61 protein-coding genes and 1 pseudogene are annotated in these 56357 nt (G+C 51.4%); 31 read left to right on the top strand and 31 right to left on the bottom strand.

Annotation, left to right across the window (positions count from 1 at the left end):
- Positions 1-105 precede the first annotated feature (105 nt).
- The gene (locus HZB31_05295) at positions 106-405 is read right to left on the bottom strand and encodes a translation initiation factor (protein ID MBI5847355.1); all 300 of its coding nucleotides are present in this window, start codon (positions 403-405) and stop codon (positions 106-108) included.
- A gap of 202 nt (positions 406-607) precedes the next feature.
- Between HZB31_05295 and HZB31_05290 the strand changes: the two genes are divergently transcribed.
- Positions 608-1951 (top strand): DEAD/DEAH box helicase, encoded by a 1344-nt coding sequence (locus HZB31_05290; GenBank protein MBI5847354.1) that lies wholly within the window; start codon positions 608-610, stop codon positions 1949-1951.
- Between the two features lie 47 nt (positions 1952-1998).
- Here the strand turns inward: HZB31_05290 and HZB31_05285 are convergent, their stop codons facing one another.
- Positions 1999-3624: a peptide chain release factor 3 gene (locus HZB31_05285; protein ID MBI5847353.1), complete on the bottom strand. Its 1626-nt coding sequence runs from the start codon at positions 3622-3624 to the stop codon at positions 1999-2001.
- Between the two features lie 97 nt (positions 3625-3721).
- Here HZB31_05285 and HZB31_05280 point away from each other — a divergent pair, with 97 nt between their 5' ends.
- The 11 genes from HZB31_05280 (at position 3722) to HZB31_05230 (ending at position 10482) form a co-directional block, all read left to right on the top strand.
- Positions 3722-4375: a hypothetical protein gene (locus tag HZB31_05280; GenBank protein ID MBI5847352.1), complete on the top strand. Its 654-nt coding sequence runs from the start codon at positions 3722-3724 to the stop codon at positions 4373-4375.
- Positions 4356-4847 (top strand): transcription elongation factor GreB, encoded by a 492-nt coding sequence (gene greB / locus HZB31_05275; protein MBI5847351.1) that lies wholly within the window; start codon positions 4356-4358, stop codon positions 4845-4847. The genes HZB31_05280 and greB overlap by 20 nt, the downstream gene beginning before the upstream one ends.
- A gap of 290 nt (positions 4848-5137) precedes the next feature.
- Positions 5138-5338, top strand: coding sequence for a hypothetical protein (locus HZB31_05270; protein ID MBI5847350.1), 201 nt, complete (start codon positions 5138-5140; stop codon positions 5336-5338).
- A gap of 83 nt (positions 5339-5421) precedes the next feature.
- On the top strand, positions 5422-5808 hold the full coding sequence (locus HZB31_05265) for a hypothetical protein (protein ID MBI5847349.1): 387 nt from the start codon (positions 5422-5424) through the stop codon (positions 5806-5808).
- 750 nt (positions 5809-6558) lie between these two features.
- Complete coding sequence (locus HZB31_05260; GenBank protein MBI5847348.1) at positions 6559-6852, top strand: type II toxin-antitoxin system RelE/ParE family toxin; 294 nt, start codon at positions 6559-6561, stop codon at positions 6850-6852.
- 19 nt (positions 6853-6871) lie between these two features.
- A complete protein-coding gene (locus HZB31_05255; GenBank protein MBI5847347.1) occupies positions 6872-7189 on the top strand; it encodes a HigA family addiction module antidote protein in 318 nt (105 codons plus the stop codon).
- Between the two features lie 169 nt (positions 7190-7358).
- On the top strand, positions 7359-7700 hold the full coding sequence (locus tag HZB31_05250; protein ID MBI5847346.1) for an alkylphosphonate utilization protein: 342 nt from the start codon (positions 7359-7361) through the stop codon (positions 7698-7700).
- A gap of 54 nt (positions 7701-7754) precedes the next feature.
- Positions 7755-8027 carry a hypothetical protein gene (locus HZB31_05245; protein ID MBI5847345.1) on the top strand — a complete coding sequence of 91 codons (273 nt, stop codon included), beginning with the start codon at positions 7755-7757 and terminating at the stop codon, positions 8025-8027.
- Positions 8028-8517: 490 nt separating this feature from the next.
- Positions 8518-9018 (top strand): N-acetyltransferase, encoded by a 501-nt coding sequence (locus HZB31_05240; GenBank protein MBI5847344.1) that lies wholly within the window; start codon positions 8518-8520, stop codon positions 9016-9018.
- 201 nt (positions 9019-9219) lie between these two features.
- Positions 9220-9459 carry a hypothetical protein gene (locus tag HZB31_05235; protein MBI5847343.1) on the top strand — a complete coding sequence of 80 codons (240 nt, stop codon included), beginning with the start codon at positions 9220-9222 and terminating at the stop codon, positions 9457-9459.
- A gap of 27 nt (positions 9460-9486) precedes the next feature.
- A complete protein-coding gene (locus tag HZB31_05230) occupies positions 9487-10482 on the top strand; it encodes a serine hydrolase (protein ID MBI5847342.1) in 996 nt (331 codons plus the stop codon).
- Between the two features lie 136 nt (positions 10483-10618).
- Here the strand turns inward: HZB31_05230 and HZB31_05225 are convergent, their stop codons facing one another.
- The gene (locus HZB31_05225; protein MBI5847341.1) at positions 10619-11029 is read right to left on the bottom strand and encodes a hypothetical protein; all 411 of its coding nucleotides are present in this window, start codon (positions 11027-11029) and stop codon (positions 10619-10621) included.
- A 243-nt stretch (positions 11030-11272) separates the two neighbouring features.
- Here HZB31_05225 and HZB31_05220 point away from each other — a divergent pair, with 243 nt between their 5' ends.
- From HZB31_05220 to HZB31_05200, 5 genes are all read left to right on the top strand, one after another.
- A complete protein-coding gene (locus tag HZB31_05220; GenBank protein ID MBI5847340.1) occupies positions 11273-13189 on the top strand; it encodes an ATP-binding cassette domain-containing protein in 1917 nt (638 codons plus the stop codon).
- A gap of 17 nt (positions 13190-13206) precedes the next feature.
- A complete protein-coding gene (locus HZB31_05215) occupies positions 13207-13941 on the top strand; it encodes an RNA methyltransferase (GenBank protein ID MBI5847339.1) in 735 nt (244 codons plus the stop codon).
- A gap of 94 nt (positions 13942-14035) precedes the next feature.
- Complete coding sequence (locus tag HZB31_05210) at positions 14036-15340, top strand: phosphoglycerate kinase (GenBank protein ID MBI5847338.1); 1305 nt, start codon at positions 14036-14038, stop codon at positions 15338-15340.
- Entirely contained in the window at positions 15340-15813 is a 474-nt protein-coding gene (locus HZB31_05205; protein MBI5847337.1) for a hypothetical protein, read from the top strand. Before HZB31_05210 ends, HZB31_05205 begins: the two co-directional genes overlap by 1 nt.
- Before the next feature lie 36 nt (positions 15814-15849).
- Complete coding sequence (locus tag HZB31_05200; protein ID MBI5847336.1) at positions 15850-17016, top strand: aminopeptidase P family protein; 1167 nt, start codon at positions 15850-15852, stop codon at positions 17014-17016.
- A gap of 54 nt (positions 17017-17070) precedes the next feature.
- On the opposite strand, the gene HZB31_05195 is transcribed toward HZB31_05200, so the two are convergent.
- From HZB31_05195 to HZB31_05175, 5 genes are all read right to left on the bottom strand, one after another.
- Entirely contained in the window at positions 17071-17979 is a 909-nt protein-coding gene (locus HZB31_05195) for a cation transporter (protein MBI5847335.1), read from the bottom strand.
- 63 nt (positions 17980-18042) lie between these two features.
- Entirely contained in the window at positions 18043-18345 is a 303-nt protein-coding gene (locus HZB31_05190; protein ID MBI5847334.1) for a hypothetical protein, read from the bottom strand.
- A gap of 80 nt (positions 18346-18425) precedes the next feature.
- On the bottom strand, positions 18426-18599 hold the full coding sequence (locus tag HZB31_05185) for a hypothetical protein (GenBank protein MBI5847333.1): 174 nt from the start codon (positions 18597-18599) through the stop codon (positions 18426-18428).
- 194 nt (positions 18600-18793) lie between these two features.
- Positions 18794-19129 (bottom strand): hypothetical protein, encoded by a 336-nt coding sequence (locus HZB31_05180; protein MBI5847332.1) that lies wholly within the window; start codon positions 19127-19129, stop codon positions 18794-18796.
- 41 nt (positions 19130-19170) lie between these two features.
- Positions 19171-19491, bottom strand: coding sequence for a hypothetical protein (locus HZB31_05175; protein MBI5847331.1), 321 nt, complete (start codon positions 19489-19491; stop codon positions 19171-19173).
- Positions 19492-19673: 182 nt separating this feature from the next.
- On the opposite strand from HZB31_05175, the gene HZB31_05170 reads away from it, so the two are divergent.
- The 3 genes from HZB31_05170 (at position 19674) to HZB31_05160 (ending at position 21890) form a co-directional block, all read left to right on the top strand.
- Positions 19674-19892: a hypothetical protein gene (locus HZB31_05170; protein MBI5847330.1), complete on the top strand. Its 219-nt coding sequence runs from the start codon at positions 19674-19676 to the stop codon at positions 19890-19892.
- A gap of 83 nt (positions 19893-19975) precedes the next feature.
- Positions 19976-21160: a PAS domain S-box protein gene (locus HZB31_05165; protein ID MBI5847329.1), complete on the top strand. Its 1185-nt coding sequence runs from the start codon at positions 19976-19978 to the stop codon at positions 21158-21160.
- 88 nt (positions 21161-21248) lie between these two features.
- Positions 21249-21890 (top strand): cysteine hydrolase, encoded by a 642-nt coding sequence (locus HZB31_05160; protein MBI5847328.1) that lies wholly within the window; start codon positions 21249-21251, stop codon positions 21888-21890.
- Between the two features lie 46 nt (positions 21891-21936).
- On the opposite strand, the gene HZB31_05155 is transcribed toward HZB31_05160, so the two are convergent.
- The 5 genes and pseudogenes from HZB31_05155 to HZB31_05135 form a co-directional block, all read right to left on the bottom strand.
- Complete coding sequence (locus HZB31_05155; protein ID MBI5847327.1) at positions 21937-23145, bottom strand: PLP-dependent transferase; 1209 nt, start codon at positions 23143-23145, stop codon at positions 21937-21939.
- A complete protein-coding gene (thrC, locus tag HZB31_05150; GenBank protein ID MBI5847326.1) occupies positions 23138-24484 on the bottom strand; it encodes a threonine synthase in 1347 nt (448 codons plus the stop codon). Before thrC ends, HZB31_05155 begins: the two co-directional genes overlap by 8 nt.
- Before the next feature lie 121 nt (positions 24485-24605).
- A pseudogene (locus tag HZB31_05145) lies at positions 24606-25400 on the bottom strand (zinc-dependent peptidase).
- Between the two features lie 137 nt (positions 25401-25537).
- Positions 25538-25723 carry a hypothetical protein gene (locus HZB31_05140; protein MBI5847325.1) on the bottom strand — a complete coding sequence of 62 codons (186 nt, stop codon included), beginning with the start codon at positions 25721-25723 and terminating at the stop codon, positions 25538-25540.
- Between the two features lie 42 nt (positions 25724-25765).
- Positions 25766-26113 carry an HNH nuclease family protein gene (locus HZB31_05135; protein ID MBI5847324.1) on the bottom strand — a complete coding sequence of 116 codons (348 nt, stop codon included), beginning with the start codon at positions 26111-26113 and terminating at the stop codon, positions 25766-25768.
- A 189-nt stretch (positions 26114-26302) separates the two neighbouring features.
- Here HZB31_05135 and HZB31_05130 point away from each other — a divergent pair, with 189 nt between their 5' ends.
- From HZB31_05130 to HZB31_05110, 5 genes are all read left to right on the top strand, one after another.
- Positions 26303-27142, top strand: coding sequence for a GntR family transcriptional regulator (locus HZB31_05130; GenBank protein MBI5847323.1), 840 nt, complete (start codon positions 26303-26305; stop codon positions 27140-27142).
- A 175-nt stretch (positions 27143-27317) separates the two neighbouring features.
- Positions 27318-27782 (top strand): hypothetical protein, encoded by a 465-nt coding sequence (locus HZB31_05125; GenBank protein ID MBI5847322.1) that lies wholly within the window; start codon positions 27318-27320, stop codon positions 27780-27782.
- A 108-nt stretch (positions 27783-27890) separates the two neighbouring features.
- Positions 27891-28523 (top strand): DUF3786 domain-containing protein, encoded by a 633-nt coding sequence (locus HZB31_05120; protein ID MBI5847321.1) that lies wholly within the window; start codon positions 27891-27893, stop codon positions 28521-28523.
- An 18-nt stretch (positions 28524-28541) separates the two neighbouring features.
- On the top strand, positions 28542-29471 hold the full coding sequence (locus HZB31_05115; protein ID MBI5847320.1) for a hypothetical protein: 930 nt from the start codon (positions 28542-28544) through the stop codon (positions 29469-29471).
- Between the two features lie 120 nt (positions 29472-29591).
- On the top strand, positions 29592-29792 hold the full coding sequence (locus HZB31_05110) for a hypothetical protein (GenBank protein MBI5847319.1): 201 nt from the start codon (positions 29592-29594) through the stop codon (positions 29790-29792).
- Between the two features lie 33 nt (positions 29793-29825).
- On the opposite strand, the gene HZB31_05105 is transcribed toward HZB31_05110, so the two are convergent.
- The 7 genes from HZB31_05105 to HZB31_05075 all read right to left on the bottom strand — a co-directional run bounded on the left by HZB31_05105 (position 29826) and on the right by HZB31_05075 (position 38148).
- Positions 29826-30593, bottom strand: coding sequence for an MBL fold metallo-hydrolase (locus HZB31_05105; GenBank protein ID MBI5847318.1), 768 nt, complete (start codon positions 30591-30593; stop codon positions 29826-29828).
- Between the two features lie 23 nt (positions 30594-30616).
- On the bottom strand, positions 30617-31624 hold the full coding sequence (locus tag HZB31_05100) for a GGDEF domain-containing protein (protein ID MBI5847317.1): 1008 nt from the start codon (positions 31622-31624) through the stop codon (positions 30617-30619).
- Between the two features lie 117 nt (positions 31625-31741).
- On the bottom strand, positions 31742-33070 hold the full coding sequence (locus HZB31_05095; protein ID MBI5847316.1) for a hypothetical protein: 1329 nt from the start codon (positions 33068-33070) through the stop codon (positions 31742-31744).
- 131 nt (positions 33071-33201) lie between these two features.
- A complete protein-coding gene (locus HZB31_05090) occupies positions 33202-34086 on the bottom strand; it encodes an HDOD domain-containing protein (protein MBI5847315.1) in 885 nt (294 codons plus the stop codon).
- 50 nt (positions 34087-34136) lie between these two features.
- Positions 34137-34907, bottom strand: a complete 771-nt coding sequence (locus tag HZB31_05085) for a general secretion pathway protein GspB (GenBank protein ID MBI5847314.1) — start codon at positions 34905-34907, stop codon at positions 34137-34139.
- A gap of 5 nt (positions 34908-34912) precedes the next feature.
- Complete coding sequence (locus HZB31_05080) at positions 34913-36334, bottom strand: AAA family ATPase (GenBank protein MBI5847313.1); 1422 nt, start codon at positions 36332-36334, stop codon at positions 34913-34915.
- Positions 36335-36525: 191 nt separating this feature from the next.
- The gene (locus tag HZB31_05075) at positions 36526-38148 is read right to left on the bottom strand and encodes a methyl-accepting chemotaxis protein (protein MBI5847312.1); all 1623 of its coding nucleotides are present in this window, start codon (positions 38146-38148) and stop codon (positions 36526-36528) included.
- 278 nt (positions 38149-38426) lie between these two features.
- Here HZB31_05075 and HZB31_05070 point away from each other — a divergent pair, with 278 nt between their 5' ends.
- The 3 genes from HZB31_05070 to HZB31_05060 all read left to right on the top strand — a co-directional run bounded on the left by HZB31_05070 (position 38427) and on the right by HZB31_05060 (position 40406).
- The gene (locus HZB31_05070; protein ID MBI5847311.1) at positions 38427-39497 is read left to right on the top strand and encodes a response regulator; all 1071 of its coding nucleotides are present in this window, start codon (positions 38427-38429) and stop codon (positions 39495-39497) included.
- Positions 39498-39605: 108 nt separating this feature from the next.
- Entirely contained in the window at positions 39606-40010 is a 405-nt protein-coding gene (locus HZB31_05065) for a hemerythrin family protein (protein MBI5847310.1), read from the top strand.
- Between the two features lie 15 nt (positions 40011-40025).
- Positions 40026-40406, top strand: coding sequence for a hypothetical protein (locus tag HZB31_05060; GenBank protein ID MBI5847309.1), 381 nt, complete (start codon positions 40026-40028; stop codon positions 40404-40406).
- A 110-nt stretch (positions 40407-40516) separates the two neighbouring features.
- Here the strand turns inward: HZB31_05060 and mfd are convergent, their stop codons facing one another.
- From mfd to HZB31_05030, 6 genes are read right to left on the bottom strand one after another with little or no spacing between them, the layout of a single operon-like run.
- Positions 40517-43687: a transcription-repair coupling factor gene (mfd, locus tag HZB31_05055; GenBank protein MBI5847308.1), complete on the bottom strand. Its 3171-nt coding sequence runs from the start codon at positions 43685-43687 to the stop codon at positions 40517-40519.
- Positions 43688-43692: 5 nt separating this feature from the next.
- Positions 43693-44151 carry a D-glycero-beta-D-manno-heptose 1-phosphate adenylyltransferase gene (gene rfaE2 / locus HZB31_05050; protein ID MBI5847307.1) on the bottom strand — a complete coding sequence of 153 codons (459 nt, stop codon included), beginning with the start codon at positions 44149-44151 and terminating at the stop codon, positions 43693-43695.
- A gap of 1 nt (position 44152) precedes the next feature.
- Entirely contained in the window at positions 44153-44599 is a 447-nt protein-coding gene (locus HZB31_05045; protein MBI5847306.1) for an NUDIX hydrolase, read from the bottom strand.
- On the bottom strand, positions 44596-45003 hold the full coding sequence (locus tag HZB31_05040; protein ID MBI5847305.1) for a YbgC/FadM family acyl-CoA thioesterase: 408 nt from the start codon (positions 45001-45003) through the stop codon (positions 44596-44598). The genes HZB31_05045 and HZB31_05040 overlap by 4 nt, the downstream gene beginning before the upstream one ends.
- 2 nt (positions 45004-45005) lie before the next feature.
- Positions 45006-46085, bottom strand: coding sequence for an RIP metalloprotease RseP (gene rseP / locus HZB31_05035; protein ID MBI5847304.1), 1080 nt, complete (start codon positions 46083-46085; stop codon positions 45006-45008).
- A complete protein-coding gene (locus tag HZB31_05030; protein ID MBI5847303.1) occupies positions 46082-47236 on the bottom strand; it encodes a 1-deoxy-D-xylulose-5-phosphate reductoisomerase in 1155 nt (384 codons plus the stop codon). The genes rseP and HZB31_05030 overlap by 4 nt, the downstream gene beginning before the upstream one ends.
- Positions 47237-47705: 469 nt before the next feature.
- Between HZB31_05030 and HZB31_05025 the strand changes: the two genes are divergently transcribed.
- Together HZB31_05025 and HZB31_05020 are read left to right on the top strand one after the other, a co-directional pair.
- A complete protein-coding gene (locus HZB31_05025) occupies positions 47706-47984 on the top strand; it encodes a type II toxin-antitoxin system RelE/ParE family toxin (GenBank protein MBI5847302.1) in 279 nt (92 codons plus the stop codon).
- Between the two features lie 12 nt (positions 47985-47996).
- A complete protein-coding gene (locus HZB31_05020) occupies positions 47997-48287 on the top strand; it encodes a HigA family addiction module antidote protein (GenBank protein ID MBI5847301.1) in 291 nt (96 codons plus the stop codon).
- An 83-nt stretch (positions 48288-48370) separates the two neighbouring features.
- Here the strand turns inward: HZB31_05020 and HZB31_05015 are convergent, their stop codons facing one another.
- The 5 genes from HZB31_05015 to HZB31_04995 all read right to left on the bottom strand — a co-directional run bounded on the left by HZB31_05015 (position 48371) and on the right by HZB31_04995 (position 55165).
- Complete coding sequence (locus tag HZB31_05015; GenBank protein ID MBI5847300.1) at positions 48371-49162, bottom strand: phosphatidate cytidylyltransferase; 792 nt, start codon at positions 49160-49162, stop codon at positions 48371-48373.
- A complete protein-coding gene (locus HZB31_05010; protein MBI5847299.1) occupies positions 49152-49865 on the bottom strand; it encodes an isoprenyl transferase in 714 nt (237 codons plus the stop codon). The genes HZB31_05015 and HZB31_05010 overlap by 11 nt, the downstream gene beginning before the upstream one ends.
- Before the next feature lie 9 nt (positions 49866-49874).
- The gene (locus tag HZB31_05005) at positions 49875-51539 is read right to left on the bottom strand and encodes a VCBS repeat-containing protein (GenBank protein ID MBI5847298.1); all 1665 of its coding nucleotides are present in this window, start codon (positions 51537-51539) and stop codon (positions 49875-49877) included.
- Positions 51536-53611 carry a DUF1926 domain-containing protein gene (locus tag HZB31_05000; protein ID MBI5847297.1) on the bottom strand — a complete coding sequence of 692 codons (2076 nt, stop codon included), beginning with the start codon at positions 53609-53611 and terminating at the stop codon, positions 51536-51538. Before HZB31_05000 ends, HZB31_05005 begins: the two co-directional genes overlap by 4 nt.
- A gap of 141 nt (positions 53612-53752) precedes the next feature.
- Positions 53753-55165 carry a hypothetical protein gene (locus HZB31_04995; GenBank protein ID MBI5847296.1) on the bottom strand — a complete coding sequence of 471 codons (1413 nt, stop codon included), beginning with the start codon at positions 55163-55165 and terminating at the stop codon, positions 53753-53755.
- A gap of 120 nt (positions 55166-55285) precedes the next feature.
- Here HZB31_04995 and ftsY point away from each other — a divergent pair, with 120 nt between their 5' ends.
- Entirely contained in the window at positions 55286-56191 is a 906-nt protein-coding gene (gene ftsY, locus HZB31_04990; GenBank protein ID MBI5847295.1) for a signal recognition particle-docking protein FtsY, read from the top strand.
- Positions 56192-56357 lie beyond the last annotated feature (166 nt).

Here is a 56357-nt window from a genome sequence, read left to right as displayed (position 1 = left end):
AAGTCTTTGTGATCTTTGTAAACGCAAAAACTTCTAAAATTCTGCTGAACAATAACATGTCCTGATAAGTTCGTCAAGGAAGAAAAGCCAAAACAGAAAAATATTTTAGCCGCCTGAACGTTTCGGCCGGTATCCCAACTTCCCGAGGGCTGCCATTACCGTTCCGCAATGGTCACCCTGGATCTCAAGATTCTGGTCCTTTACCGTACCGCCCGTGCCGATTGCAGTCTTCAGCTGTTTTAGCAAAGCCTCCTTTTCCTGCTGCGGCATTTTGATCCCCTCGATGACCGTAACCGATTTACCGCCCCTGCCCTTGCGGTCAAGCCGGACAAGCACCTTTTGCTGACTGTTTCGCAGGTCAGCAGACTGACCTTTTGCCGCAGGCGCTTCCTTCCTCGGAATCATTTTTTCTGTCGAATATACCAATCTCGTATTTCCCGATGACATGATGTTCATTGTAACATGACAGACGCTTTTCCTTGACAGGCGCTGTCTTGAGCTGTTAACCTTATGCATTACACTACTGCAGTAACCGGTTGAAAACTACGTCATTGTAAACCCTCATACACCTGGCCTTTTCCCCCGAAACGCAGAAAAAAGGAGTCTTATGAAATTTCAAGCATTCAATCTTCACACACAGGTTGCGGCCGGTATCACCGCTGCAGGCTATGTGACGCCTACGCCTATCCAGGTGCAGGCCATTCCCCCGGTCCTTGAAGGACACGACGTCATGGGCCTTGCCCAGACCGGCACCGGCAAAACCGCGGCCTTTGTCCTGCCTATCCTCCACCGTTTAATGCAGGGAGAACGCAGGCATATCAGAGCGCTCATCGTAGCGCCGACACGCGAACTGGCAGAACAGATCCACGAGACCATCAATAACCTCGGGCTCCAGACCCGACTCAGGAGCGTAACCATATACGGCGGTGTGGGCTTCAATCCCCAGGTCGAGAAATTGAGACGCGGAGCAGAGATCATTGTTGCCTGCCCGGGCCGCCTGCTCGACCATCTCGAACAGCGCACGATCAACCTTTCCCAGGTGGAAGTGCTTGTTCTTGATGAGGCAGACCGCATGTTTGATATGGGTTTTCTGCCTGACATCAGAAAGATCATTAAACATATACCGGCAAAACGTCAGACGCTGCTCTTCTCTGCAACGATGCCTGACGATATCAGACGGCTGGCGCACGACATCCTCCATGCACCGGTCACCGTGCAGGTCGATCACACTGCACCCGCAAATACGGTAAGTCATGCACTCTACCCGGTTGACCAGCATCTCAAGACAGCCCTGCTCCTTGAACTGCTGAAGCATACCGATACGGAGTCAGTCCTTATCTTCACGCGCACAAAACACCGCGCAAAACGCGTTGGGCAGCAGCTCGAAAGGGCAGGCTATCGTGCAACATCACTGCAGGGCAACCTTTCCCAGAACAGGCGGCAGGAAGCGCTGGACGGATTCCGAAACGGTAAATTTCAGATCCTCGTTGCGACCGATATCGCAGCACGCGGGATAGACGTTTCATCCATCTCCCATGTCATCAACTACGATATGCCGGATACGGCAGATGCCTATACACACAGAATCGGCAGGACAGGCCGTGCGGCAAAGACCGGTGATTCTTTCACCTTTGTCACCCGCGAAGATGAAGAGACGGTCCGCAGTATCGAACGCGTCCTCGGGAAAAAAGTAAAGCGCTGCATTCAGGAAGGGTTTGATTACAAAGCACCTGCGCCTGCGCGTGATGCAGAATTTGCCCGGCCGCCTCGTGAGCCGCAGCGCAGATGGAAAACCAATAGCTCAGACACGAAAAAGCCGGCCAGGAATTATGCGTCGAAAGAGGGAAGAACAGACGGCCCGAAAACAGCGCACAGGGGCGCAGAGGCCCGTCAGACACCAGCTTCCACCACAAACAGATACCGTCCTCAGAGGCCTTCAACGAACCGCTGAGACGTTCATAGAGGCAATAGGTCTGACCGCGCCTAAATTGGTGGCGGTCAGCCCCTGCCCTCTTTTAGGCCCGGGATGCCGGTATTGATCTCGGAACTGAAATGGAATTCGATATCAGGGTAATCAGTCCGTATCCGCTGCAGTTCCCAATCTGATTCCGAGAAAAAGACCGGATTACCGTATTTATCTTCACCGAGCTTGGAGGAACGGTATTCGCAGAATTTTTCGAGCTTCTTCGGGTCATGAGAGGTTATCCAGCAGGCCTTGCTGAAGTTAAGAGGGCTGAAACGGCAGGATGCGCCGTATTCATGCAGCAGCCGATATTGGATAACATCGAACTGCAGTTCCCCGACCGTGCCGACTATCCTTCTTTTCCCCTGCTGCTGGATAAAAAGCTGCGCAACGCCTTCATCCGTAAGCTGGAGCAGGCCCTTTTCAAGTTGCTTGGACCTCATGGGGTCCGTATTAATGACCTCTTTGAATACTTCCGGCGAAAAGCTCGGGATCCCCTGGAACATGATCTTTTCGCCCTCAGTAAGCGTATCGCCGATCTTGAAGTTGCCGGTGTCATAAAGACCGATCACATCGCCGGGATACGCCTCTTCGATGATGCTCTTTTCCTGCGCTAAAAAACTTGCAGGGCTCCTGAACTTCAAGTCCTTTCCCAGCCTGACATGATGAAAGAACTTATTTCTTTCGAATTTTCCGGAGCATATTCGCAAAAAGGCGATCCTGTCCCTATGCTTGGGGTCGAGGTTCGCATGTATTTTAAATACGAAGCCGCTGAAGCTCTTTTCATCAGGATGGATTATGCGGGTGTCGGCAATCCTGCTCCGGGGCGGTGGAGCGATATCGGTAAACGTGGTAAGCAGTTCCTTTACGCCAAAATTATTGACCGCACTCCCGAAAAAAACCGGCGCAAGATCGGCATCAAGGTACCGCTGCCGCTCAAAAGGCTCATAGACCCCTTCGATAAGCGCGATATCTTCCCGAAGCTGAAATGCAAATTCGCCCAGCCGCTCGTCAAGCAGCCGCTCGTCAAGCAGCCGGTCGGAAATCGTATCAACAGCCAAAACATCTTCCGCAATGGATGCGCCTCCGGGACGAAAGAGATTGAGGCTTTTATTGTATATATTATAGACCCCTTTGAAGGAAGAGCCCATGCTGATCGGCCAGCTCAGAGGCCGGACCTTGATACAGAGTTTGTCCTCGATCTCATCCAAAAGCTCAAAGGGCCGCTTGCCCTCACGGTCGAGTTTATTGATAAAGACGATTACCGGCGTTTTTCTCATCCTGCAGACTTCCATCAATTTTTCGGTCTGCTCTTCCACGCCTTTTACGCAATCCACCACAATGATGACACTGTCAACCGCAGTAAGCGTGCGATACACATCCTCTGCAAAATCCTTGTGGCCAGGCGTATCGAGAAGATTGATCTTCTTACCGTTATACTCGAAGTTCATTACCGAGGTGGCCACCGAGATGCCCCTCTGCTTTTCGATCTCCATGAAGTCAGAGGCAGTGCTTTTTTTGATCTTGTTCGACTTTACCGCACCTGCCGTCTGAATAGCGCCTCCAAAAAGGAGCAGCTTTTCAGTAAGAGTCGTCTTGCCGGCATCAGGATGGCTGATGATCGCAAACGTTCTTCTTCTCTTTATTTCTTCAGTGTACATCGGACAATACCTCGTTAACAGAAATACTTCGCAGCACAGCTTAATAGTATACTCAACCTATCATACATCAGGCAAATTCATATATACTTTACATGGTATGGAAGAGCTCAAAACATATTCATCCTATGCTGTTTTTCAGGAACTCAACCGCAGGGAGTTCAGAAAAATGCTCGCTCTTTTCCCTGATGAACTGCGTCACTATGTCATTGCCTCTGCAGGGATCATAGGTGCGGAAAATGCAAAGAGGGTCGCTGAAACCCCTGAAGCGGTGGTCAAAGACGGCGCGGATTTTGCCGCACAGATGCTGGCCATAGTCAATCCGGGACAGGACGAAGCATTCCGGAGAGTGCTGGAGACCTACCTTGTCTATACGATGAAAGGCGAGCTGAGGTACTGCTGCTCCAACTGCTCTAATTTTAATATATGCATTGATCTGGCGAATCTGGCTCTGTCAGTGGGTCATCTCTTCAAAAAGCAGTCTGAAGGGCAGGACTCGGATGAGCTGAAGAGGGAAATAGCCCTGCAGCTTGACTCCGCATTTCAGAGAACGCCCTATCTGGAGACAGACAAGGCCCAGCTCCTCTGTAAAGAGTTCCGGCATCAATACACCGCCTCATCCATAGGTGACGTATTCAACCGTTATGCTGATATCGCAGCTGAGCTTCAGCATTCTTTTGGGTTGGATTACCGAAAAATCCAGCAGGAGATAATAGCGCTCAATATGGAATTCTATGCAAAGAGCGAAGAATAACACTGCGGTCTCGGCATATATAACCCCTGAGGGGCATAAGCGCTTTCATGATGAACTGTCCTTTCTCTGGAAGATCAAGCGGCCGCAGGTCACCCAGGCGGTTGCTGAGGCTGCCGCCATGGGGGACCGTTCCGAAAATGCAGAATACATCTATGGCAAAAGACAGTTGCGGCAGATCGATTCCCGTATCCGCTTTCTGAAGAAAAGGCTCGAAAAACTGGTAGTGGTAGACAGGCAGCCGGCTGACATGTCAAAAGTCTACTTCGGTGCCTGGGTTGAGCTGGAGGATACTGAGGGGAACGCTTACCAATACCGCATTGTCGGCCCTGACGAGATCGATGCGGAAAAGAATTTCATCAGCGTCGATGCGCCCATGGCAAAGGCGCTCCTGCGCAGATCAGAAGGAGATGAAGTGACAGTCATCAGGCCCAGTGGAACAATGGTCTTTGTGGTTACATCCATCCGCTATTAGAAGCCCTCTTGAAAATGAGCTAAGCTGAAAAAAGTGTACACCAAAGTCGGGTAAAATGACCGCATGAATGATTTGGTGTCCACTATTGACGGCCGAGGTCAATGTTGCAACAATAAAATGTGTGATAATAATTACTGCAATCATATATGCCACTTGCGGCGTTACATTTCTTGCGGTACTCGATAAAATAATAGGACCATGGCAGCAAACACGCCTGTGACTGGAAAGTCATAGCTGCCGGAATAATATTTTGTTAATATAGAAGCAGGGAAAGACCAGGGGGTGCTCGGATGGGTAGCATAGAAGAAATTGAGAAGGAAGTTCAGGAATTAAAACCAAATGAACTTCAGGCTTTTCGGAAATGGTTCTGGGATTTTGATGCAGAGGTATGGGACCACGAGTTCGAGAAAGATGCTCTGTCTGGAAAACTGGACTCACTGGCGGAGGCAGCACTCAAATCGTTTAAGACTGGTCATTGCTCAGAAATTTGAAGCATTTTGCCTCACCGGAGTTTTGGGAATTATACAGGTCACTTCCGCAGACTATTCAAGACCTTGCAGACAGAAGTTATGCGTTGTTAAAGAATGATCCTCGTCATCCCTCGTTACATCTGAAAAAAACTGTTCTTTTCACGGCGATATTTTTATGTGTGACTGCAACACCTACCAAGGCAATGATCGAAAGTGATAGAGCTGTCGCAGTTGTCTTCGCAACAGTCCACGTTGAAAAATGCAAAGCAGACCAACCATCCATGCAAACTGAGATAGACGCAGCTTTTTCGTTATGGAAGCAACGAAATCAAAAGCATATTGCTGCGGCAGAGAGTCGAGCCGATTTCAAAGATATTGAAATTCAGATTCGCGCACTATTCAACAATAAAGGTTCATTGCCTGTGTCAGACTGTCAATTGCTGATTCAGCGCGCAAAGTCGCCCGAGAGTGACATTGATACCAAACGATGATCAACTTGATGTCAACCTTGAAATGGCCCGACCCGGCAGTCAAGAGGGACTGCGCAATAGCGCGCAGCCCCCTCACTTCTACGTTAGGCACAAACATCCTAGAATGGAGGGTAAATTGATCTGGCGGATAATATATCGGAAGAGATGATTGGGCCTCTTCCTTCATGGTCACCTGATATCTCCTGTCTACGTGAAATCGAGCGGAAAGTAGTTCACTGCGATACAACAGCTTTAATTAAGCAGTGTTGGCGGGAGCGGCTTTCTGAAGCATGCATGAAGCAGGTTGAGGCCGGTGCTGAATCGCGGGCCGACGCTGCATGCAAACAAGAACTGCAACAAGCAGCAGGTCCATGCGGTAAGGCTGCGAGACTGAGCGGTAAACGGTGTCTACAAGAACGCCTAAGCCCAAAATGCAAGGAGCAAGCAAATAGTGCAGAGCAAGGTTTACAAGATGCTTTCAGGACATGCCAGGAAGCACAGAATAGAGTACAACAACTCTGTGGCGCTGACTTGCAGAAGGGGCAGCAGTGTTACCTGCAACATCAAGCAGAGTTAAGCGCGGCGTGCCGTGAGAAGTTCGATGTCCGTCGGTGATACATATAAACTGTACCTAATCGGGTAAGGGACGGTAGTTAACCGTCCCTCCCCACACCGCCCACCATGCGGGCCTCCTCCAACTAGCTGTTGCCATATATAACGTTATCCGTTATAATCTATCGTAGTGATGAATTCAACCGATGGGGACACCTGGTGATAAAATCGTTTCGCAGCAAGGGCACAGAGGACATCTTTGACAGAAGAAACACCAAAGAAGCGAGAGAAACCTGTCCGCAGCAAATCTGGCGTATAGCACAGCGCAAGCTTGATCAGCTAAATGGAGTTGTTTTCCTGAAATCCTTGAAAATTCCACCGGGGAATTTACTGGAAGCACTTAAGCATAATCGAAAGGGTCAACATAGCATACGAATTAACGATCAGTTACGCGTTTGTTTTGTGTGGACAGATGACGGCGCAGAAAACGTGGAAATCACCGATTACCACTGACGAGTGAAGGAGAAAGAAGATGGTACGTATACCTAAATATGGTCCGCCGACGCACCCCGGCGAAATGCTGTTGGAGGAGTTTCTCAAGCCTCTGCAAATAACACAGAGCGAGTTGGCGGAAAAGCTCGGAGTTTCATACCCTCGCGTTAATGAACTGATTCATGCTAAGCGGGGGATCACCCCTGACACAGCACTTCGTCTGGAGAAACTATTTGGCATGGAGGCGCAGTTTTGGCTTAATTTGCAGCTGGCTTGGGATTTATATCATGTAGCCCACTCATCAACTGCAAAAGAGATAAAGAAGATAAAAAGATTACCTGCCTTAGCTCACATCTAAGCCGTCTCTACCCATGGAATGCCTATGGTGCCTATGGGGTCATTTGCAGAAAGGGGTGCCCGCGGGAACACATGGCACATGGTTTCAAATGGGCGGGTTTTACAATCGGACGCGCAAGCGGCCAGGGTGCTGAACTCATCGTCAGCCAATCATAAACTGGGGGTATAGCATGAGCAGTTTACCAACATGTCCTAAATGCAATTCGGTATACACATACGAAGACGGGCCGTTGTATGTCTGTCCGGAATGCAGCCACGAATGGTCAAAAGAAGCAATTGCAGAGAGTAGCGATGACAAATTCGTTGTCCGTGATGCCTTTGGAAATCTCCTTCAGGACGGTGACTCTGTTACCATGATCAAAGACCTGAAGGTAAAGGGGGCTTTGTCGGCGCTGAAAGTCGGAACCAAAATAAGAAACATCCGTCTTGTGGAAGGCGATCATAATATCGACTGCAAGATCGATGGGTTTGGAGCAATGATGTTGAAGTCGGAGTTTGTAAAGAAGACATAGGTTGCAGGGTGGACAATTTGTTTGTGCACAAAATATATTAAGACAGGTGAAAATATGACAGATACAGAACAATTAGATCAAACATATCACTATATAATGAAAACCTTCATAGATCGAGGCAATGCGCCCCATTATACAGAAATAGCCAAAGAGTTTGACGTAAAGCCGGATGAAGGCAGAAAATTGCTTCTTGATTTGATGAATACAGGAATGGCAATGTGGCTCTACCCCGGCACTGACCTGATTGCTTCATTTGCTCCATTTAACAATCAGCCGACGCAGTATCGCCTTACCGTGGACGGACAACAAAAATGGTTTGCACAATGAGGGTTTGAAGCCCTGGCGGTCTGCTGGGTATTTCCCGGAAAAACAGTGCAGATTGATGCGCCCTGCCTGGATTGCGGCGAGTCCATGCAAATTGTTCTGCGCGACGGCGTGATAGAAACCGAAACCCCTGTCAACATCCATGGATACATTGATATTCCCTTGAGCCAATGGGCAAAAAACTGGCCTTTCACATGAAGTCGCATCCATCTCTTCCGGTCGGAAGATCATGTAAAAAACTGGTCAGGCTTTCGTGCAGGAACCGAAGAGGCAATTCTTCCCCTCTCGGCCGTCATGGCCATTATGAGCACACCCCGTCACAGTGCTAAAATGAGTGGTCATTACGTCTCTTCTGCCGCGGAATATGCGCCATTATTTTTTCAGAGATTAAAAGAAGTAACGCTCAATTCAGATTTCTGGAATCCTAAAATATAGGTCTGTCTCTGCTGCAGAACGGATTAAGATAAATAACCTGTTCGCATAAGGAATTAACATGATCATAAGGGATGAAACAAGTTCAGATATTGAAGCAATAGCGAAAGTGACCATTGCCGCCTTCAGGAATCTTGCAATCAGCAATCATACAGAACAGTTCATAATTAATGCCTTACGTGATGCCAATGCACTGACAATTTCACTGGTCGCGGAGATTGATGGACAGGTGGTTGGCCATATTGCTTTTTCACCCGTAACAATATCTGACGGGGCAATAGGCTGGTATGGCCTCGGCCCGGTTTCTGTATCGCCGGAGTATCAAAATAAAGGAATCGGCAAATCACTTATCCGTGAAGGCTTGTCTTTACTTAAAAAGTTGGGCGGCCAGGGTTGCGTTCTTGTGGGTCATCCGAACTATTATAAGCGGTTAGGTTTCCGGAACTTCCCGGAATTGGTATACGAGGGAGTCCCTCAAGAAGTTTTCTTTGCATTGCCCTTTACCGAAAAGGTTCCAAAAGGCATCGTTGTTTTTCATAAAGGGTTCCAGGCAACGGGCTGACAAGACGATCCAGACTATCGCTTCCTCACATTGTTTTTTCGTTGGAGATATGAAACATCAAAGCATATATTCAAGATACGGAAGATGATAAAATAACTCTTACGTATGACGATGTATCTCCAGACAGTCAGTCAGCAAAAAGCTGGCGTCGCGAAGATATCTTCATGCAAAATTCTTGGCAGGATGGTAAGGGAGGCAACTATGGACGTTCGGAGCATGAATGGCAATCCGGGTATCTGGGAAAAATTGTCGTGGGCAGATCTGAGCAGCAAAGAAAAGGAACTCTGGACCCTTCTGGGCTGGCAACAGGCTAAATGGGACAGAAACGAAGCGCCTACAAGTGCAGATAAAGCCTGGAAAGACTTGAGTTCTCAGGAACAGAGAGCCGCGATGGACCTTGGCTTTACCGAGGATATCTGGAATAATTTTGAGGATGAATAGCGGATCGTTATGAACAGGCCAACAGTCATGAAAATATTTCGTTTCCTGGTGGTACCGGCTTTATTGATCGGTATTGGCTGGCAGGCAAACAATTTGATTACTCCACGCTTCAGCACTACAAAAGAAAGACTTGTAAGACTGCATGGTTTTAAATTCATTAGCCCGTTGACTGATGTTGAACTTCCTGAAGGATATGATGTCAGGCGTCAACCGATCCCGTTCAAAGGCAAGATTGCAAATTATGCTGAACAGCAGATCGCTTCAGGGCAAGTCCGGGAGCTGTCTGTTTATTTTCGTGATTTATCAGAAGGTCCATGGTTTGGTATCAATGAAAATGTCAAATATAACCCGGCCAGCATGATGAAATTACCCATTATGCTGGCTTGGCTCAAACGGGCAGAGAAAGACCCTGCTGTTCTTGAGAGCAGACTAACTTTTGATGAAAAGATGTATGCCGGCCCGCCTCAGGGAATTAAACCGGCAAAGACACTCGAAGCTGGCGTCAGGTATACGGTTGAAGACCTTCTCCGTTACATGATGTATTACTCCGACAACAGAGCATTATGGTTGCTGCATCGCAGTGTGACGCCTGAGGAATATGACTTTATTCTTGACAACATGGACGTGGCAAACGAGAAAGACTCTGAGGGGCAAGATGTAATTACCGTCCATACGTATTCCGGTTTTTTGCGTATCCTCTATAACGCATCTTTTCTGAGCAGGGAAATGTCAGAAAAAGCATTGCAACTGATGAGTTTTCAGGACTTCCCCAAAGGAATTGCGGCAGGACTTCCTGAAGGGACCAGACTGGCATCAAAATTTGGTGAATTTTCTGACTCAAAAAATCCAGGGGTTCTCCAACTCCACGAATTCGGAATCGTGTATCACCCGAAAGGGCCATATATACTCGGCATCCTGACTCGCGGTTATAATATGGAAAAGCAGGCTGCTATTATCAAGACTGTTTCAAAAATGGTCTATGAATCCGTTGACACACAGATTAACAATAAAGGGGCTCTATAGAGACCAGCCATTTATTGCTTCAACCCCGCGGCTTAAATGTCTTGCAGCGGTGGTCGGTCAGAATATCGGGGAAAAGCAGATTGCAGCAGATATGGATATTCCCCGGATGACAAAGACGGCCCCCTCTCAGAGGTGGCTAAGAATTGTCCTTCGGGGATTTTTTGTACCGTATGGCAGCTTCATAGACAATGCTCGCATGACCAGGCTCGATCATATCAATCTTGCCGCCGCAGGTAATGGTACCCTTCCCTTCCTTCTTCTTCGATTTGACCATACCGGCAACCACAGAGGTCAGATCAAATCCGCCTCCGCTGCAGCCTTTGATCATGCAGTCCATCTTGAAATAGGCAAAAGAGGTAGGAAAGATATTAAGCGTACGCACCATTAGCAGAGGAATTGCAGCTTTGCGATAGTAGGTCATATGAATTACCATGCCGGTTACTGCGGGAAACCGCTCTGAAACCAAACCAGCAGCAATATTATTCTGCTTTTTTAATTCCATCTTTGCGGCATAATCATTGAACCACTTTACTGTTCCATTAGCCATTTGTTATACCTCCTTTTTTTAAACTCAAATCTCAGAAGGTCGCAGCAAAAAAAAAGCCACAAAGTCAAAAAGTCTTTGTGGTTTAATAAACGGCAAAAACTTCAGAAATTCTGTTATTACAGTAACACACCTGCATACCATTAGTAAAGGACATTCTGCTTCGTCAGGCACCGGCACTATCGTCAGTCAGACGCGCTGTTCCGCTATAATACATGAATAAGAAGATCCCTATGAGGTGAAATTGTGGCAATCGTAAGTATACAGGATGTACGGGTCGCCTTTGGCGGCCCTGAACTCATCGATGGCGTTACCCTTCAGATCGAACGCGGAGAACGGGTATGTCTGGTCGGCAGAAACGGTGCGGGGAAATCGACGCTGCTGAAGATCATCGGCAATGAGATGACCCCTGACAGCGGAGAGGTCATCAGGCAACAGGGCGTTCGGATAACATCGCTCGACCAGGAAGTCCCGCAGCATCTCTCAGGGACCGTCTTCGACGTTGTCTCTGAGGGCCTCGGCAGTATGGTCGGACTGCTTTCTCAATACCACGCGGTCAGCAGCCGCCTCAGTCACGGTCACGATACCACAGACCTGATCGCTGAGCTCGAACGCATACAGCATCAGATAGAGTCATCAGGCGGGTGGCAGATGCAGCAGAGGGTAGATACGGTCCTATCGCGCCTCGGACTGGACCCTGATGCCTCGGTGGCAGATCTTTCCGGCGGGTATAAGAGAAAGGTCCTTCTTGCACAGGCGCTGGTGAATGAGCCCGATCTTCTGCTGCTGGACGAGCCGACCAACCACCTCGATATCGAATCGATCAGCTGGCTCGAAGAGTTTCTTCTTGGGTTTAAGGGGGCCATTCTCTTTATAACGCATGACCGCAGATTTCTGCAGACCTTGGCCACACGCATCATCGAGCTGGACCGCGGCCGGCTGACTGATTGGCCGGGCGATTATCAAACCTATCTCGAAAGAAGACGGGCAGAACTCGATGCCGAAGCGACCCACAGTGCACTCTTCGACAAAAAACTCAGCCAGGAAGAAGCCTGGATACGTCAGGGGATCAAGGCGCGCCGCACACGCAACGAAGGACGTGTCAGGGCATTAAAGGAACTCAGGAAACAGCGCCAAGCCAGGCGGGAACTGACCGGCAGCGCCAGCATGAAACTGAACGAGGCTGAACGGTCAGGCAGGCAGGTCATCGAGGCAAAAAAGATAACCCATGCCTATGAGGGCCGGGCACTGATCCGCGATTTTTCAACAACAATTCTGCGAGGGGATAAGATCGGCATCATCGGTCCAAACGGTGCAGGCAAAACCACACTGCTCAAGATCCTGCTCGGCTCTTTAGAACCCCTTAACGGCTCTGTGCGCACAGGGACCAATCTTCAGATCGCCTATTTCGATCAGCATCGTCTCCAGCTCGATAACACTAAATCCGTCATCGAAAATGTCGGCGATGGGTTCGAACATGTGACGGTCAACGGAATGTCGCGCCACATCATAGGGTATCTGGAAGATTTCCTCTTTCCCCCGGAGCGTGCGCGCTCGCCGGTAAAAGTACTCTCAGGAGGGGAGAGGAACCGCGCCCTTTTGGCCAAACTCTTTACCAAACCATCGAATCTGCTCGTTATGGACGAGCCGACCAATGATCTTGACATGGATACGCTGGACCTTCTTGAGGAAATGCTGGTGGAATACGAGGGAACGGTCCTCATCGTAAGCCATGACCGGGAATTTCTGAATAATGTGGTGACCAGCACTATCGTCTTTGAAGGCGATGGGATTGTCGCAGAATACGTCGGAGGATATGATGACTGGCTGCGCCAACGCAAAACGGTTTTGCCGGAGCAGGCAGATAAATCCGCGAGGCAGGATAAGGCAGCCGGAGCAGGAAAACCCCGGCCCCGTATGGAGCGGCAGCGCACCCTGACCTTCAGGGAGAAGAAGGACCTTGAGGAATTGCCCGGCAGGATAGAATCTCTGGAAAAGGAGCGCGACATGATCTATGCGTCGCTTGCTGATCCTGACTTCTACCGGCAGGACGGCGCCACAATAGCTGCGGCCAAAGCGCGTATAGAGGAGCTTGAGAAAGATATCACGGCAGCGTATGAACAATGGGCTGTTTTGGAAGCGATTCAACAGGAAGCATCATAACAAGGCGGAATAGTCTTATGAAGAACTGGAAAGAGAATGTCTCCTTCGTGCTTGTCGAGACGATGGAGAGCGGAAATATCGGTGCTTCTGCCCGTGCCCTGAAAAATCTGGGGTTCTCACGACTCGAACTGATCAGGCCGGGGAAATTCCCTTCTGAAGAAGCCGGCTGGTTTGCCCACGGAGCAGAAGACATCCTCGCCCGCGCTAAAGTCCATTCCGAGCTGGCAACTGCCTTATGTGAAAAATCCGTAGTCATCGGCACTACGCGAAGACCCGGAAAGAAACGCGGCCTGGTATATCCTGTTCGCGATGCGGCGTCAAAAATCAGGAGTCTTTCTAAACATAACCGCATTGCGCTGCTCTTCGGAAGAGAAGACAGGGGGCTCACCAACGAAGAAAGCTCGGCATGCTCCTTCATGATCAGAATCCCTTCCTCCCCTGAACATCCTTCTTTCAATCTCGCCCAGGCGGTTCTTCTCATTGCCTATGAACTTTCCAGCGGAGACCACTCAATGGCACCCGCACCTGCCGTCATCAGCAGCGAAAAGTTCGGCGGTCTTTTTGAAAGGCTCCGAAAGATCATGAAATTGGCGGGGTATAAGGCCAAGGGCATCCGATATGGAGAGGAATATATTATGACGAACCTGAAGCGGCTCATGGCCAGAACCGGGATTACCGAGCGGGAGGCGCGCATGCTGCATGGCATTATCTCGCAGATAGAAGAAGGCCTCATAAAGGACGGCCACGGATAAAGATGCGCAATCTGTTTGACATGTGACATTTGAAACAATACACTTTAACGAAGACGGAATGATTTTTCTCTGAATTCCAATCCATGAGGTAACCATGATCAATACTCAGAAAGAGCGCAGGCTGCCCCTGATACAGGAGGCGGACCTCAACGGAAAGATCGTTCTGGTCCGCTTCGATCATAACGTAGTTAAAAACGGCGAGATACGCGACCCCTTCAGAATCGACAGGACGATCGGCACCCTGTTTCATATCGTAGAGCGGGGAGGCAGGCCAATTATGATGACCCATGTCGGAAGGCCGCGGGACAAAAAATCAGGGGCCATCGTCTGCAGGCCTGAGGAATCCGTAGAACCGATTGTGCAGTATCTTGAGCAGAAACTGCATACGAAGATCCACATTCCCAGAATTTCTGCTGATCCTGAGAAAGGGATTACCGGCATCGACACATCGATCAATCTTGCGATCAGGGAACTGAAGGAAAGAAGACTCGGCGGTATCTATCTGCCGAATACGCGCTGGTTCCAGGGCGAAGAGGCCAAGGGAGGAGCAGCAGAGACTTTTGCACTTCAGCTTGCCGGTCTTGCCGATATTTATGTAAACGACGCCTTCGGATCGTGGCAGCCGCACGCATCGACCTATACGATCACCAACCATCTCCCCTCCTATGCCGGTTTTCTGATGCAGCAGGAGATCCTGAATCTTGACAGGGTTCTCTCCCCGGAAAGGCCGTTCCTTGCGGTTGTGGCAGGGTCAAAATACGATACAAAGATCGGGCCGCTCTCTGCCATTTATGAAAAGGTTGACCATCTCATCCTCGGAGGCGTCATCTATAACACCTATCTCTGCGCAAAGTATGGGGTAAAAATAAAAGGTGTACTTGATGAGGACATCGCACTCGCAAAGGAACTGGTTGAAAAAGATAAGGTCAGAAAAAAGATCGTGGAACTCCCTCACCTCGTCGAGTCTGACATCCTCGAATCTCGCACAGAGGGCAGATACCGGACCATATCGATAAAGGACTTCAGCGCCGGCGATTCATTCGGATATATTCTCGATATCGATCCCGCATCATTTGAAGACCCTGCTGCCGCTTCGGTTATCGCTTCAGCCAGGACGATCTTCGTCAATGCGGTCATGGGCTTTACTCCCCATTTCTCTGCAGGCTCACAGGCCCTTGATCAGACCATAGACAGAAACAGTTCAGCCCTGAAGATGTATGGCGGCGGCGATACGCTTCAGGAATTCAAGGACCTCTGTCCGGGGCTTTACCTCTCTGTTATGGATAATGCAAACTACTATTTCTTTACCGGCGGAGGGACTGTGCTTACCGCTATAGAGCAGGGCAGTCCTTACGGGCTCAAACCGGTTCAGGCACTCATAGACAGGAGTCAGAGATAATGACCGGCCCACTGAAGAAATACGAATATATAAACGACTATCTCTATTTTGTTGTCCGCCAGGCACCGGAACGCGGCAGCAATGCCTGGGTCTATTGCTCAGGAGTCAACATAACGCGTTTTTCAACGCTTACACGTGGCCGCCACGGGCTTAGCTCCAATCCTGTAATCCGCGGCCTGCAGCTCCTCAAACACAATGTCAGCCGCCTGGCCATATCCCATGGCGCACGGCCCAGATTAATCCGTGGCAGGGACTGCTCCGGCATCGCTCCCACGCAGGAAGCCTGGTATTCGGAGATTCTGCTTGTTGAAGATGCTCCTGCCTCCCTGCCAGCCGGCATAATCGCTCTCTGCACCGAGGATCTCTTTGAAAAGATCATCGTTTCCTGCTGCCCTGAAATGAAACATCCCGGCAGACCGCTTGCGCCTGAAGAACTGCAGACCTTTATAGCCGGACTCTCACCGAGGGCCTGAGCATAACAGACGTACTTTTCGTATAATAATCCGGATATGACACCAGAACTTGAAATTGAGCTGAGGCTTGTCAGTCTTAGAAAAAGGATTGCAGAGGCCGGACTTGACGGCGCGCTCTTTCATTATGCAGTCGATGTCTTCTATTTTTCCGGAACACGGCAGAACAGCGTCCTCTGGATTCCGGTCGAAGGTGATCCTGTCCTGCTCGTCAGAAAAAGTTACAGCAGGGCAGTCCGGGAAAGTGCTGTCAGGGATGTCCGGCCCTTCCCCTCCAGCCGCGATCTGCCTGATGTCTTCGGCAGCAGCGTAAAGACCATAGGGCTCACCTATGACGTCCTGCCTATGCAGCACTTCAATTTTTACCGAAATCTGCTCGACAATTGCGAATTTCGCGCCATCTCGCCGATCAACCGCGACCTGCGCTCAATAAAATCCGCATGGGAACTGGATCAGATGCGGATAAGCGGTCAGCTGCTTGCCGAGGCATTCAGCACCATTCCCGAATTCCTTAAGCCCGGCATCAGGGAGATTGACCTTGCTGCGGAGTTTGAATACCGCCTCCGGAAACAGGGCATCGGAGGCTATCTTCGTATACGTGGCTTTAATCAGGAGATTACGGGCATTGCGGTCAGCGGTGAGAATGCTGCGGTAAGCGGCTGCTTTGACGGCCCGATCACCGGCAGGGGCCACTGGACGGCAGCGCCGTATGGTCCCTCGACTGACCCGATCAGGGCAGACCTTCCGATTGTGGTGGATTACGGGGGCTTTTATAACGGGTATATCGTTGATATGACCCGCATCTTCTGCTTTGGCAGGCTCGATCGGACGCTTGAAAACGCCTTTTCCATCTCGCTCGAAATTCAGGCATGGATCAAAGAGCGGCTTCTGCCTGGCCAGATAGGTGAAGAGCTATTCTCCGGTGCTGCAAACATGGCGGCTGATGCAGGACTGGCAGAGCATTTCATGGGCCATCCCGGTGAACTGGCAAAGTTTGTCGGACATGGCGTTGGTCTCGAACTGGACGAACTGCCTGTTCTTGCGCCCAAGTTCAGGGCGCCGCTTCTATCAGGTCAGACCATCGCCGTTGAACCGAAATTTCTCTTTCCGGGAAAAGGGGCTGTCGGCATAGAAAATACCTTTGCAATAAGGGAAGGGAGCTGCGAAAACCTGACAGGACTGTCAGACAAGATTGTGTATCTCTGAAATATATTGAGCAGGCAGGCCCATTCGACAGGCCTGCAGAGCCGGCAAAGGGTTCTAATCCTTTATATCAGGTTCGAAGAAGATCCACCGTATCTGGGGGAACGCGCCCCTCAGGGCCGACTCCACCCTGTTAATATCCTCGATCATCTGTAAGGCCGTGCCCATCTCCTTCATCTTTACTTTTGCCGAAACCATCAGTTCCACGCCGAGTTGCAGCGTGATAAGGCTGTATACTTCTCCGACCTCAGGCCTCTTCGACAAAAACTCCCGCAGGGCGGCAACGGTCTCAGGATCGGCGCTCTCACCGATCAACAGGCTCTTTACCTCAATGCCGACAGCTACGGCCACAAGGATAAGGACTGCGCCGATCGCAACCGTGCCGATGGCATCAAAGAGCGGGTTGGCGGTAACGATTGTAGCAAGGACTGCCATCAGCGCAAAGAAGAGGCCGAAAAGAGCGGCAATATCCTCTCCTGTGACAACGATCAACTCACTTTGACGGCTGCTTCTGAACCAGTTCAGGAATGACCGGTTGCCCTGAACCTTTCGCACCTCCACAAGCGCGCCCTTCAGCGACCCCATCTCAAGGCCGATCGAGACGACAAGGACCGCCACTGCAATCCAGGGAGATTCGGGCATTTCCGGATGGAGCATCTTGTGAATACCCTCATAGATGGAGAAGATGCCTCCCATGCTGAAGAGCATAACGGCAACGATAAAAGACCAGAAGTAGATCGCTTTGCCGTAGCCGAGGGGGTGGTCTTCATTACAGGGCCGCTTGGCCCGTTTAAGACCGACAAGAAGCAGTATCTGGTTGGCACAGTCCGCAAAGGAATGCACAGCCTCTGCCAGCATCGCCCCGGAGCCCGTATGCCACGCAGCAGCACCCTTTGCCAAAGCAATGCCCCCGTTTGCGCCCAGGGCATACATAATCGCCTTTATTGAACCGTTGGAATGTGACATAACGATGCGATCAGGACATCTGTTCCGAGGTAAAATCAGCCATCCTGCACCAAAAGAGGTCTATTAACGGGCCTTGAAGATGATCGCCTCGATCCTGTCGATGCGGATGATCGCGTCATAAAAGTCACGGCCCGAAAGTTTGGCAAGCTGCACCGCCTGATCGCCAACCTTGACAACCGTACCTTCAATCGCGTCACCCGTCGTAATCCTGACAGAAACCCGCTTCCCGACATTTGCAAGCAGGTTCTCCCTGATGCCGACCAAGGCATTGAAAGCGGCTCCTTCTTCGGCTGCAGTTGCAATCTGCGCTGCACTAATAAGAGCAGCCATAACTACTGCGATCATGATCAGTTTCTTAAGGTTCATGCTCCATCCTCCCGGCAAATGTATTCCACTACTCTCAGACACAACTTCCCGTGCTTCATGATATACCGTTTTTTTTTGAGCTACTTACTGATCTTTTTCTTGACCGTCTTCACAGCGGAAGCAACTTTTTTCTCGACCTTCTTTTCAATTGCCTTTGCCTTCTTTACCGTCTTTTTAACGATCTTCTTTTCGGCCTTCACAACATTCTTTACCACTTTCTTTACTGCCTTCTTCACTGCTTTTTTGGTAACCATCACTTTCTCCTTTTCTGTGCCAGATTACACAGGAAATCGTATCAAATATAGTGCCTTGAGTCAAATAACCCTTTGACTACAAAAAAGATTTCATCCCGCCTGAAAACGTCACGTTAAACATCGGGATAGTACAAAAGCAAAGAGGAGACTTATGGTCTCCCCTTTTTCTGCGTGCGCTATCTTTTACTTTGTTGTTAGTTGCTCTTTGCTGCTGCCTCGGATGTCTCTTTCGCTGTTACAGGCGAGGATACTGCCTCTATCGCATACCCAATCCCTGTGCCGATGACCGACCCAAGCACGATACTCACTGACCCGATGCAGACTACGCCAAGAAGTGTTCCTACGGCTACGGCCATCCTTACAATCACCGTCGGCTCAACAGGGCCGCCCATAAGGTGCTTAAGCACCAGCAGTGTCCCGTAGCTGCCAAAGAAAAATCCGGGAAGTGCTCCAAATACCAGAAATGCGATCCCGCCCAGTGCTGCCCCGATCTTCGTTCCCATCGCTACCATCTCTTTTCTTGCTTTCATTGTCGTTCTCCTTTATGCCGAATTTTATTAGTTGGTTATGACTATCTGCTGCCTGCTTCAGCTGCGACTGCCCTGCCTGACATTAACGTCTCGGCCACATTTCCCATAAGCCAGCCAAGGGATGAGGTTGCCGTTACAATTACCGCACCCGACATGCACACGCCAAGGATCATCGAGGCTGCTACGATAAGTCTTGCAAGCATGGTGGCCTCAAGAGGTAGCCCAAAGAGGCTGCCTGCTATATTGATGCCGATCATCCCGCCGATCACTGAACCTGGAAGCAACCCTGCTACGGCAAACAGCATGAGACCTGCTCCTGCTCCGATGTATAATCCCATTTTCTTCATTCCGTTGGTTTTCATTTTCTTATTCTCCTTTCGCTTAGAAGCGCCTACTTTTTGGTTTTGATCTTGTAATATACCTTGCAGACTTCATGCCAACTTTAGATGGCTTGTTTTTAAAGGATTCTTCTGCAGATATCCTTTGCAACTCTGCAAATGAAGCAGATCTGTTTGCAGTTTTGCGAATATGATATACTGGCACCATGAAGACGTCGCATATCAAAGTACAAAAAGAATTCTGCTCGGAGTGCTCTCTGGCACTGATGCATTTCATCGGCAGGATGAAAGGTGTCGAATCAATTTCAGCCGAAGAAGGTTCGGTAGTTCTCACCTTTGACGAGACTGAGATTCCGGAAGAAGACCTCCTCAGGATCACGAGAGAGAATATCGAGAAGCTCGGTTACCGGCTGACCGATCTGTAACAGGCGGCACAGCAGGCCTCGTTGCGGTATGAACCAGTTTGGTCAGAATTCAGCAACAAGAATATGGCAGGAGAGGTTTTACGATGGAACGCTATAAGCCCCGAGAGGAACTGGAAAAGAATCTGGCCGAGATGCGGCAGAGGTCCCATGAGTTGGAACAGTGTCACGCCGAGTTTCTGAATGTTCAGAGACGGTATGAACAGCTACTCCAGTCTGCTCCTGATGCCATGGTCTTTGTGAGCAGGGATGCAAAGATCGTTCTCCTGAACGCCCAGCTCGCTGCACTCTTCGGATATGCAGAGGATGAGCTGATCGGCCGGGACCTCGACTTTCTCATCCCTGAGCGGTATCGGGGCAGTCATCGTGAAAATGTGGTCCGCTATTTTGAAGAGCCGCGGGTCAGGCCTATGGGCACGAATCTGACGATATACGGACTAAGAAAGGACGGAGCAGAATTTCCTGCAGATATCAGCCTGAGCCCGCTGGAGACTGAAGGAGGGATTGTTGCAGTAGGCGCAATCAGGGACATTACCGAACGGAAAAAGGTGGAAGACGAAAAACAACGTCTCAGGGAAGAGCTTGCGGAAGTTGAAAAACTCTCTGCACTTGGCAGGATCGCCGCAAACGTTGCCGACGAAATCAGAAACCCGCTTACCGCTGTAGGCGGCTTTGCGCGGAGGCTCCAGAAAATAGCGGACAGCGAAAAAGAGAGGAAGTATGCGGAGTATATCATCGAAGAGGTAAGCAGACTGGAAGGCATTCTTCGTGACGTCCTGGCCTTTTCGCGCACCAGGAGTCCCCTTCTGGAAGACCATGACATTCGCCGCATTGCCGAAGAAGCATTGAAGACATGGGAAGAGCGATGTCGCAGACAGTCCATTACCATACAAAAAATATACGAAGACGTCCCGGTGATCCGCGTGGACAAAGAACAGGTCCGGGAGGCGATCGAGCGGATCATTGCAAACGCCCTTGATGCGATGCCGCGGGGCGGCACATTGTCTCTTATGACTGGTCGCGAGATGGTAAGGGGAGCCCCCTATATCAGCATCAAAATCCGGGACACTGGAGAGGGCATACCAGCGGAAAAGATAGGAAAGGTCTTCGAACCTTTTTTCCTGACCAGAAGGTCTCAGACAGGGACAGGGCTCGGACTGCCGATAGCCAAGAGCATCGTGGAGGAAGAAGGAGGTCTCATCCGGATCGAGAGCTCGGAAGAGACGGGCACATCGGTTGCACTGCTTTTTCCGGACCTGAAGGCAGCCTAATTAATTGAGCCGGCTCAGATAATACGCATGGATTTCTCTTCTGCACTATTCTGATAACGACAAGGGAGGTATTATGAAAACTGAAGGAATGGGCTCAATCCGCCAAGCCATGATTCAAGGCATGATTTCTGTTATGACATTGATCGCTCTGCATGCTGCAGCCTCCGGCCAGCCCGTTACCGATGAATGGAATACCGTGAAGGTTCCGCCGGCGCCCGAAATACAACCGGTCAGCCTTGACCCAAAAACAACCGCCCTGCTTCTCCTTGATTTCAACAAACAGACCTGCAATGAGCAGCGGCGTCCCCGCTGCATCACCTCGGTACCAAAGGTAAAGCAGCTCCTCGACAGGGCACGTACCAGAGGAGTCAGCGTTATCTACAGTCTGTCTGCCGGTGCCACACCAGCCGATATCGCACCTGACCTTGTTCCGCAGCCGGGAGAGCAGGCAGTGACATCAGGACCTGACAAATTTCTGGGAACTGATCTTGAGAAGCTGCTGAAGGAAAAGAAGATACAGACGGTGATCGTTGCCGGCACAGCAGCCCATGGAGCGGTCCTCTACACGGCAAGCAGCGCGGCGCTGCGGGGCATGAAGGTGATCGTTCCTGTAGACGGCCTGTCGGCCGAAACCCTTTACCCGGAGCAGTACACGGTCTGGCATCTTTCCAATGCACCCCGGGTCTCCGGCCAGGTGACCATCACCAGATCTGACTTAATCAAATTTTAAGCCGGGATTACGCAACAAGGAGAATAACGAATCCCTGCCCGGGGCATTATATTTTGTCGAGGGCCTGCTGCAGATCAGCGATAAGATCGTCCACATCCTCAAGGCCGAGCGCCAGGCGGACCAGGTTGTCCACCATGCCGATATCCTGACGGTATTTTTCTGAATAGTCGAAGAAAGACATGGCCCACATCTGCGTAACAAGGCTCTCGCTGCCGCCCAAGCTCGGCGTTATCAGGAAAAGCTCCAGGGCATCGATGAACTTGCGTGTTTCAGCGTTGCCGCCTTTAACAAGAAAACTGATGACGCTGCCGAAGCCCTGCATCTGCTCCATGCCGATCGTATGGTCCGGATGCGATGCAAGCGCAGGGTACCACACCTTTTCGATCTTTGGATGCGCCTCCAGCATCCGGGCAACAGCAAGCCCGGCCTTGTTGTGGTGCTCCATGCGCATGCCGAAGGTCTTGAGCCCCCGCTCAAGGAGAAAGCAGGTCAAGGGCCCCGGCGTTGCTCCCATCATGCGCTGCATTTTATAGAGGTCGGTCATCAGGGCAGTAGAACCAAGCGCCACCCCTGCCATGAGATCGTTATGACCGCCAAGGTACTTGGTTGCCGAGTGGATGACCACGTCAACACCAAGCTCTATCGGTTTAATGTTATAGGGTGTGGCAAGTGTAGCATCAATGATCGTCAGTATGCTGCGGGCTTTTGCAACCTTTACGATAGCCGGTATGTCAAGCACCCGCAGATAGGGATTGGTCGGTGACTCGGTAAAAATAATGTTGGTTTCGGGTTTGATCGCCTTTTCGATATCCTCGGCAGTCGGCTCAACAATGGAATACTCAATGCCGAACTTCCCGAGGAAGTTAATCGCAAAATCACGCGTCTGGCGATAACAGTCTCCGGTAAATATGATATGTCCCTTCGGTTTCATAAAGGTCATGATGGTCAGCAGCACGGCAGCCATGCCTGATGCATAGAGCACCGCGCGCTCGGCCCCTTCTATTGCGGCAAGCTTGCGTTCGAACTCCTGCTGGGTGGGGTTACCGTACCGGGCGTATTCATGCTCACGGATCACCCTGCCCTGGCCCTTTTCACGCATGAAGTCTTCAACCTCGTCCGCAGTGTCAAAATAATAATTGGACGTATGCATAATCGGCGTGGAAACTGCATGATGGGCCTTCGGAAGTCTTCCTTTGCCGTGGATGGCAAGAGTGGCAGGCTTCCAGTTCTTTGCGTTTGACGAGTCGTTAGGCATCTATCTCTCTCCTCTTCTTAAGTGCGTGTTGAAGTGCTTCTTTGACCGCACCGACCGTTGGCGGCAATTCTATCGGTTTGTTCGAAAAACGGCAGGGAAACTCCAGCGTTCCCTCATGATAGGCAACCTTGAAGTCTGTAAACTTCAGGCCATGCGCCGTGGAGATGACCACCACATGCTCTGATCGGTCTATCTTGCCCGCCTTGAGCAGTTTGATCAGGCCTGCAAGCGCAACGCCGGTATGGGGACAGTTGAACATGCCGGTCATGTCGCCCAGAGCAACGGCATCGGCAAGCTCCTGTTCAGTCGCGTCCACCACAATGCCATCGAACTGCCTGAGCGTACGGATCGCTTTTTCGATGCTGACCGGATTACCGATCTGTATGGCGCTTGCCAGGGTCTTCTGGGCCTGTATCGGCTCGAAGGACTCGAAGTTTTTCAGATACGACCGGTAGAGCGGGTTTGCACGTTCAGCCTGAGCAACCACAATGCGGGGCAGTTTCGTGATCAGCCCAAGGTCGCGCATCATCAGCAGTCCGCTGCCCAGCGCAGAGACATTGCCGAGATTGCCGCCGGGGATAACAATTACATCAGGGACTTCCCAATCGAACTGCTGAACAATTTCGATACCTACGGTCTTCTGCCCCTCTATGCGGAGCGAGTTCATCGAATTGGCAAGGTATATCGTTTCATCCTTTGTTATCTCCCTGACCACTGCCATGCATCCGTCAAAATCCGTGTCAAGCTGCAGTACCAGTGCCCCATTTGCAATCGGCTGGACAAGCTGTGCAATAGAGATCCTGCCTTTAGGCAGAAGTACGACCGACTGAATGCCTGCAGCAGCGCAGTACACAGCCAGCGCAGCCGAGGTATCGCCGGTAGACGCACAGGCAACTGCCTGTATAGGCGCACCCTCGCTGATCATCTGCTTAACCATCGAGACGAGCACGGTCATGCCAAGGTCCTTAAAAGAACCGCTGTGGGAGTTGCCGCAGAGCTTTATCCAGAGGTTGTCGATACCGACCATCTTGCCGAACCGCTCGGCCCAGAACAGGTTCGTGCCGCCTTCGTACAACGAAACGATATTGTCATTACTAAGCTCGGGAAGGACCCACTCCTTCTTGCCCCAGATTCCGGAACCATAGGGCCATTCAGTGGACTTGTACCGGTCCTCAAACAGCTTCTTCCATTGCCCCGCGCTCCTGCTGCCGAGGGCCTGCATGTCGTGCTGCACTTCAAGAAGCGAATTACAGCGTCTGCAACGGTAGATAATGGTATTGAGCGGATATCGCTCGTTACAGTGGGGATTGATGCATTGAAACCACGCTTTGTATGACATACGCACCTTGGAAAATGGATTTTTTGCTTACCACCCCACAAGGGGGTGTGAACAAAAAGATATCACAATCACGCCGGGTTGTTCAAGAATCCAGGTCCCGGAAACACTCTCGGCCACGCTTTCATAATGCCTCCGGATCAGGCCTGTCCTTAACCCACTCGCCTGGATCAAGATTGTAGAACTCAGCGAGTTCAGCATACAGGTACGGGGACTTTTTCCGGAGCTGCCGGGGTTTTTCGAAAAACGCCTATGTTGCAACTGCAAAGAACTCGGCCGGGTTTGTTGCGCCATAATCGTCAAGGACATGCTTTTTGTGATGCCTGCTGCCGAATCTCAAACGTTCATATTCTTCGCTCATGATATGGGCCCAGACCGCATAGCTGGAATTCTTCCCTAATATCGGGGCTCCATCAGCAGCGCCGTCTTCCTGGTCGAGCTGATGCGCAAACTCATGAATTACGACATTATGGCCGTCTTCCGCATTCATTCCCCCCTGCCTCACATTGTCCCATGCAAGGACGACCGATCCATGCTGCCACGATTCTCCCAGCCTTACTGATGGCCCCTCCGCGTACACTCCTCCGCCGATATGCCTGGTCTCTTCAGCCACATAGGCAGTTGGATAAACAAGAATGGAGATTAGCCCGGGGTAGTCACGGTTCTCTCTGTTTAGAAGAAGCAGGCAGGCCTCTCCGGCAATCGTAACGCGTATCTCATCAGTCATTTCGAGGCCGCCCAGGCCCTCGAACCGCTTTTCAGACAGAAAGATCTTGATATCGTTACGGAGCTGCTCCCGCAGTTCAGCGGGAAGGTGACGGTATAACGCAAGGTTTTTTAACAGTATCTCCTCCCATTTGGAAGGGAACAGCACTGCTGTCAGCCCCCTGATTCTGCGGTTGCGGAGTGCCCGCTTCAGGGCAAAAAATAAGGGCACCGAAAGCCCTGCGAAAATAATAAAGAGTGCGAGGCTCGTCGGATTCACCGTGCGGTCATCAGGACAATACCTGTCCGCAGGATAGCTGTCCGGCAGGGATGCAGCGAAAGATCATCGGCTTATGATCCAGCGTCCTGCTCAGTCATATGCCGCATCAGAAATTCGCCATCCTTCGGCGTCAGGTCAAATTTCAGGCAGGCCTTTTCTATCAGGCTGAACAGGGCGGTCCCGGGGTTGTCAGTCCTCTGCTCAGATATCCATTTCACCGCCTTACGCAGCTGTTCACCTTCCGGTAACATACTCATAATTTCTCTCCTTTTCTTACAGAAATGCAGGGGTCAGATGTGTCAAACGCCTTTTGGTCTGCTGCCCTTCTCTTTCAGATAGTCAGCAAGCACGCCCCTGCTATGCTCATCCTCGTGGCAATATACACAGAGATTCTCCCAGTTTGAACCGTCAGAAGGGTTATTCTTATGGTTGCCGTCTTTGTGATGGACCGTCAGCAGCCGTCGCTCCCTCTCTTCAAACTCCCTGCCGCACTTGGCGCAGACGAGACCATGTATCTTAAGGGATAACTCGCGATAATCGCCTGAAGCCTTACCAGCCTGTTTCAGTTCCCTCACAATCTCTTCCACCGACTTGTCGCTGCCGTTATTCTGAGGCAGGCCTGATCTGCCCAGCCGGTTATGTCTCATTGCTTCTCCTTAGGCTTATCAGCATGGCACGAGCCTGCACATAGTTTACCGGATAATCAGGAGAGATACAAAGTCTGATTTTTCTTCTGGCTAAATCATCCGAATCGTAATAAAATGCCTTAGGCAGTGCAGCAAGAAGCAGGCATACAACAATCAAGAAATACCGTGAGGGACGAGGACAATGAATACATGACAGCAATAGGAAAAATTAGCAGGTTGAGAGTGAACTCGAAAAACGAAACCGGCGTCTGGCTGGACGGGAAAGAACTGGGCGATATATTCATGCCGCGAAGCTTGTCGGATAACGATTACGGAAGCGAAGACATGCCCGAAGTTTTTGTTTATCATGATTCGGAGGGACAGCTTGTCGCCACGACAAAGATCCCCTTTGCCATGGTGGGCGAGTTCGCCCTGCTCAAGGTCGTGTCTGTCTCCCCGGTCGGCGCCTTCCTCGATTGGGGCCTCAAGAAAGATCTGCTCGTGCCGTTTAGCGAACAGAAGCAGAAAATGCTTGAAGGCAGATCCTATATCGTATATATTTTTTTTGACGAGAAAAGCAATCGTATCGTAGCTTCTTCAAAACTGGGCAGATTCCTTGGCAGACTTCCTGTGGATCTTCGCGAAGGCCAGGAAGTAGAGTTGCTGGTCAGCAACAAGACAGAGATTGGATTTGAGGCCATCATCAATAACTCTCTCACAGGCCTTTTGTATAAGAACGAGGTATTTCAGCCCCTTCGAAAGGGGCAAAAGATAACAGGCTACGTCAAGAAGATACGGGAGGACGACAAGATAGACCTTTGCCTTCAAAAGCCAGGCCACGAAAAGATCGCCGGTATTTCAGAAACGATACTTACAGCACTGAAGAAACAGGGCGGTTTTATCTCAGTTACGGACAAAAGCCCGGCTGAGGTCATATACGACCTGTTCGGCGTCAGCAAAAAGACATACAAGAAGGCCATAGGCTCTCTGTATAAGGAACGGCTAATTACCATAGAGAGCAACGGGATAAGGCTTATCAGTAACGATTAAAGTTATCGTTGCGCTACCGGCCGTAACCAATTATTTTTCCTGACGCGGTCTGCATATATTGCAGACTGCGTTTTTGTTTTTGCTGAAATAACTGTGCGTCAAAATAAATCTTGACACGGCCCATAAACAGGAGTAAAGTTGTCCTATATAGACCAACATAAGGGAGGAAACTGCAATGAAACAGTCTGAATTTTTCACCGATTATTTTTACTTTGTTGTTCAGCCCGAAAAAAAAGATAGCAAAGACGTCTTGCACTATTGCTCGGGAGTCAACATCACCCGCTTTATGCCCATGCTTCGCGGGCGCCTGGGACTGGGCTCAAATCCGATGCTGAGCGGTCTGCAACTCGTAAAATACGACCTTTGCACGCTGGCCATTTCCAAAGGTGCGACCCCCAGAGAAAACTTTAAAACCTCCGAGTGCGCCGGCATGGCGCCGACCAACGAGACATGGTACACAGAACCCCTTGTGATAGACAATGCCGCAAACCTGTCGCCTGACGATGTGATCAAATTTTGCGTAAACAGCCTGATGAAGAGGATCATTGCCACATCGCTGTCCGGCCATAAGGTGCCTGATAATATTGTCGCGCCACGCGATCTTCAGGGGCATCTTGATCTCCTGTGCAAGGCTGCGTAGCGTAATTCCTTCCTGACATAGTCAGCTAAGCAGGTCAGCCGGGGGTACAGAGAGCCTCCGGCTGATTTATTCTTATCCTAATTTCTTATAAATTCATTATAATATCTTATGGACCTTGTTCCGATAAAGATACAGAACGGTGAGGAAAAGGCATGGGAACTCGTTTGTGGCCTTTCCCGCGATGATGTATCAAAACGGACCGGGACTGCTTATGACAATAAGACTGAAGCCTATATTCTCAGGTCTTATGGCATCGACTTTCAGGTAAACCCGTGCGAGATGTTGATCGCCTGTCCCTCAAACGCCGGTTCTCTCTTCCTCGGAAAGTTAAATGATTTCTTCAGGATGGCAGTGCTCTGGTATATGTCCAATGCCAAGGACATCCCGCCAACAGGTAAGCTGATACGCCCTGTAGATGTGAAGGGCGGCCACAGATTCACCACAGGAACTCATGTGCTGCCGGTTGAGCTGATCGCGGAACAATTCGCTAAAGACAGAGAGGGGTTTATCCGCAAGGGCCGGGAATATGGCGCAGAGGTCGTCACCGGGTACGGAGATGCCTATCTGCGCTTTCACCCCCTGCCCCGTGTTCCGGTCACCATGATCCTCTGGCTTGAGGATGAGGAGTTCCCGCCGCGCGTTGACCTCTTTTTCGACTCGACCTGTGAATTTCAGCTTGCCCTTTCTGACGTTATCTGGGCGGTCGCCATGATGACCTGTGTCGTCATGATCGATGGATAGGGGAGGAATGACGGGGCCATGAAGATTCGGACGCTTCAGACCGGCATCCTTATACTGTTCTGCTTCTTCCCTCTTCGCCCTGCTCATGCCGATGATTCAACGCTGTTGACTGTTAGTGCTTTGAGGACAAGGTATCAGGAAATAGAGCCAATGCTGCTCAAAAATGTATTTAATATGCCGCTTTATGTAGAATCTCACGAGGAAGGTTATAACGCCGGCGTTGATGTATACGGCATCGTTGAGCATCCCTTCAGAGCCGTATATCAGGCACTTGAAATGCCTGCCAACTGGTGCGATATCGCACTTCTTCATATCAATGACAAGGCGTGTACCTATGTCATGAACGATCGCTCATGGCATCTGAACCTGTACAGCGGGCGCAAATACTATCAGCCCCCTGAAGAGGCCCACAAACTCCACTATGTCTTCCGCGTCAAGTCGCAGCAGCCTGACTATCTTGCCCTGCAGCTTATCGCGGCAGAAGGTCCCCTTAGCACGAAGGACCACAAAATTCATGTCGAGATCATTCCCCTGGGCAGAGACAAAACACTCCTCCATCTGAGCTACACCTTCGGCTACGGACCACTGGGACGCATAGCCATGAAAAGTTATTTTGCGACTATCGGCCGCAGCAAGGTCGGCTTCAGTATTGCCGGAACTGATGAGCACGGCAATCCTGCTTATGTGGGCGGCATTAAGGGTGCCGTCGAACGGAATGTCGTTCGCTACTACTGCGCAATTGTATCGTATCTCGATTCGCTGAAATTTCCTTCAGACCAGCAGTTCGAGAAACGTGTCAGCCGCTGGTATGATCTGACAGACCGTCATAAAAGACAGCTGCATGAACTCGAGAAGGAACAGTATCTGAACAATAAAAGACGTGAGCTGAAAAATCAGTTGCTGCTGCAGAAGAAGGCCGCGCTGCCAGCGGTGGCACAAAGGCAGTGATACATCACCGGGCCAGACTTCAGTCTTTGACATTCAGGCCCTTTTAAAGAGAAGGGAAGAAAGCAGGAACGCTCCGCCGGCCGATTGAAAACTGAGAGCGGGAACCCGAAGGAGGATCAGATGGATGAACAAGAGCTGTTTGCAAAAATGAAACTTGCCATCGATAAGGAATATGAGGCCTATCTTATGTACAAGGACATCGCTGATAATAGCGGCCATCCGGAACTGAAAGTCATCTTTGACCGTATCGCCGCAGAGGAGCATGAGCACCGGGAGATCATTCTAAAACGCTACGGTATTCTGAAAAAAATGGCAACCTGATACCATACGCTGCGCAGAGGCAGTGTTGCTACTTCAGACGCTGAGGATATCCGACGTCGTATACCTGCTCGCAATATAAAGCGGAAGCAGGGGATGTACTATCTTCCGGTGCGTTGCAATAGCCAGAGACGCCTTATTATTCTGTTCTGAAAGATGTGCCAGGCAGGCCCACTTCAAGTTCCCCTGTGATGCCACCCTGAGCAGTTCTGCAGATTCGAGATTTGACAGATGGCCTTCTGGTCCTTTGATCCGCTGTTTAAGATAAGCGGTGTAGGGCCCTCGCGCAAGCATGTCAGGGTCATAATTGCTCTCGATAAAGACCGCGTCAAGGGTGGAGATAAGATCTGCCAAGCCGTCAAAGGCATGTCCCAGATCAGTCATGATTCCCAGGCGTTTCTCACCGGACGCAATAACAAAAACCGCTCCGTCTTCGCTGTCGTGGGGTGTGGGGGTCGATTGAACCGTCACGTTTCCAAAATTGATCACGCCGTCAGATTGAAAAAAACGCACATCATGCAGCTTGCCAAGAGGATGCCGTCTGACAGATATATCCAGGGTCTTTCGGGTAACATACAGCGGCAGACCATATTTCCTCTGGTAGATACCCGCAAACCTGATATGATCTCCATGGTCATGGGAAATGATCACCGCATCGACCTCACGGATATCCCGCCCCTGCGCCGCCAGCTTCTTCTCGGCCTGGACACCGTTTATGCCTGCATCAAAGAGGAGCTTTACGCCGCCCGTTTCAACATAAATACAGTTGCCATTGCTTCCCGATTGTAATGAAAAAGCCAGCATAACCGTTATGGACCGCGTCCGCACTAAGGCGAGACTACGGCATTCCCTCCCGATTCCTTTGACCTCAGAAGAGCCGCATCAAGCTTCTTCATCAATCCGTCCTTGAATACCGCATCAACAGGAAAGCTCGCAACACCAATGCTGTAGGTAATCATTCCGCCCGGCTGACTGTCAGACTCTCCTTCAAACCTGAGCTGGCCGAGAGCTTTCTGCAGTCTTTGCGCAGCGAAAACGCCTCTTTCCTTGTCGATACCCGGCAGGATGAGGATAAACTCCTCTCCACCGAAGCGATACAGCCTGTCACACATCCGGATACTGTATGACAGGGTCTCTCCGACTTTTCTGATGAGCTGATCGCCGCTTACTCTGCCAAAGGCCTCATTATAATGCTGCATGAAGTCGATATCGATCTTCACCAGCGATAGCGGCCGCCCATACCGTTCAGAACAGGGGATGTCTACCTCGATGTCGTCATTAAATTTCTTTGCGTTATAGCAGCCGGTCAGCGGATCAGTCACCGAAACCGCATCCAGCGTCAACTGAAGGGACGATATCTCCATTACCGTGGCAAGCTCGCCGGACAGGAGCTCTGCCATCGCCAGGTCCTCGGGGCCAAAAATATCTTTTTCTGACGAAGAGAGAGAAAAAAAACCGCTCACCACATCCCGCACGATCACAGGGCTGCAGAGCAATGAATGCGGTTTTTCTCCGGGGAAGAAGTCCGAGGTCCTGCACTGATCCGGCCCCCAAAAAAAACCCTTCCGCGTAAGGGAGAGATGCCGCAGCAGAGGCATGTCAGTCTGATATTCGGACTCCCTGAGAGCCCCCTGCACACCGGCAGAGACAAGGAGAGATGTGGCATCGTCATGACCCAGAAATAGTATGCAGGCTGCAGAATCAAATATCCGGGAAAGCTCGCCGGCATAAAAGGCTGCCAGCTCATTGAGTTGCAACCGTGACCCGGCCTTTACCCTGAACTCAGCAATCACTGAGGCCAAACTGCGCCACCTGCTTATCTCCTTATCAGACATACATCCTCATATTCATGATCCGATTATTATACGTGAAAGCGATGAAAATCTAATGGCAGATTGCGGGTGCAGGAAATACTCTGCACCCGCAATCCAGGAATCCTGGCGGTTATTTCGCTATCGGGCCTTCCACTGGAAGGCATGCGGCCAGCCTGCGGTATTGGAAGAGACCTCGGTATGACAGATATGGCAGGCATTCCGGTGTCTTGGTGATGCGCCGCCATGCGTTTGGGCAAACTCTGAAAGACCATCTCCCCGGGAGTTCCTGTGACAGGCGCCGCAACTGCCGATGGTCTTTGCCTTCCCCTGATACTGTATAGCCTGATAATTGTCAGAGGGCTGATCGGTGGGGACCATTGCATGCGGGCTTCCGTGACAGCTTGCACAGAACAGATTACCATGTCCCTTTGCGTCCCGGTATAAGACTGAGCCGGTGTTGACCCCGCTGATATTATGGCATGACAGGCACGTCGGCTCTGACACCCAAGGCACCCTTCCTCCCACAATCGAGTCAGCGACCTGCTGCATGCTGCCATGACAGTTCGCGCAGTTGCCGTCCTGCGCAGTATGTGCAAGACTGCGGCTGCATTTCGTCGTTACTCCCGGATGACAATCGTAGCAGGACGCTCCCCGCGAAGCATGTGAATTGTGTATGGCATAGGAAAGATATGTACCTGAAGACCCGGGACCGGTCTTGCCAAGAGCAGGACTGCCATGGCAATTCGCGCAAAGGACCGGCTTCTGTGCCATCAGCGTCGTTCCGTGCAGCTGATCATGCCTTTGGAGCAGGTCGTTGAAGGCATCTGCACCATGGCATTTCTGACAGTTTATTTCGTCCGATGTCGGCACTGTCGCGCGGGTTGCTGCAAGGACCTTCCCTGATGCGTCCTTAACGCTTATCTCTGCCACCTGATACGGGTTCCATGTCCCTCCATCCTCAACAGGGGTCACCGGGATACCGTCGGCTGCAAAATGGTCTCCCTTTGCCAGCATCTGACCAGACAGCCCGTTATGGACGCCGGAATCGACCAGGTTGAGTCCCCTGTCTATGGTCAGGTTAATGCCGAAAAGCGCCAGGGCGTTGCTCCAGAACTGGGAAAAGACCGCGCCATAGGAATCCCTTTTGCCGGAAGAATAGGTATTGTTCAGTATCCGGTAGTCAACGGTCAGACCGGCCGTAACAATCCTGGGAGGATTGCCCTTCTGCACGACCTGGGCTACGAGGTTGTTATAGGGCGGCAATATTACAGCCGTATCATATGTCGGATTAAGACAGTGCATCCCCAGATCATTCCAGGCGAAAACCACATATTCACCCGCTGTTACCGGGGAGACCGCCCCTGATCCGGCGCTCTCATTCTCTTTACCGCCGCCACACCCAAACAATCCAAACAAAAAAAGCAACAACAGACAGACAAACAATACACGCCAATTCCTATACGTCATTTTCTTCACCACATCTCCTTAGATAGTATTTACCGTAAGATCGTAACATAAAATAAAAACCATAGAATTAAATCAATTTAATGTTTACGCGCGCCGTGTCATCTGCAAGAGAATCCGGTTCGCTGCTCGTGCTATGGCTTCGCTTTTTTCCTGCGTGCATTCTGCTGGGCCGTTGTTTCAAAGGGAATAACTTCTATAAGATTTCCTATGCCCAGAGAATCAAAAAAGCCCTGGATCTCGGTTCCGACAGAACCGGAAATAATGCCGTATTGGTCATCGACAACCGAGGTCAGCACCAGCTTGCCGTGATGCTTAAAACTGTCGCGCACCAGCAGCTTGACCATGCGGACAATGGTGGTGATCGAAAACTCATGAGGTCCCTCAAAGAAGATCAGCGACTTCTTGTCAAAGAGGTCTTTCAAAAAATCCGGCAGGTTGAATTTCTCGACCATGCTGAGGCCGAATTTCCCGTGATGGATATTAATAAAATCGTCGGTCATGATCTCTGAAATCGTCTTGTCACTGATGTGGTTCTGGCGATAGATGAAAAGGGGTATCTTGCCAAACTCGCTTACCAGGGCGCAGAGCTGCACCTTTGAGGCCGTATTGCCGCCAAAACCGAGGACATTATGCATGATCGCCATGGAGAGACCGGCGGTGGCCAGCGCCTTATTCTTAAGATCAGTAACATCCTGGTTCGAAGTCGCAATACCAAAAAGGGCGCTGCTGAATATATAGGCCTTGATATTTTCGAGGCCCAGGACTGCCGAAACCTCCCAAAAATCCGAAACCTTCTGCATGCCTGCCTTGCTGTAAAGCGGTGAACTGGCGATGCGAAAGAGCTCGTTCTTGAGGTCAACAGGCAGCTTGTCTTCCAGTTCGAGAATCCGGTATTTGCTCGCAAGGTGAGGTTCATCGAGGATCGCCTGATCTTCAACGCTGAGCCTGAACCCGAGGTGCATCGCATCGAGCTCTGCTTCAACTTCCTGGAGGATCAATTCAGTGGTAACCGCCATAAGAGCTGCCTCGCCCCCTTTTGTGCGGCACGATATTCAGGCCGCAGGACCTATCTCTCCGCTCTGACAAGAAAGCGGTATCTTCCATAACTGAGTATCACTCCCTGGGGCGTAATCTCTTCAAGGAATAATCCGTCATCCATATTAAATCCTTCCGTCATAATCCTGCCGTTGATGCTGACGAGTCGGGACTCTTTTTTATACAGGTGAGAGGTGACTCTGATATCCGGAAGATTCTTCCTCACAGACAGCGGCAGCTGCTTAAACTCCAGGACCGAGTCAGAAGGTTCATCCCTGATCGGAGCGTCTGTCACCGCAGCACGCGGCTTTTTCTCCTTTTCAACTGTCGATATGTCTGCCCCTGCATGATCGCGGTCGTTGCGTCCTTTATCCGGTATTGCCACTTCCCTAACTGCCTTTGCGGCCTCAATCGGTTTCAGCTCTGCCGCCGAGCTCTTTGGCTCGGGTGCTCCCGCATCCTGAAGAGAGGACTGAGGAGGCAGCACCAAAGGAGCCGACAAAGGCGCTGTCGGCGGAAGGGAAGTCTCCCTGGCAAGACCTGCAGCAGTAGGAATTTCAGGCCGCTTGGTTGCAGGACTGCCCCTGAAAAAAACGACTGCCCCATAGAAGACAACGGCCCCAAGCAGGACCGCAACAAATGCCAACTGCCATTTTTGCATGCTGACAGGTGCAGGAGCATCTGACCTCACCAGCAGGGGCTCAGCCGTTGTTGGCGCCGGCTTCTCCGACTGTCTGCGCATATTCATTTCCAGTGCGCGCTTTTTGCCGGATTTTTTCAGCTGGTCAAGGATAAATGACATTGCGATCAGCCCTTTCGACGACCGGCCGCTATACGGTATAACTTCAACTGAGCAGCATCAGGCAGACCGATCGATTCCGGTGCGGCTAAAGGGACTGTCCAGAGAGCATGGATATCAGGGATATCGACCGCAGCCTCAAGACCTCCCACCCCGGGAAGGGTTTTGTTGTCTCTAAGCGCCTTCAGGGTAACAAACAGGTCTCCTCCATACAGAGAAGATCGTCTCAGGGATGAAGGAACCGGGGTCCCGGGTCCGTGTGCCGCTTTCTGAGAGTCCATGCAGGCAAGCTTAAACAGGTCCCCATCCGAACAAAACGCATGTTCAGTCAATTGTACCGGGAGGTTTTTGGTCAGCACCTTCTTCTCCGTCTGATCTTTGTTCGAGCCGTCTCGTCTGCGCTCCGATCCGGGCACTGGCTGCCTGGCCGCTGCAGCGGCCCCGGGTGCAGCCGCCCTGACCGCCGCTTCAAAAGGTACATACAATGGTGTTACAGGCGCTGCCTTCGTCAGAGACAGATTGAAGCTCAGAAAAATAAGAACTGCTCCGGCCAGCCCGACTGCAACACCCGCTGCAGCCCAACGGAGTCCGGCAGGCCTCCTTGAACGATTTCTGAAACGCTCCTCACCCAACACTTCACGCCCGGCCTGAATCAGTGTCGTACGGCTGACAACCGTTTCCTTCTTCATGCAGGAGCCCAGCAGCGCCCTGTCGCAGATCACGTTTATGAGCCGAGGCACTCCGCGGCTCATGCGGAAAAGAGCCTTCATGGCCAAGCGCGTAAAGAACTGTCGCCGCGCACCTGCAAGCGACATGCGATGGCTTACATAGGCAGCGACATCCTGCTCTGACAGCGGGCCCAAATGATATCGTGCCGTAATACGCTGCGACATCTGCTCAAGCTCAGGCTGCGCAAGTTTCTCCCGCAGCTCCGGCTGACCAAGCAGTATAATCCTGAGGAGCTTGCCTTCCGCGGTCTCAAGGTTGGTCAGGAGCCGCAGCTGATCTATAACCTCAGGAGACAGATACTGTGCTTCGTCAATAATAAGCAACGCCTTCTTTGCACGGGCATGAAGATCAAGCAGATGGACGCTGATGCGGTCAAAGAGCTCCCTGGTGCCTGCTTCTGCCGGCGGATGTTCGATCCGAAACTCGTCACATACAGAGACGAGCAGCTCCGGCACCGTGAGCTTGGGATTCATCAGAAAGGCAACCTCCACGTCCGCAGGCATCTGATCAAGAAGAAGGCGGCAGAGGGTTGTTTTGCCGGTGCCGATCTCTCCGGTAATGAGGACAAAGCCCCAATCGTCTTCAACCCCGTACATAAGATGCGCCATTGCCTCCCAGTGCTGCTGGCTCATATACAGATACCGGGGGTCGGCAGCAAGGGAAAAAGGCTTTTCCCTCAGGTCAAATGCCTCGCGGTACATCAGACCTCCATAGACCGGCAGACTGGATCACCTGGCACCAACCGTTTAACGTCCATAGGGTGATTATACCAATTTTCAGCAGGTTATCAGCGTATTGCTGGAACAGCCGACATGACGGCTGCAAAAGAAGAAAGACCCTCCCGGGCCGAAGGCAGTGGCAATCCGCTGCATCTCCATACAGGAGCATGTTGCTATTTCTTTCCGAAGAATTTAAACCCGGCAGCCATCCCGTTGAGGGACTGGGCAAACCCGTTCATCTTGTCAAATATCTCCAGGAGTTTCTCTGCCGAGTTTTCGGTCTGCTGCGCAATGACAGAAATATCTTCAATATTGCGCGTTATATCCGTGGCCGTGGCTGACTGCTCCTCCACGGCTGCCGCAATCTGCGCAACCTCATCAGAGGCTGAATGAATCGAGACCACAATGTCGTCGAGCGACGCCCCTGTCTTCTGCATGGATAAAACACTCTCGGTGGCATAGGCCATGGAGTTTTCCATAGACAGGGCAGTCTGCTTTGACCCTGCCTGCACTGCCGCAATTCTTTCGGAAATCTCCCCCGTAGCCTTCGTAGTCCTCTCGGCAAGTTTTCTCACCTCGTCGGCAACTACGGCAAAGCCCCTGCCCTGCTCGCCGGCACGTGCAGCCTCGATGGCCGCATTCAGTGCAAGGAGATTCGTCTGGTCTGCAATGTCTTTAATGACCGTTATGATGTCGCCGATCTCCGTTACACTGACATTGAGCCGCTCGATCAGGGAAGAGAGTTCCTTTGTGGACCGGCCTGCTGATTCTATCTTGCCGACCGATTCCTGCAGCACGTCCTTGCCCTTATTGGCAGCACCCAGGGCACCGGACGACAGATCAGCAGCCTTGGATCCGCTCTGCGCTATCCCGGTAATCGTTTGAGACATCTCCTCAGACGCTGTTGCGATCATGGCAGCCTGCTGGGCCTGTTTTCTCGTCCCTTCAATGGACTGCTCAATGGCCTTTTTCAGGGTGTCCGCATTGACAGAAAGCTCCCCCGAGATGGAGCCGACCTCTTTCATGGACGAGGCAATCGCGCCGGACATGGCATTGATCGACTCCACAAGCCTACCGATTTCGTCCTTATAGCGCACTTTGAGTATCTTACTGAAATCCTTCTTCGCAGCCTTCTCCACCACATCGACTGCAGCACCCAGCGGCAGCAGTATGAAGGTCTTAAGCAGATAGAAGACAATGAAAGTCGTTATGACCGCAATGGCTGCGGCAACGGCAGTTATCATGACCCTTGTCTTGAGGAGTGCCGCATAGACTGCGTTGAGGGGGACGGCAATACTCAACGCGCCCAGGATGTCCCCCTCTTTTGCACCCTGCACATGACAGCCCACACAACTCATTCCCATATAGTCTGCGACGTTCTTATACGGAAAGACTCCCCTGAGATAGGGTTTGCCCTGAATCTGCTCAACGACAAAAACCGTCTCGCCGGTCCTGAGCACTTCCTTCTCGGCCCCGGTCCGGGCATACTCCTCTGCAGGTCTTTTGCCGAACTGCGCGTCCAGCTTTTCGCTGCGGACCATGGAGACCGGAAGCATCTTATTCATATGGGCAAGAAATTTGACCTTATTCTCATTAAACTTGTCAGAGAGCATATATTCACTCATCACGCCAAAGAGGGTCTCGGAGAGATGCTCCATATTGCGCTTATTCTCCTGAATAGCGATGTCCCTGATGATGCTTCCGCCGATCATGGAATAGAAGACCCCGATTGAGATCATAATGGCAGCGACCGGAAGAAGGATCTTCCATTTCAGAGAGAGACTCTTATAGTTCATAATGTGTATTCTTTTCGGTTTCTTTTAAAAAAACTTTAATTTCTGAAATCCTGCCAGGGGGAACCCCCGAAGCTCTGGACTCCGCCGGCTCAATGTACGGACCATACAGCAATCTGCAGCACGCTACGTCACATTGCCGCGGCAGGCCCGGCAATGTACTGCCTCCGTAGGGTGCTTGACATCACCAACGCAGGTCTGATAAAAGTACATAGTGCCAAAAAAACTTCACGAATAGCAACATATAATCAGAGACACCAATAACACCGGAAGACCGATCCATGACCTTAGCTCAGGAATATATTCTTGTCGTCGATGACGACCCCAATATTCTCGCCTATCTTTCGGCGCTGCTCAAAAAACATGGATTTGCCGCTCTTGTCTGCGAAAATGCAGCGGAAGCTCTGTCTTGCCTTCGGCAGGAACCAATCGCTGTGGTGTTGACCGATATCAAGATGCCTGACGTCTCGGGACTTGAACTGCTCCATGATATTCGCAGGCTGAATGCCGAAATACCGGTCATCCTCATGACCGGCAATGCTGATCTTGATCTCGCAATAGAAGCTATCAATAAGGGTGCGCTGAGTTTTCTGACCAAGCCGCTCAACCGCGAATACCTGATCAGCGCCCTTAACAGGGGGCTGGAACGCCGACGGCTGCTTGAGACTGAAAAGAATTACATGATCGACCTGGAAGATACCGTTTTACGCAAGACCCGGGAACTGGAAGATACCGCCATGATGGCCACGAAACTGAGTCTGGAACTGATACAACGCCTCTCAGCTGTTGCGGAATCCAGGGACAATTATACCGGTGCTCATATCGCAAGAATCGGTCAATACTCGAGGCGTCTTGCCGAGGCCATGCATATGTATAAGGATTTTGTCGAAACCATCGCCGTTGCCAGTTCGTTGCATGACATTGGAAAGATCGGCATACCCGACAAGGTACTCTTAAAAAAAGGGGCGCTCACGAAAGAAGAGCACGACATCATAAAAGAACATACGGTCATGGGACATGAAATACTCTCCGACTCATCTCATCCCACGATTCAGATGGCAAGTTCCATCGCGTTGGGTCATCATGAACAATGGAATGGCCTGGGATATCCAAGCGGATTAAAAAATACGGAAATACCGATAGAGGCGAGAATAGTCATGCTGGCCGACCATTATGACGCACTCAGAAATGCGCGGCCCTATAAGCCTGCTTTAAGCCATGAGGAGACGTGCAGCATCATCATACAAGGCGACGGAAGGACCGTTCCCGACCAATTCGATCCTGAAGTGCTTGCCGTATTCGTCGAAATAGCGCCGCAATTTAATGAAATATTCCTGGCAAATCAGTATTGATATCTGCTCCTGATTGCCTGCCATTGACGCAGCTCTTTTATTGACAGCACCCCGGCGCAGCGCTATACTCTAGGCAGGTACAACGACCAGTTTATGGATAGCGCAAACATGATTGAGTGGCAAACAGATATGACCGTGGGGATTGAAGAGTTCGATACTCATCATAAACGAATTATTGCGCTCATTAACAAACTTCATGCATCTTTGAAGGCAGGAGAGGGCAGAGAAGTCACTGGCGAGGTCCTTACTGAGTTAGTAAATTATACGGTCTATCACTTTTTTGCCGAAGAGGCCTTCATGGAAAAATATAATTATCCTGAATATGCCCAGCACAGAACTGAGCATCTTAATCTTACGTCAAAAACATTGGATCTATTGGAAGACCTGAACAAAAACAATAAAAATGTAGGGCCAGAGGTGCTCGAATTCCTGGTGAACTGGCTGAAAAATCATATCATGGTCACTGACAAGAAATTTCAGCCTTTTGTTCAAAGACAGGGAATTCCGACATGAATACGGGTGTGACTTATGTCTGACCCAACGGTTTGCATCTGTGTTCAGGACGATGTCATGCAGTCTATAAAATGGATATTAAAAGACTTCAATAAGGACTATAAAATTACGACGTTCCGTTCGACCGTGAATTTTGAAAACGAATACAGCCCTGATGCCTGGGACCTGCTGATTCTTGATTCAACCCTGTCCCATGATTCGATTACAGCCTACCTCGAGGGAATAAAAGATAAAAAACCCGGACTGAAGACCATACTTATTGTACCGCCTATTGAAAACAAGGAAGAAATTATCGCGATCATAAAAGAAAAACTGGTACAGGGCCTTGTCATAAAACCCTTCACTGCCGAAGTCCTCTGTAAATATCTGGACAAAAATCCCGGCAGCGGACCATAGGGCGCGCCTCGGGCTCTCCGGAGTCGTCGGCATTGAAAACATTTCGCATGCCGGCTATCAGCCTCTGATCTGTATCGGAACAGGCGAGGTTCAGAGAGGACACAAAAGCTTCATAAGACCGTCAAACCCTGCCTGAGCGTGTCAGCAGCCTGATAGATCTCGGTGAGCATGGTGTCCGTATCCCGCTTCTTCATGTCGATCTCAAACCCGTCAGGAAGAAATTTCATGCGGCCCTGCCATTGTCCGTGCAGGTTAAAGACCATCTCAGGCTGCACAGGTGTGTCTGGAGAAAATAACACTCTCACCCGTTCCTGAACGGTCTGTATCTTCAGGGTCATAAGCTCCCGGGCAACAAGTTTGAGCCTCATAACCGCAAGCAGATGAGATACTTCCAATGGCAGCTTGCCGAACCTGTCCCTCAGCTCTTCGCCCAGCTCATCGACATTCTTTTCTGTCTTCAGCGATGAAATGCGGCGGTACAGACCCATCCTGATCATCACATCCTCGACATAGGTCTCGGGGATGTACGCAGAGATATTGAGGTCAATGACCGGCTCAATCTCTTCCCTGATATCTTCACCCCTCAGTTCGGCAACGGCCTTTTCAAGCATCTCGATATACAGGTCAAACCCGATTTCATGGATGTGGCCTGACTGCTCGGGACCGAAGATATTCCCTGCTCCCCGGATCTCAAGGTCTTTCATGGCAAGCCTGAAGCCTGCGCCGAGGTAGCTCATCTCCTGCAGGGCCTGAAGCCGCTTCTTGGCCTCATCGCTCATCAGCGATTCTCCCGGAATAATACAGAAGGCGTATCCCCTCAGATTGCCTCTGCCCACTCGTCCCCTGAGCTGATACAGGTCGGCCAGCCCCATCTTGTCAGCCCTGTTGATAATGATCGTATTGGCCCTCGGGATATCCAGCCCGGACCCGATAATGGAAGTTGATAGCAGGATATTGACGTCCATCTCGAAGAACCGGTGCATAATATCTTCAAGCTCCCGGTCCGGCATCTGGCCATGGGCTATGGCAAGCCGGGCCTCAGGCACAAGCATCTGAATGCGCTGGCCGATCTTGTAGATATCGCTGATCCGGTTATGCACGAAAAAGACCTGTCCGTTTCGTTCAAGTTCCCTGCTTATGGCGTCCTTGATCAGGCTCTCATTGAATACGGTCACGGTCGTCCTGACCGCAAGCCGCTCCTCAGGAGGTGTTTCGATAACACTGATCTCCCGGATGCCGGAGAGCGCCATATGAAGGGTGCGCGGAATAGGAGTTGCAGTCATGTTCAGCACATCGACACTGCGCGCAAGCTCCTTGATCCTCTCCTTCTGACTTACGCCGAACTTGTGCTCCTCGTCAACGATCAGGAGGCCGAGGGAGCTGAATTCGAGTTTTTTTGAAAGGAGTGCATGCGTGCCGATCACGATATCCACCTCGCCGGCAGAGAGCGCCTTCAGGGTGTCATTGATCTCCTTGCGCGACCTGAACCGGCTGACATGGTCGATCCTGACCGGAAAGCCCGAGAACCGCTCACGGAAATTGCGGTAGTGCTGCTCTGCAAGGATCGTCGTCGGCACCAGCACTGCCACCTGACGGTTATCATATACCGCCTTGAAGGCAGCGCGCATTGCCACTTCGGTCTTGCCATATCCCACATCGCCGCACAGGAGCCTGTCCATCGGTTTCTCCGACTCCATATCGCGCTTGATGTCTGCAATGGCGGTCAGCTGGTCAGGCGTCTCTTCATACGGGAAGAAGCCGTCAAACTCCCGGTGCAGCTCAGTGTCCGAGGTAAAGGTAAAGCCACGGGCAACCTTCCTGCCTGCATACAGGGCAACCAGTTTTTCGGCCAGCTCATGGACCTTTTTTCGCGCCCGCTCCTTTTTCTTTTCCCAGGTTTTGCCGCCAAGCTTGTCCATGTTCGGCACAACACCCTCTTCAGAGCGGTATTTCGAGAGTGCCTCGATATTCTGGATGGGTATATAGAGTCTGCCGTCCTGATATTCAAGCTGCATCAGCTCAAGCTCTGTTGAACCGCTCTGCCTTCTGACAATGCCCGAGAATTTGCCGACCCCGTGGTCACGATGCACAACGAAATCTCCCGGGACAATATCGTCGAGGGAGGCGAGAAGGTTTGCGACCTTTGACCGCTTCTGCTGGCGGTACGCGCGGCGCTCACCAAAGATCTCCCGTTCGGTCAGAATAAGCAGCCCCTCCATATGAAGGCCGCAAGAGAGCTTCCCTTCAGTCACCGAAAGTCCGCCCTCAAAAGCAGGCAGGTCCTGCATCGAAACTCGCGGCAGTTCGATCTCCTGTTCCTTGAAAAGATCACGCAGCCTCTCTGCCTGACCCGCAGACGGCAGGAAGATCATCACTCTCTGCTGCTCCGCGATCCTGGCTATGGTCTCTGGCAATGCCTCAAGACTTTTCCTCTCCTGGGGCAGAATACCCAGACCGCTCACCGAAAAGAGTCCGGCGTCGGTCTGGCGCATTGCAGACAGTCCCTCATCAGACGTCTCGTCAGGCAGGCTCCCGGATTCAAAGGAATAGCGTGACAGAAAGGTTGTCTGCGGGGGCAGCAGCTCTTTCTCATCTGGCGTGAAAAGGCAGTACCAGCGCCGGTCACCCGCAATATCTTTAAGTCCCCAGCTCAGTTCAGGCTCCTGCGCAGGGAAGATGGTGATGTCATCAACGTCTTTTACTGACTTCTGGCTGTCAACGTCGAACATTCTCAGTTGTTCTATCTCATCGCCAAAGAACTCAATGCGAACCGGATATTCCGACGTGGAAGGGAATACGTCAATGATCCATCCCCTCTGGCTGTACTGTCCCTTTTCCATTACCATCGAAACAGCCCGGTAGCCAAGGTCCAGGAGGGCCCCTTCAACTGCCGACCGCTCCTGCTGTGCCTTGAGCCTCACCCGGAGCAGCTGCTCATCCAGCAGCTCCCTGTCCCAGAACCCTGCATGCAGGTTCTGAAACGACGTGACAAGGGAATCCTCAGTCCCCATATTAAGTATGATCCCTGCACGTTCACCTGCCAGTTCAGGCCCTTCGGCCTCCGGCATACAGAGGACCTGCCTGGGCAGACAAAGCTTCGAATAGAAATCAATATCCTTCTTCAGCACCTCTGCGCTCTGGCTGTCCTTTTCGATGGCAACAAAGGGGCCGGGAGCAAGGGCAAGAAAAACTGCCGCGGATGAACCGGTGAGATTATAGATGCGGTCACAGTCCTCAAAGTGGGGAAGGAATCGTTTTTTCAGAAATGAATGGAGGTTCAAGGGTGCTACGCTGATCTGAGAATCTTTTCGATGATCCGGGTGGTTGAAAGCCCTTTGACAAAAGGAAGGCTGAGGGTCTCTTTTGCAATGTCCGAGCCGACGATCTCCTCACGCCTCCAGTCTCCGCCTTTCACAAGCACCTCAGGCCTCACTGACTTGATAAGATTGTAGGGGGTCTTCTCAGAAAAGATCACCACATAATCGACAGAAGCAAGAGCCGAGAGAACCGCTGCCCTATTTTTTTCCGTATTGATCGGCCGTCCCGGCTTGATGCCGGAAACAGACGCATCAGAATTAAGTCCGATGACCAGAACATCCCCCAACTTCCTTGCCTGACTCAGATAGCGCACATGACCGGCATGCAGGATATCAAAACAGCCGTTCGTAAAGACAATTTTTTTGCCGTCTTTCCTGAGCCTGTCGCATATCTTTCTGATGGCCTGCCTGCTCTGTATTTTTTTCATATCAGGTATGCAGTTCCTTCAGCGCCGCAAACGCCTTCTCCAGGATCGACCTGTCGCCCCTGTACGTTATATGCTTAAAGGCGCTGCCAAACGAGAGCCACTCGGCGCTGTCCACTTCATCATCATGGTCCGATGTTTCTCCCCCCACATACTCCATGAGATAAAAGGAGACCGTCTTCCTGCATTTCGCATTCTCGCCCCTAATGAAATACCAGTAGTTGATGTCGCCAAGTTTATCAACAATCCTGCCGGTCAATCCCGTCTCTTCCCTGACCTCCCTGACCGCAGTCATCTCAGGCGTCTCCCCCTTGTCGACAATACCCTTTGGAAGACACCATGCCTTGCCCCCCTTGACAGAGACAAGGGCCACCTCTACGCCGCCTTCCGCCTTCCTGAAGATAACGCCTCCTGCAGATGTCTGCTTGATCAACGAAGAAGGCCTGATCATGCCTGTCCTTCCTCCGCTGCGGCGTTCATGATATCCTGCCGCAGCCGCAAAGGCTTCATGTCCCGGTTCACACAGCCGAGTTTCACGGCTGCCTGGACCAGCCGCTGTCCTGTTGCGTCACGCCTTATCTCATGGTTAAAACTGATGGAAGCAGGCCCTACCCGGTCAATCGTCGTTTCTATGGCAAGGATGTCGCCATATCTGCCGGGTGACAGGTATTTTAGGGAAGCCTCGGCCACGACAAAAAATATGCCGTCTTCAATAAGCTGTTTCATGCCTATGCCTTTTGACTCAAGAAACTCTGTCCTGGCACGTTCACAATATTTCAGGTAGTTCGCATAATAGACGACATTACCGCAGTCGGTGTCCTCGTAATAGATCCTGATCTTGAGAATATGGGTCATGCTCAGAACGTTTTCCCCGTAATAATACGAACGATGTCATTGTAAAAGGCAAAGGCCATGAGGCTCAGCAGCAATACCAGTCCGACCTTCTGGGCTATGATGATCACCTTATCGCTGAGCGGCTTTCTTCTGATCGCCTCGATGCCCATAAAAAGGATATGACCGCCGTCAAGCACAGGGATCGGCAGCAGGTTAAGCACACCGAGATTGATGCTGATCACTGCCATGAAGGTGAAGAAACTCATGGCGCCCTGGCTGGCCTGCTGGCCTGCCATCTGAAATATCATGATCGGGCCGCCGATGGTATCGGCAGGGATGATCCTCTGAATCAGTTTCACCATCGAAAGGAGCGTCAAAACTGAAATATCCCAGGTGCGGGAAAAAGCCAGCGAAAAGGCCCCGACAACACCCTCATTCTTCATCTCGGTTTTCCCTGAAGGCGTTATGCCGATCAGGCCAACCTCTTTATCCTCGCCAAAGAGGTTTTTGACCATCTTTTTCTCCGGCTTCACCGTCACGGTGATGATACTGCCGTTTCTGTCGATCGTTACCGCCATCTCTTTGCCCGGCTGCTTATGGATGATTTCGGTCATTTCGTCCCACCTGAGGATCCGCCGGCCATCGACCTCAATAATCCTGTCCCCTTTCGTGAGCCCCTGTTTGGCTGCGGGAGAATCCGGGGTGATCGTGCCCACTTCGGCAAGCATATACGGCACACCGTTCATGAAGACCAGGAAGAAGATGAGCACGGCAAAGCAGAGGTTGAAAAAAGGCCCGGAAAAGACCACGCAGAACCGTTTCCAGATCGGCTGAAAATTGTAAGCCCTATGTTTTTCTTCCTCGGAAATCACTTCTTCCTCGTCAGGCGTATCGGACTGGCCCAACATCTTCACATACCCGCCAAGGGGAAATGCAGAGAGCAGATATTCTGTCTCGCCATATTTCCTGCCGATCAGTTTCGGTCCAAAGCCCAATGAGAATTTAAGCACCTTTATGCCCAGGGACTTCGCAAAGATAAAATGGCCCAACTCATGCACAAAGATGAGGATGCCCAACAGTACCACCGCGTAAACGAACATCATTGCTGTATCTCCTTCATAAGGGACCCGGCTTTCAGCCGCGCCCATCTGTCTGCCGCGATCACCTCATCAAGAGACGGCTGCGCAATGCGTTTATGCGCCATAACCGTTTTCCTGATGACAGCAGGAATATCATTAAAACCTATCGCTTTATCGAGAAATGCATGGACAGCCACCTCGTTGGCAGCGTTGAGTACGGCAGGTGCTGTCCCTCCCTGCCGTATGGCTTCATAGGCATACGTAAGGCAGGGGAAACTGTCGTGGTCAGGCTTTTTGAACGTGAGCTGACCGATCCTGTCAAGCTCAAGGCTCTGGATGGGGAGATCAAGCCTGTCGGGCCACGAAAGCGCATACGCGATCGGCGCACGCATATCAGGCATTGACAGCTGCGCAAGAAAGGTCCGGTCCCGGAACTCTACCATCGAATGCACAATGCTCTGGGGATGGATCAGCACATCAACAAGATCAGGGGAAATATCAAAAAGCCAGCAGGCCTCGATGACCTCAAGCCCCTTGTTCATCAGCGTTGCAGAATCGATCGATATCTTCCTGCCCATGGACCAGTTTGGGTGCTTAAGTGCGTCTGTTGCAGTCATATCCTCAAGCTCGTCCTTTACCTTGTTCACAAAGGGGCCGCCCGAAGCAGTCAGCACAATCTTCCTGAGGTCCTCTTTCTTCCGTCCCTCCAGACACTGGAACACTGCCGAATGTTCGCTGTCAACAGGGATGATCCTGACCCCATTTTTTCTGGCCTCAGCCATGACGATGCCTCCCGCCATGACAAGGGCCTCCTTGTTGGCAAGGCCGACGTCCTTTCCCGCACGTATGGCCGTCAGCGTCGGCAGAAGCCCGGCAGAACCGACAATCGCCGAGATCACGACGTCTGCCGTTTCGTGAGCAGCAGCCTGGTTGATGCCGTCAGGGCCGAAAAGGATCTTTGTCCCCTTCACCCGCATCGAAAGCGTCTCTGCCATCTTCTCGTCTGCCACGGCCACAACTTCAGGGTTGAAAGCGCTTATCTGATCTTCAAGAAGATCGATGTTCCGCCCTGCAACAAGCGCAACTGCCCTGTAGTCTGAACGGTTTCGGGAGATAACATCGAGGGTGCTCTGGCCGATCGAGCCCGTTGACCCGAGGATCGTTATTCGTTTCATAGATTTTTTATTATACAAAAAAAGGGACGGTTTAATCTTTCTCCTGACTGAGCAGCAATTCCTCAAGGGCGCTTCATAACTGCCGGCAAAAAACAGACTCCGGAGTGTAGACCTGCAGTTGGCCTTCCCCGTGATTACTTCCTCCACTGCCTAAGGCACCTACTGTTGGTGAAGATAAGGGGAGGTGAGAAGGGGTTATGCTTTTCAACGATCCGCTGAGCAGATATATTTTGCTTTCGATAAGCTGTTGCGGAATGATCTCCATGTTTAGTCCCCTATATTTTTATTTAAATCATTGGCCTATTGTAAAATGACGCAGCCTGCCACACATCACTCCCCGCATCCAAACTCACCTGCAAATTCAGCGGATAGCTTCGCAGTCCCCCCAGATGCTCCCGCAGGGAACGCACGCGACCGTCTTCGGGAATGGCTCTTGACAATCTGTAACCCTTACGGTTACAGTTAAACCATGATCGTATCGTTCAGTCACAAAGGGCTTGAGCGGTTTTTCCAAACGGGCAGCACTGCCGGCATTCAGGCAATCCATGCCAATAGGTTGAAATCCATACTGGCCGTGCTTGAAGCTGCTGACTCTGTAGAATGCATGAGCCTGCCGTCCCTGAAACTGCATCGCCTCAAAGGACAGCAAAGAGACATCTGGTCTGTTACCGTGCAGGCAAATTGGAGAGTTACCTTCCGTTTTACCGGAGGTAATGCAGAGATTGTGAATTATGAAGACTACCATTGAGGAGGTATTTATATGAAGATGTATAATCCGCCGCACCCCGGAGAGGTCCTTCAGACGCTTTGCCTGGAACCTCTTAACCTTTCCATAACCCAAGCAGCAAAGCTGCTTGGGGTGACCCGCAAGACCGTATCGAAGATCGTTAATGGTCATGGAGCAATAACCCCTGAAATGGCGCTGAGGCTCGAAATAGTCTTTGGCTCAACAGCGCAGACATGGATGAATATGCAGACTGCTTACGATCTGTGGCATATGGCCAAGATGCGCAAATCCCTGAAGGCCTCTCTTCATCCTGTAGCTGCATAGAATAGTACGATACTCATGGCACAATCATGATGTATTACCCGGAGATTGTTTCTCGCGTTCATCCCGCAAAGGGGAGTTTTGCGCTACCTGATCACATGCAGAAAAAGGCAGCACCAGTAGAAGGCAGGACCGGCAAAGGTGACGCTGTCGATCTTGTACAGAAAACCGCCGTGACCCGGCACAATCGAACTGGAATCCTTTACGCCGGCGTCACGCTTGAACATGGATTCGACCAGATCGCCGATAATAGCCGCAGCACTCACCGCGACCCCAAGCAGCGTGGCAGTCAGAAGGGGCATGGTCTGAAGAAGTGTGAACCTGATAAGCATTACCCCGATGAAGCCGCCGAGGAATGAACCGACCGCCCCCTCAACCGTCTTGTTAGGGCTTATCTCGACATAGAGCTTTCTCCTGCCGAGGCTTTTGCCGATGTAAAGCGCCAGGCTGTCTGAACCCCATACCGCCGCATAGAGCATCACAAGGAGCGGGGCGCCTGCCTTGATAATGTCCAGCTGAAATGACAGAAGCCCCGGTATATAGAGGAGACCAAAGATTGCGGCAGTCGCTTCCCTGACAGAACCGGCTGAGTCCCTTTTCAGAAAGAGCCGCAGGGTCAGCATCGCAAGGGCCGCAATAAAGAGCGCATCAATAAATAACTCCCGCGCAAAGAACTGCAGGACAAGAAGGGCCGCACCCCAGAACAGCCCCGAATACTTCAGGGACCCTTCAATGCCGGCTATGGCATAGAACTCTGCAAGCGCAACAGTAGAGACTGCGGTTATCAGAAACAGGTAGTACTGCGGCGGCAGATGCATGGTATAGAGATACAGAGCAGGCACCAGAACCAAGGCAACGATCAGGCGCTTAAGATGCATTGGCCCTCCCGGATATGTTGCCGAAACGGCGCTCCCTTCCCTGAAAGTCCTGGATCGCCAGCATGAACTCTTCCCGGTCAAAGTCGGGCCAGAGGGTGTCAGTAAAATAGAGTTCTGCATAGGCTGCCTGCCAGAGCAGAAAATTCGAGAGCCGCCGTTCGCCGCTTGTCCTGATGATCAGATCAGGGTGCGGCAAGCCTGCGGTATCAAGGTATGAGTCGAAATCCTCTTCCGTCAGTTCAATCGGGTTCGAGCAGGAGTTCATCACCTTTCGGACGGCCCTGATGACCTCACTTCTGCCGCTATAGCTGAGCGCGGCAACCAGGTTCATCCCGCTATTATGTTTCGTCTTATACTCGGTCTCCCTGATAAGGTTCTGAATATTGTCAGGCAGCCGCCAGGTCTCGCCAATCGCCCTGAAGACAACATTCTTGCTGATAAGGGTTTCAAATTCATTTTTCAGATAGAACTCCAATATCTTCATGAGCATAGAGACCTCTTCCTTCGGCCTCTGCCAGTTCTCGGTCGAAAACGCATACAGGGTCAGACACTTGATGCCGAGTTCAAGAGACAGATCAATGACTTCGCGGGACCGCTCTGCACCTCTGCGGTGGCCCTCGATGCGCGGCAGACCTCTGAGTTCAGCCCATCTGCCGTTGCCATCCATGATAATGCCTACATGGCTGGGTATCCTTCCGTGCAGGTCCAAGGTCTATTTCCCCTTGGCAGAGTAAATGTACATGAGCGTTCCGAGAGGGTTTTCCCCTTTCAGAATGTTTTCGAATTTGACGCCAAGGAACGGACTCGCAAGGACGACAATCTTGTCACCGGCAAGTGCGTAATCGAATAGCGTCCCCGGGACATTGTCGAGCAAGACGCTCTCTTCCATCGAAAAACCTGACCACCAATAGGTCTTGATCAGGGACTTCTTGACTCCAAGCCCTTTTGCCATCTCGGCAAAAGGGACCTTCTGGACAACCAGAACGTCTTTGTTTCTCGATATGAGCCTGTCCTTGATCGACCACTCTGTTTCCTGGATATAGGAAGCAGGAGATTTTTTCGTGAAGGTCGTTGAAAAGGCCCCGGCGCTCACGCTGCTTTTCCATATCCGTATGCCGTTGTCATTAAATACGTTCAGAAAGCCCTTCTCGTCGTAGGCAAGAACATGGCGTTCACTGCCAGTTCCTTCAAGATTAATGAAGTCATAGATATTGACCCCCTTGGGCAGGTTAAGTTTCTCTCCGGCCTTGTATGTGCTTCCATCCCATGTGACCGTAAAGACATTGCCATCGAATCCTTCATCCGGGAGGTATTTCTGCCCGATCAGGCCGGAGCCGGATTTCCGCAGGAAGAACCTGCCTTCCCAGAGTTTCCTAAATTCAGCTCCGTCAAGCTCATAAATGGTCGAATAGACCTCTCCGTTTCTCATGGAGGTAATGATCAGTTCATCTCTGCCGTTGCGGTTAAGGTCAAGGGCATCTACCCAGAGGTGCTCCTCAGAAACCTGGCCTTTCAGTTCCCAGAGGGGTTTTAAGTCAACGCCCGGCATATAGGTCCGCAGGTCTTTTCCCGTACTCAGGCCAATCTCCTGTTTGCCGTCACCATCAAAGTCTCCGGTCACCACAAAGCGTGCGCCAAAAGGAAGGTCGTACCGAAAGAGAGCCTCGCCCGACATACCGCCAAAATATTCTCCGCCCAGCTTGAGGTCCTTGGTAAACGAGATATCGACCTTGATCTCCGAATCATAGAACTTCACGCCGTCAGAGGCCCAGAATGCCTGCTCCCTCAGCAGCGTGCCCTTATCAGCCTCCTTTGCCGTAAGCACAACGGCAACCTCGGCATTCAGTCGTTTCGCCTCTTCGACAGCCTTCCTGACGTCGCCCGTTTCAAGGGCCGTGTCAGCCATCTCGACCCGCCCCGTAGCCTTCAGCTTACGGTACAGGTCATCACCGAGATACCAATCTACGGTCTTGTCCTGGATAAAGGCCATTTTTACTTTTGTCTCAGAAAGCCTCAGTCTGTCGCCGACACGGACAGTTCCGTCAACAATCGTTCCGCTTACCTGGTCGCCCTGAATAGTCCTGACCTCAGCCTTGCCTGCCTGTGATTCAACCCTGCCCAGGATTTCACGGGTCACCGGATGTCTGAAGGGCTCGCCTTCCCTGAGAATGTTGAGCCGCATACCGGCCCTGAGCCCTTCCTTCGCATTCATTTCAGCAGCGAAAGTACCTCCCTCAACGCTCACGACCTTGCCGCTTGCCGGCTTAAAAAACTGAAGCGTTTCGGTGGTGAGTTTAATCAGCGGGTCCTCGGCGCCAAAGACGAGTGATGACATCACGGCAATATATACCAATACAAACAGAACACTTTTTTTCACGCTGGTTCCTCCCCATGGTCAATCCTGCAGGTAACTATTTTTCTGTCAAGGCACGGTATCGGCAGAACAAACAGCAGTGCGGTGCCCTGATACAGCCGCTCTACTCCCTGCTCTGAAAGGGAGATCGTCTCGACAGGATAGTGCCATAGCTGTATATCTTCCGAAAAGCTGAATTGCAGCCGGAGCTTCAGGAAGGTATCTTCAACCACAAACCCCCTGATACGCTCATGCACGGCCTTTGAGCGGGCCTGAAGAGTCTTGTCGCCAACCCGTATCAAAGCAAAGGGCGAGCCTAACAGGGACAGGTTCATCTCCACGGCAAAAAGACCGCCAAAGGTCCCCTTCAGCAGGTATTCCAGCTCAACGCGCGACTCATGCGTAAGGTCGATCTTCTTTCGTACATCAACCCGGTTGCCGGCCACAACACCCTCGCGGCCCATGACAAGGCTGATATCTCCCTTTTTGTATGACCTGGTCAGGGAATATATTCCGGTGGTAAAGTCACCAAGCTCTTCATGGCTGGAGCCTGCCATGGCGTCGAGCGTTGTCTCTGCCGGCAGGAAGTGGTCGAGAAGCGATACCCGCCTCTGTTTGTCATAGACGAGATATTCCGAGAGGCCCTCCTCTTTCACCGTCAGTTGATCATGAATGGTCTTTGTGCCGCCAGCGACCGCCTCAGAGGCCTGAGCCACCTTTGCATGGTATGCCTCAGGCCTCCGCGTCAGGATATCGAGAATATTCACCGACTGTTTCCTGAGCGAAAGCTCGGTCAGGCTCCCGCCTCGTTCCGTTGCAGCCAGTACTGTGCTCTTTGTGCCGATCAGGACGTCTTCAAAACCGTCGCAGTCAAAATCGCCCTTCTCATTCTGTTTATAGTCCTTAAGGATATCGCAGGCAAGCGTCTCGGCCCGGAGAAGGTGCCGGTAGAGCGCAGACCTCAGATGCGGCAGATACAGACCCCCGAAGATGCCGTGCCAGTATGCATCGTTGCACTGGCCCTTCCAGAGCTCGGCGAGCGCCGCTTTACCCTTCTTCGGGTTGGTACTGCTTGCCTCATGGACTCTTTGGCTGATCATGCGCATCCGCTTGTGGATATGATTTGATTCAGGATATTTCGTAAAGAATGCCCGCCAGATGCCGCCCCGCAGAAGCTGTTTTGCCCTGTCTCCTGCGCTTTTTTCGAGCAGTTCAAGGACCTGCTCATATTCGATCGCCCCCTCAGGCGGCAGCGTCCACTCCCCCATTTCCCGGTACGAAGCAGTCGGCAGGTAGACCTTGCCGAGGGGCTGGAACCTCTCGTAGTATGAGCTGAAGGTCGTCGTCTCAAGCCAGTCGCTGTTGTCCTCAAGCGCGGTGAAGAACCGGTCAAGCCAGCGGTCTTCATAACAGTGCTTGTACGTGTTGGGCCAGACGCCGAATTTTTCGCCGTCGTCAGCCATGGTCAGAAGCGGATTGCCCTGCCGCATCGATATCTCCCTGAAATAGGCAATGGTCTCTTCAACAGACCGGAAGGGGATCAGATAGCGAAGTTTTTCACTGCCAGGGAAAACGCTCACGATATTGCCGTCTTCCTCGGTAATGTAGTAGCCAAGGAGGTCCTTGTCCTCAAGCCCGGTAAGCTTGAAGTGGTAATCGTCAATCGGAAGATACTCGATACCCGCCTCTGCAATGAACTTCGGCATCTGCGGTTCCCATACACGCTCGGCAAGCCACATGCCCCTGGGCCTCAGTCCGATATTTTTTGCAATAAATCGGGAGAGCTCCTTTACCTGGAGCGGACGGTCTTTTTCAGGCAGCACCGTAAGGATCGGCTCATAAAAACCCCCGGAAAGCAGTTCTACCCTCTGCTCCCTGACAAGATTACGGAGGATCTCTATCGCCTCAGGATGATGGTCACGCATCCACGACAGAAGATGCCCCGAATAATGGAGCACTACCTTCAGTTTCGGATGACCGAGCAGGGTCTCGAGAAACGGCAGATAGGACTTTGCGTAGCAGTCCTCAAGCACATGGTCGAAATTCCCTACCGGCTGATGATTATGAAATGCGAGAATAAGATGAAGTTTTGACATCTGCTCCTTATCCGCTCAAGCCCTGCGCCAGAGAATAAAATAATACTGTTTCCGGCAGCGGGCAGGTCATGGATTTTTGCTCACCAATATACCATAAACAGGCACTACGGTGAAAGAACCCGGCCATCTGGCTGACGGGCATCAAAGGGTCCCTGCCAGCAATCCTGCTACGGCCTCCTGCGGCTGCCCGGCATCCCCGTATGCATAGAGACAGGGAGTTTTTCCGACCTCCTCAAGGAGATAGGGGCTGCCAAAGGAGATGAAAAGGTCTGCCCCGGGACTGAAGGACCTGATCGCATCGAAAAGCCAGCTGCTTGCACCGCCCTTCCATGCCTTTGTCTCTGAGAATATGGCAACGATCAAAAACTCGTCTTGTCTTTTTTTGAACGTTTTACAATCAATGCCTGACTTTAACCTGAAGATACGCATTTCAGGGAACTGCTTTTTCAGATGATCTGCAAAGACCATCCCCTTGTCATCTTCATCATCATTCAGGATGACAAGCAGCGGCGTTCCCTTGATGCTGACGCGCCGTGAGGCAGTAAGCGCATCTTCTGTAAGCTGTTGCGACAGGCGGGCATGGGATTCAAATGACGGTTCCTTGCGGAAAGATAAAGGCTTCAACTTTTTCCGGAATTTGAGCAGTCTCGTCGGATCAGATAATGGTTTCATTCTCTGAAGATGCGCTGCAAGCTTATCCGCATCCGAGGGATGAAGCAGGATATCGACTCCTGCCTGAAGTGCCATTGCCGCCGCCTCTTCCTCCGAAAAGTTGCCGATGCCTCCCATATTGAGCGCATCCGTAACAAGCAGGCCGTCATATCCCATGTCGCTTCGAAGGAACTGCACCGCTTTTTTTGAAAAAGAGACCGGCGTCCCCGAGGCATCGAGTGCAGGCACACTCAGATGGCCCAGCATGATCATCCTGACCCCTGCCTCTATGGCCTTTGCAAAAGGTGCAAGTTCATATCTCCTCAGCCTTTTCATCTCCTGATGCAGAACCGGGAGCCTGATATGGGAATCGACCGAAGTGTCTCCGTGACCGGGGAAATGCTTGCCGCAGGCTGCAATGCCCCTGCTCTGGAGAGCTTTGATCATTTCGATGCCCAAGAAAGAGACGGTCGCAGGGTCCTCGCCAAATGCCCTTACGGCGATGATCGGGTTTTTCGGATTCGTATTGATATCGAGTACAGGCGCAAAGATTGTGTTTATCCCTGCATAGTCCGCCTCTTCTGCAACCGCCTTAAATGATTTTTTCAGAAGTTTTATCGCAGACTGCTGGCCGCTGGCCGCTGTAATGTTCTTATATGCAGCCCCAAGCGCCATGGCCGGAGGGAAGACCGTTCCGCCTTTCAACTGCTGCCCCAGACCGCGTTCAAGATCTGAGGAGATGATGAGCGGAAGTTCTGCCTCTTCCTGGAGTCTTGCGACAGAGGTCCGCACCGTCTCGAGTTCACCGCCAAAGACAATAAAACCTGCAACACCCTCTCTGACCAGTGAACGATAACGGGAGAAGTTCTTTTTGATCTGCTGTCCGTTTAGCCTCGGAATCATGAACTGATAATAATTCTGCATGAGGGTATTATACCTGCAACGCTTTCACTGTTTGTAATGAGACCGGTCAAGTTGCTATTCTATCCACGTTTTCATTATTCAAAGACACAGAGGTGATATATGGGATTATTTGACCGTCTTAAGCAGGGACTGACCAAGACCAAGCAGGGCTTTGTCGAAAAAGTAGAGTCAATCTTCAGGGGAAAGGCGATAGACAGCGAAACCCTCGAGGAACTGGAAGAGGCCCTCATACTTGCCGACATCGGCGCAGGCAGCGCTTCCGAGATCGTAGAGCATCTCAGGGAGAAGGTCAGAAAAGGAGAGCTTGGCGAATCAGGCACCGTCAGGGATTTCCTGAAAAAAGAGCTCTCGGCCATATTGGGCTCGGGCCAGAAGCTGGTGGCCTTCGGAGAAAAACCGTTTGTGATCCTCACCGTCGGCGTTAATGGCGCCGGCAAGACAACAACCATCGGCAAGCTCGCCAGCAGGTTCAGGGACCAGGGGTATTCCGTTCTGCTTGCTGCCGGCGACACGTTCAGGGCCGCGGCAATCGAACAGCTTGAGATCTGGGGTAAAAGGACGGACGCCCAGGTGGTCAGACACCAGAGCGGATCAGACCCCTCGGCAGTTGCCTTTGATGCTATCGAGGCGGCCAAGGCACGGGGCACTGACATTGTGATCATCGATACGGCAGGCCGTCTGCATACCAAAAGTCCGCTCATGGAAGAACTGAAGAAGGTGCGGCGCGTCTGCGACAAGGCACTCAAGGGTGCTCCGCATGAGGTGATGCTCGTGGTTGATGCCACAAACGGCCAGAATGCGCTCAGGCAGGCCCAGCTATTCAACGAAGCGGTCGGCGTGACCGCAATTGCGCTGACCAAGCTTGACGGCACTGCCAAGGGCGGCATTGTCTTTGCCATCAAAAAAGAACTGAATATCCCGGTCAAACTGATCGGCGTGGGTGAAAAAGTTGAAGACCTCCAGGACTTCGAACCGGCTGAGTTCGTAAAAGCGCTCTTTGACTGATATGTTCGGACCGGCTTCCACATGTTCACGCTGAAATACCGATAGCATGAAACCCAGCCCTCTACGCCAGAGAAAGCGACAGAGGCCTCTTATACCGTATCCTCATCGAGCACCTCTCTCACTTTCCTCAGAAGCTCAAATGGTGAAATCGGCTCGTAGATCAAAT

This window comes from Nitrospirota bacterium (genome assembly GCA_016235245.1).
GTDB lineage: Bacteria > Nitrospirota > Thermodesulfovibrionia > Thermodesulfovibrionales > UBA6898 > UBA6898.
Note: the sequence above shows the minus strand (reverse complement) of the source record. Positions and strands in the feature narration are given on the sequence as shown.

Excerpts from the sequence above, each read along its gene's own strand:
- HZB31_05295 (MBI5847355.1), bottom strand. The coding sequence starts at position 405 with ATGATTCCGAGGAAGGAAGCGCCTGCGGCAAAAGGTCAGTCTGCTGAC.
- HZB31_05290 (MBI5847354.1), top strand. The coding sequence starts at position 608 with ATGAAATTTCAAGCATTCAATCTTCACACACAGGTTGCGGCCGGTATC.
- HZB31_05285 (MBI5847353.1), bottom strand. The coding sequence starts at position 3,624 with ATGTACACTGAAGAAATAAAGAGAAGAAGAACGTTTGCGATCATCAGC.
- HZB31_05280 (MBI5847352.1), top strand. The coding sequence starts at position 3,722 with ATGGAAGAGCTCAAAACATATTCATCCTATGCTGTTTTTCAGGAACTC.
- greB (MBI5847351.1), top strand. The coding sequence starts at position 4,356 with ATGCAAAGAGCGAAGAATAACACTGCGGTCTCGGCATATATAACCCCT.
- HZB31_05270 (MBI5847350.1), top strand. The coding sequence starts at position 5,138 with ATGGGTAGCATAGAAGAAATTGAGAAGGAAGTTCAGGAATTAAAACCA.
- HZB31_05255 (MBI5847347.1), top strand. The coding sequence starts at position 6,872 with ATGGTACGTATACCTAAATATGGTCCGCCGACGCACCCCGGCGAAATG.
- HZB31_05250 (MBI5847346.1), top strand. The coding sequence starts at position 7,359 with ATGAGCAGTTTACCAACATGTCCTAAATGCAATTCGGTATACACATAC.
- HZB31_05245 (MBI5847345.1), top strand. The coding sequence starts at position 7,755 with ATGACAGATACAGAACAATTAGATCAAACATATCACTATATAATGAAA.
- HZB31_05240 (MBI5847344.1), top strand. The coding sequence starts at position 8,518 with ATGATCATAAGGGATGAAACAAGTTCAGATATTGAAGCAATAGCGAAA.
- HZB31_05235 (MBI5847343.1), top strand. The coding sequence starts at position 9,220 with ATGGACGTTCGGAGCATGAATGGCAATCCGGGTATCTGGGAAAAATTG.
- HZB31_05230 (MBI5847342.1), top strand. The coding sequence starts at position 9,487 with ATGAAAATATTTCGTTTCCTGGTGGTACCGGCTTTATTGATCGGTATT.
- HZB31_05225 (MBI5847341.1), bottom strand. The coding sequence starts at position 11,029 with ATGGCTAATGGAACAGTAAAGTGGTTCAATGATTATGCCGCAAAGATG.
- HZB31_05215 (MBI5847339.1), top strand. The coding sequence starts at position 13,207 with ATGAAGAACTGGAAAGAGAATGTCTCCTTCGTGCTTGTCGAGACGATG.
- HZB31_05210 (MBI5847338.1), top strand. The coding sequence starts at position 14,036 with ATGATCAATACTCAGAAAGAGCGCAGGCTGCCCCTGATACAGGAGGCG.
- HZB31_05205 (MBI5847337.1), top strand. The coding sequence starts at position 15,340 with ATGACCGGCCCACTGAAGAAATACGAATATATAAACGACTATCTCTAT.
- HZB31_05200 (MBI5847336.1), top strand. The coding sequence starts at position 15,850 with ATGACACCAGAACTTGAAATTGAGCTGAGGCTTGTCAGTCTTAGAAAA.
- HZB31_05195 (MBI5847335.1), bottom strand. The coding sequence starts at position 17,979 with ATGTCACATTCCAACGGTTCAATAAAGGCGATTATGTATGCCCTGGGC.
- HZB31_05190 (MBI5847334.1), bottom strand. The coding sequence starts at position 18,345 with ATGAACCTTAAGAAACTGATCATGATCGCAGTAGTTATGGCTGCTCTT.
- HZB31_05185 (MBI5847333.1), bottom strand. The coding sequence starts at position 18,599 with ATGGTTACCAAAAAAGCAGTGAAGAAGGCAGTAAAGAAAGTGGTAAAG.
- HZB31_05180 (MBI5847332.1), bottom strand. The coding sequence starts at position 19,129 with ATGAAAGCAAGAAAAGAGATGGTAGCGATGGGAACGAAGATCGGGGCA.
- HZB31_05175 (MBI5847331.1), bottom strand. The coding sequence starts at position 19,491 with ATGAAAACCAACGGAATGAAGAAAATGGGATTATACATCGGAGCAGGA.
- HZB31_05170 (MBI5847330.1), top strand. The coding sequence starts at position 19,674 with ATGAAGACGTCGCATATCAAAGTACAAAAAGAATTCTGCTCGGAGTGC.
- HZB31_05165 (MBI5847329.1), top strand. The coding sequence starts at position 19,976 with ATGGAACGCTATAAGCCCCGAGAGGAACTGGAAAAGAATCTGGCCGAG.
- HZB31_05160 (MBI5847328.1), top strand. The coding sequence starts at position 21,249 with ATGGGCTCAATCCGCCAAGCCATGATTCAAGGCATGATTTCTGTTATG.
- HZB31_05155 (MBI5847327.1), bottom strand. The coding sequence starts at position 23,145 with ATGCCTAACGACTCGTCAAACGCAAAGAACTGGAAGCCTGCCACTCTT.
- thrC (MBI5847326.1), bottom strand. The coding sequence starts at position 24,484 with ATGTCATACAAAGCGTGGTTTCAATGCATCAATCCCCACTGTAACGAG.
- HZB31_05140 (MBI5847325.1), bottom strand. The coding sequence starts at position 25,723 with ATGAGTATGTTACCGGAAGGTGAACAGCTGCGTAAGGCGGTGAAATGG.
- HZB31_05135 (MBI5847324.1), bottom strand. The coding sequence starts at position 26,113 with ATGAGACATAACCGGCTGGGCAGATCAGGCCTGCCTCAGAATAACGGC.
- HZB31_05130 (MBI5847323.1), top strand. The coding sequence starts at position 26,303 with ATGACAGCAATAGGAAAAATTAGCAGGTTGAGAGTGAACTCGAAAAAC.
- HZB31_05125 (MBI5847322.1), top strand. The coding sequence starts at position 27,318 with ATGAAACAGTCTGAATTTTTCACCGATTATTTTTACTTTGTTGTTCAG.
- HZB31_05120 (MBI5847321.1), top strand. The coding sequence starts at position 27,891 with ATGGACCTTGTTCCGATAAAGATACAGAACGGTGAGGAAAAGGCATGG.
- HZB31_05115 (MBI5847320.1), top strand. The coding sequence starts at position 28,542 with ATGAAGATTCGGACGCTTCAGACCGGCATCCTTATACTGTTCTGCTTC.
- HZB31_05110 (MBI5847319.1), top strand. The coding sequence starts at position 29,592 with ATGGATGAACAAGAGCTGTTTGCAAAAATGAAACTTGCCATCGATAAG.
- HZB31_05105 (MBI5847318.1), bottom strand. The coding sequence starts at position 30,593 with ATGCTGGCTTTTTCATTACAATCGGGAAGCAATGGCAACTGTATTTAT.
- HZB31_05100 (MBI5847317.1), bottom strand. The coding sequence starts at position 31,624 with ATGTCTGATAAGGAGATAAGCAGGTGGCGCAGTTTGGCCTCAGTGATT.
- HZB31_05095 (MBI5847316.1), bottom strand. The coding sequence starts at position 33,070 with ATGACGTATAGGAATTGGCGTGTATTGTTTGTCTGTCTGTTGTTGCTT.
- HZB31_05090 (MBI5847315.1), bottom strand. The coding sequence starts at position 34,086 with ATGGCGGTTACCACTGAATTGATCCTCCAGGAAGTTGAAGCAGAGCTC.
- HZB31_05085 (MBI5847314.1), bottom strand. The coding sequence starts at position 34,907 with ATGTCATTTATCCTTGACCAGCTGAAAAAATCCGGCAAAAAGCGCGCA.
- HZB31_05080 (MBI5847313.1), bottom strand. The coding sequence starts at position 36,334 with ATGTACCGCGAGGCATTTGACCTGAGGGAAAAGCCTTTTTCCCTTGCT.
- HZB31_05075 (MBI5847312.1), bottom strand. The coding sequence starts at position 38,148 with ATGAACTATAAGAGTCTCTCTCTGAAATGGAAGATCCTTCTTCCGGTC.
- HZB31_05070 (MBI5847311.1), top strand. The coding sequence starts at position 38,427 with ATGACCTTAGCTCAGGAATATATTCTTGTCGTCGATGACGACCCCAAT.
- HZB31_05065 (MBI5847310.1), top strand. The coding sequence starts at position 39,606 with ATGATTGAGTGGCAAACAGATATGACCGTGGGGATTGAAGAGTTCGAT.
- HZB31_05060 (MBI5847309.1), top strand. The coding sequence starts at position 40,026 with ATGTCTGACCCAACGGTTTGCATCTGTGTTCAGGACGATGTCATGCAG.
- rfaE2 (MBI5847307.1), bottom strand. The coding sequence starts at position 44,151 with ATGAAAAAAATACAGAGCAGGCAGGCCATCAGAAAGATATGCGACAGG.
- HZB31_05045 (MBI5847306.1), bottom strand. The coding sequence starts at position 44,599 with ATGATCAGGCCTTCTTCGTTGATCAAGCAGACATCTGCAGGAGGCGTT.
- HZB31_05040 (MBI5847305.1), bottom strand. The coding sequence starts at position 45,003 with ATGACCCATATTCTCAAGATCAGGATCTATTACGAGGACACCGACTGC.
- rseP (MBI5847304.1), bottom strand. The coding sequence starts at position 46,085 with ATGATGTTCGTTTACGCGGTGGTACTGTTGGGCATCCTCATCTTTGTG.
- HZB31_05030 (MBI5847303.1), bottom strand. The coding sequence starts at position 47,236 with ATGAAACGAATAACGATCCTCGGGTCAACGGGCTCGATCGGCCAGAGC.
- HZB31_05025 (MBI5847302.1), top strand. The coding sequence starts at position 47,706 with ATGATCGTATCGTTCAGTCACAAAGGGCTTGAGCGGTTTTTCCAAACG.
- HZB31_05020 (MBI5847301.1), top strand. The coding sequence starts at position 47,997 with ATGAAGATGTATAATCCGCCGCACCCCGGAGAGGTCCTTCAGACGCTT.
- HZB31_05015 (MBI5847300.1), bottom strand. The coding sequence starts at position 49,162 with ATGCATCTTAAGCGCCTGATCGTTGCCTTGGTTCTGGTGCCTGCTCTG.
- HZB31_05000 (MBI5847297.1), bottom strand. The coding sequence starts at position 53,611 with ATGTCAAAACTTCATCTTATTCTCGCATTTCATAATCATCAGCCGGTA.
- HZB31_04995 (MBI5847296.1), bottom strand. The coding sequence starts at position 55,165 with ATGATTCCGAGGCTAAACGGACAGCAGATCAAAAAGAACTTCTCCCGT.
- ftsY (MBI5847295.1), top strand. The coding sequence starts at position 55,286 with ATGGGATTATTTGACCGTCTTAAGCAGGGACTGACCAAGACCAAGCAG.